The following is a 56122-nucleotide window of genomic DNA, read 5'->3' on the forward strand; positions in this document are numbered from 1 at the left end:
TTCCTGAATTCCGTGCGGAAGAGCAAGAACCCTCTCACCATCTTCCTCATCAATGGCGTGAAACTGACGGGCGTGGTCACTTCGTTCGACAATTTTTGTGTGTTGCTGCGTCGCGACGGCCACTCGCAGCTCGTCTACAAGCATGCCATCTCGACCATCATGCCCAGCCAGCCGGTGCAGATGTTCGAGGCTGAGGACAACGGCCGGGACAGCTGATTGAAAGCCACCGATCGCGGGGCGACAGGCACCAGGCCGGGCGAGACGCTGCCTGAAAAGAAGGGCGCCCGTGCGGTCGTCATCGTGCCGGTCCTGACGCGCCAGCATGTGCGCGAAGACGACACATCCCAGACGCGCCCGCGCCTGCAACGCGCTGCCGGTGCGCGTCTCGAGGAAGCCGTTGGTCTGGCGCGCGCCATCGATCTCGACATCGTCCATGCCGCGCTGGTGACGGTGAACGACCCGCGCCCGTCGACCCTGCTCGGCAGCGGCAAGGTCGATGAGTTCGCGGAGATCATCAAGGAGGAGGCGGTCGAGCTTGCCATCGTCGATCATCCGCTGACGCCGGTGCAGCAGCGCAATCTCGAAAAGGCGTTCAACGCCAAGGTGCTCGACCGGACGGGCCTGATTCTCGAGATTTTTGGCGAACGTGCGCGGACGCGCGAAGGCACGCTTCAGGTTGAGCTTGCGCATCTCAACTACCAGAAGGGCCGGCTCGTGCGCAGCTGGACCCATCTGGAGCGGCAGCGCGGCGGTGCAGGTTTCCTCGGCGGTCCCGGTGAGACGCAGATCGAGGCCGACAGGCGTATCCTTCAGGACAAGATCGTCAAGCTGAAGCGCGAACTGGAGCAGGTGCGGCGCACGCGCGATCTGCATCGCGCCAAGCGCAAGAAGGTGCCGTTTCCCGTCGTCGCCATCGTCGGCTACACCAATGCCGGCAAATCGACCCTGTTCAACCGCCTGACCGGCGCCGGCGTGCTGGCCGAGGATATGCTTTTTGCCACTCTTGATCCGACGCTGCGCCGGGTGCGGCTGCCGCACGGCACGGTCATCATCCTGTCCGATACGGTCGGCTTCATTTCCGATCTGCCGACGCATCTCGTCGCGGCCTTTCGCGCCACGCTCGAAGAGGTGGTGGAAGCGGACGTCATCATCCACCTGCGCGATATCTCCGATCCCGACACGGCCGCGCAGGCAATGGATGTCGAGCAAATCCTCGCCGATCTCGGCGTCGACGCGCAGGATCATCAGCGCGTGCTGGAGGTTTGGAACAAGGTCGACAGGCTTGACGAGGCCAGCCGCGAACGGATGCTCGACGCGGAAGGCCGCACGCCGGTCGCCATCTCGGCGGTGACGGGCGAGGGGATCGACGCGCTGGTGGCGCTGATCGAGGAGCGGGTGGCGGGGATGCTCGAACCCGTGACGGTGACGCTCGCGCCAAGCCAACTCGGCCAGGTGGACTGGCTCTATCGCAATGGCGAAGTGATCGGCCGCGAGGACAATGACGACGGCAGCGTCACGCTTTCGCTGCGTGCGACGGAGACGGCGCGCCGGCTGATCGAGGAACGGCTGACGAAACGCCCGGCCGGATAGGCCGGGGCGGGTTCAGCCCTTCCCGCCGGCCGGTTTGCCCTTCGCCTGCTGCCACAGCGCTTCCATCTCTTCCAGCGAGGCTTCTTCGAGGCTGCGGCCCTGATCCTTCAGCGCCCGCTCGACATGGTGGAAGCGGTTGCGGAACTTCTCGTTCGTACCGGATAGCGCGGCCTCGGCGTCGACTTTCAGATGGCGTCCAAAATTCACGATGGCGAACAACAGGTCGCCGAACTCGTCCTTGATGGCGGCTTCCTCACCTGAAGCCATGGCCGCGCGCAGTTCGCCGATCTCTTCCTCGATCTTGTCGAGGATGGGCGCAGCCTCCTTCCAGTCGAATCCGACCTTCGCCGCCTTCTCCTGCAATTTCAGCGCGCGGGTCAGCGCCGGGAAGGCGACCGGCACTCCATCCAGATAGCCTTGCCCATCGTCTTCCGGCGGCAGTCCGAGCGCGGTCCGCCTCGTCCGGCGTTCGGCCTTCTCCTCCGTCTTGATGCGGTCCCACATGCCTTTCGCCATGCCCGCGCCGCGCGCCGTCTCGTCGCCGAAGACATGCGGATGCCGGCGGATCATCTTTGTCGTGATCGCCTCGACGACATCGCCGAAGGCGAATGCGCCTTCCTCCTCGGCCATGCGGGCATGGTAGACGACCTGCAGCAGAAGATCGCCCAGTTCCTCCCGCAAATCGGCGAGGTCGCCTCGCGCGATGGCGTCGGCGACCTCATACGCCTCTTCCAGCGTGTAGGGAGCAATGGTCGCGAAGTTCTGCTCCAGATCCCACGGGCAGCCGGTGACCGGTGTGCGCAGCGCCGCCATGATCTCGATGAGGCGGGCGATGTCTTTCGATGGCGTCATGCCCGCACATTATGCTGTTGCGCAGGCAGGCGCAGGCCTTCGCCCATCTTGTCCACAGAAGCGGAACGATCAGCCGGGATGTTTGTCGAGCCACGCCTTCATCTGCTCGATTTCCGCTTCCTGCGCCTTGATTACGCTTTCGGCCAGCGCGCGGATTTCCGGGTCCTTGCCGTGTTCGAGCACGATTCGCGCCATCGCCACGGCGCCCTCGTGATGCGGGATCATGGAGCGGACGAAATCGCGGTCGGCATCGCCCGTCAGTTCTACCGCCATCGCCGCGTGCATGTCTGCATTGGCCTTCTCGAACGCAGCAGCAGCGGCGCTCGCCGCGCCGTCACCATGGCCGCCATGATCAGACGAATGGTCCTGCGCCATAGCGATCGCGCCGAGGGCGAGAAAAGCCGCGAAGGCAGGGATAATGATCTTTTTCATGATATTACCTCGAATTGTTCATCTGGAACGTCGGTTCGCTTCCAGCACATGCAGGGGGATAGAGGTTCCAGCAACCGGAAGGTCAAGACCACAAAACCGTGAGGTCAACCCCACAGGTCGCGTGTGGGCGGCGACACCAGCGAACCTTCGTACAGCAGGCCGGGCTCGCGATCCCGGGCCAGCAGCAGCGGCCCGTCGAGATCGACGAACTCCGCATCCTGCGCCAACAGCACCGCTGGCGCCATGCCGAGCGAGGTGCCGACCATGCAGCCGACCATGATCTGGAAACCCGACGCGCGAGCCTTGTCGCGCAACTCAAGCGCGGCCGTGAGACCGCCGGCCTTGTCAAGCTTGATGTTGATCGCATCATAGAGTCCGGCGAGCCGGTCGAGGTCACCGGCGACATGGACGCTTTCGTCGGCGCAGATGGGCACAGGATGCGCGATTTCCCGCAGCATGGCGTCTTCGCCCGCCTTTAGCGGTTGCTCGATCAGGGCGATGCCGAGCTCCGCAGCAATTGCAAGATTCGCTGCGAGGGTTTCAGGGGTCCAGCCTTCGTTGGCGTCCAGAATGATCCGGCTGTTCGGCGCGCCGGCCGCCACCGCCCGCATACGCGCCTCGTCGCGATCGGTGCCGACCTTCACCTTCAGCAAGGGCCGCCAGGCATTTTCACGGGCCTGCGCATTCATCGCCTCCGGCTCGTCGAGCGAAAGCGTATAGGCGGTCTGCAAGGACCGCGGCGCATCGATGCCAAGCATGTCCGCCACCGTGCGCCCGTCCTTCTTCGCTTCGAGATCCCAAAGCGCGCAGTCGACGGCGTTGCGCGCCGCGCCGGGTCTCATCAGGTGCAGCAATTCGTTGCGCGTCGCGCCTTCCGCGATGGCGCTGCCTGCCGCTTCGATCTCCGCCCGCACACTGTCGATGGTCTCGCCATAACGCGCATAAGGCACGCATTCGCCGCGCCCCTCGATCGCGCTTTCGCGGACGGTGGCGATCAGCACATGCGCCTCAGTCTTCGAACCGCGCGAGATGGTGAACGTCCCCGCGATGGGGAAGGTCTCGGAACGGACACTCAGTCTTGGCATCGAAGTGACACTCCAGGACAAATCGGCGGCGTCTGCCAGCCTCAAAGTGACAGGTTGCGGCAGAGCGTTTAAGACGTTGGGCCATGTTGGGCAATGCCGGGCAAGAAACGGGTGCGGAGGCATCGGCCGAGCCGCGCGTCGACATCCACGAAAGTGCGGATGGCGTGGTCGCGCGTCTTTCGGGGCCGTGGATCACCCGGACGATCGCGGGTGTGGACAAGGACATGCGCGCCCTTGAGACATCGCGGGCCGGGCAGCGGATCGCGCTCGACCTGTCGGACGTCGAGCGCATGGATACCGCCGGTGCGTGGATCGTCGAGCGCCTGATCGCGGAGAACAAGCGCCGTAATGTCGAAACCAGGGTCTCCGGCGCCAGCGAGGCGACCAGGACGCTGCTCGGCGCGGTAGCGAGCACCGCCGAGGAAGGACCATGGCAGAAGCCGGCGCGTGGCCGCTTCAACCCGCTGCGTTTCTTCGAGGGCGTCGGGCGTTCGATGTTTGCCGGCATCGACGATTTCGTGGCGGCGATGTACATTCTGGGCTCCACCATCCGCGGCGCGCAGATGAAGCTTGGCCGCGCCAGCGCCGTGAATCCGGCAGCGATCTTCAACCAGATCGACCGCATGGGCGTCGGCGCGATTCCGGTCGTCGTGCTGATGTCGGGAATCGTCGGCGCCATCGTCGCGCAGCAAGGCGCCTACCAGCTCCGCTATTTCGGCGCGGACATCTTTGTCGTCGATCTCGTTGGAATCCTGATCCTGCGCGAACTCGGCGTGCTGATGACCGCCATCATGATCGCCGGACGCTCCGGCAGCGCCATCACTGCCGAGATCGGTTCGATGAAGATGCGCGAGGAGGTGGACGCCCTCACCGTCATCGGCCTCAACCCCGTCGGCGTGCTGGTCTTTCCGCGACTCGTGGCGCTGGTGATCGCCTTGCCGTGCCTGACGATCATCGCGAACTTCGCCGCGCTTGGCGGCGCGATGCTAACGACATGGGTCTATGCCGACATCACGCCGACGGCGTTCATCGAGAGGCTGCGGCCGGCCATCGACCTCAGCACCTTTTTCGCGGGCCTCATAAAGGCCCCGTTCATGGCCTTGATCATCGGGACCATAGCGTCGGTCGAGGGCATGAAAGTGGGTGGCAGCGCGGAATCTCTCGGCCGGCAGGTGACGGCCTCGGTGGTGAAGGCGATCTTCGTGGTCGTGATCCTCGACGGCTTATTTGCCATGTTCTACGCGGCGATCGATTTCTGAACATGAGCGAAGCGGCGATCATCGGGCCGGAGGACCGGCAGCACGCGCATCCAGGCGATGCGGAAGTGGTGCTGTCGGCGCGTGGAATCACCGTCGCCTTCGGCGACAAGGTCATTCTGGACAATCTCGACCTCGACATCTATCGCGGCGAAATCCTTGGGTTCGTCGGGCCGTCCGGCTCCGGCAAGTCGGTGTTGCTGCGCACCATCCTCGGCCTCACCCGCAAGAAGGCCGGCACAATCGAGATGTTCCGCGTCGATGTCGACAAGGCGAGCGAACAGCAGCGTCTGGGGATCGATATGCGGCTTGGCGTGTTGTTCCAGCACGGCGCTCTGTTTTCGGCGCTCAGCGTGCTCGAAAACGTGCAGGTGCCGATGCGGGAATATCTGGATCTGCCCAGGAAGCTCATGAACGAACTGGCGCAGCTGAAGATCGAGCTTGCCGGCCTGCCGCGCGACGCCTCCTCCAAATTCCCGTCCGAGCTTTCTGGCGGCATGATCAAGCGTGCGGCACTCGCCCGCGCCCTGGCGCTTGATCCGGACATCGTTTTCCTCGACGAGCCGACGTCCGGGCTGGACCCCATCGGCGCGGCGGAGTTCGATGAACTCGTCGCCAAGCTGCGCGACACGATGGGCCTTACGGTCTATATGGTCACCCACGACCTCGACAGCCTGTTTTCGGTCTGCGACCGGATCGCAGTTCTGGGCAACAAGAAGATTCTTGTTGAAGGAACGATCGACGAGATGCTCAGGAGCGAGGAACCCTGGGTAAAATCCTACTTCCGCGGCAAGCGCGCGCGGCAGCTTGATCTGGCGGCAAGGAAATAATGGAAACCAAGGCCAACTACGTCGCGGTCGGCATTTTCACGGTCCTCGCCGTGCTGGCGGCGTTCGGGTTCGTCTACTGGACTGCGGCCGTCGGCGATCGCGGCGAGACGGCCGTGCTGCGCGTGCGCATTCCCGGTTCGGCCTCCGGTCTCGGGCGCGGCAGCGCGGTCCTGTTCAACGGCATCAAGGTCGGCGATGTCCAGCGCGTCTATATCGATCCGACCAATCCCAATGCGGCAATCGCGGATACAAGCGTCGACCGCCTGACGCCGATCACACAGTCCACGCGCGCCGATATCGGGCTTGCGGGCCTGACGGGGCAGGCCAACATCGAACTCAAGGGCGGCGGCGCACAGGAGGCGCGGCTTCTGGACGAGGCTGAGATATCCGGCAAGGTCGCGGAGATCACCGCCAATCCCTCGGCCGTGACCAACCTGCTCCAGACCGCGCAGGATATCTTCCAGCGCGCCGACAGCGTCATCTCCAATCTCGAGAGTTTCGTGAAGGATGCGCGCGGCCCGCTGACCGAAACCGTCAACAACGCCGAGACCTTTTCCAAGGCGCTGGCCAACAATGCCGACGGGATCGACAAGTTCCTGGAAAGCGTGAGTTCGCTATCCACCCAGTTGCAATCCGTGTCGGGGCGGCTGGAAACCACGCTCGATTCCGCGAAGGGACTGCTCGACGCCGTCGACAAGGAGCGGGTTGCAGAGATCGTCCAGAACACGGAAGCCTTCACCAAGAACCTGAACGAGACCAGTGGGCGTCTGGAGGGCGTGGTTTCCGACGTCAATAGTGCCGTGAAATCCGTCGCCGATCTGGCAAATCAGGCTCGCGGCACGCTCGATCGCGTGGATGGCATCGTGGCTGCGGTGGACCCCAACAACGTCAAGGACGTCATGGCCGATGTGAAGACGGCGACCGAGCAGGCCAACCAGGCGATCGGCAACTTCCGCACTGCCAGCGAGTCGGCGAACAAGGCTGCGTCCGACGTGGCGAAGTTCACCGAGAAATTCTCGACCCGCTCTGAGGATGTCGAGCGCATCCTCGACGACACGCGGCAGCTCGCCGAGCGCCTCAACAAGGCCTCCGTGCGCGTGGACGGCATTCTCGTGAAGGTCGACAATCTGCTCGGCAGCGACGACGCACAGGGCGTGATGGTCGATCTGCGCGAGACGCTCGACGCCTACAAGCAGGTCGCGGACACGCTCAACGCCAAGCTCGGACCAATCACCGACGGCCTCGCACGCTTCTCCGGCAAGGGCCTTCGCGACGTGGAGGCGCTTGTCGGCGACAGCCGCCGTGCGATCGGCCGCATCGAATCCGCCATCAGCGATCTGGAACGAAACCCCCAGCGCATCATTAGCGGTGGAGATGGGACTGTCCGCCAGTATGACGGGCGCGCCCGGCGTTGACATTGGGGGGACTCGATTCCAGTAGTTTCAGAGTTGTGCGGTGCTGCCGCGCGTTTTTCCGAGGCGGGGCACCGGTGACACGAACTGCCTTGATCGTTGCGATGACCACCGCTGCCGCGCTTGCGCAGGGCTGCGCTGCATTGCGCTCGCCGCCGCCCCTCGACACCTACGAGCTTTCCGCGCCCGACATCTCTGGCTCTGGCGGGCGAAGCCGTGCCCAGATCCTGATCGCCGAGCCGGCGGCGCTGAAGGCGCTCGATGGACAGAACATCGTCATCAAGACCGGGCCGGGCGTCATCCAGTATCTCAAGGGCGCCCAGTGGGCTGACCGGCTGCCGGAGATCATCCAGGCGCGGCTCGCGGAGACGTTCCAGAAATCCGGCAGGTTCGGAGGCGTCGGCAAGCCGGGCGAAGGGCTGGCGATCGACTATCAGGTGCTGGCCGAAATCCGCTCCTTCGACATCCGCGTGAACGGCAGCCGCAGCGCGCAGGTGGAGATATTCGTCAAGCTGCTCAACGACCGCAACGGCGTCGTGCGCGCCGCCCGCACATTCACCGCCGCCGCGTCCGTGAGCGGCTCCAGCAACGATGACTACGTCGCCGCGCTCGATCGCGCCTTCGGCGAAGCCGCGACGGAGATCGTGGACTGGACCGGTTCGGCTATCTGACGGCTGCCGCACTTCTCATCGGCTGAATGCGAAAGGGCGGGATTGCTCCCGCCCTTTGTCCGTCTTGCGACCCGTCTCGACTTACGAGAGCCGCCCTGCCGCGTGGGCCAGCATCGTATAGACCTTGCCCGTATCCGAGGTCAGGTAGGTCTGGGTCATGATGTTGTCGCGGTCGCTGCGGGCGACGTCCTTCAGAAGCTTTTCGAAATCCTCGCAGTAGCGGTCGACGGCGAGACGGAACTCGCTGTCCGACTGGTACTTACGGCGGATATCGTCGAATGTCTGCTGACCCTTGAGCGTGTAGAGGCGGCGCGTGAACACGTCGCGCTCGCCGCGCCGGTAGCGATCCCAGAGCTCGATCGAGATGTCATGGTCGATCGCGCGGGCGATGTCCACCGAGAGCGAGTTGAGCGATTCGACCACATGCAGCGGCGATCTCTGCGGCTGGCTCGGCTTGGCGGCCGGGGCGAGGCGCTTCGCAGGCGCTGCCTCGTCGCGAGATGCCTCTCGCAGCAGGTCGCGCACCCAGCCGCCTGCCTCGCTGCTCTGCGCCGGGGTTTCAGGGGCGCGGGGCGTTTGCGGCGCCTCGGCATCCAGTGCCAGCGTTCCGCGAAGCACCGGCGAGGGAGCCTGCGGCGCGGCTGGCTTCGGTTGCGGGGGCCGTTTTTCCTGACGCGCCTCAGCCGCGGCAACCTCAAGCGGGCGGGGCTGGGGCTCGCGTTTCGGCTCCTGAGCGCGCGGCGGTTCGGGCGCACGCTGGGGAGCCCGTTCCTGCGCACGCTGCGCAGAGGGCCGGGGCGACGGCGCCGCTGCTCGCGGGGCAGCCTGCGGTGCCGGGCGCTGCGGACGCGGCTCGTCCGGAATGTCCACCGTACGGCCGGTCTTGGCGACGATGTCCGAAAGCTCCTTCAGCGCATTGATCTGTTCGGCGACGGCGCGGCGGATGGCGCTGGTCGATTCCTTCGCCTCGACCGGCATGTCGAGCACGCCCTTGCGCAGCTCGGCGCGCGTTTCCTCGAGATCGGAGCGGATGGAGCCGGCGGTGCGGCGGATTTCCTCCGTCGCGTCGGCAAAGCGCCGCGTGGCGGATTCGATGACCTCGCTCATCGCCTCACGGATATGCTCGGTCGACTGTTTGGTGCGGTCCTCGGCCTTTTCCAGCGCCGAGCCGACCAGATTGTCGAACGACTTCATCGTGCGTTCGATCTCTTCGGACTTCTTGACAAGACCGACCGCGAGTTCCTCCAGCGCCGATTGCCGCTCGTCCAGGGTGCTGACGAGGTGCGACTGCGCGGAACCAAGCAGATCCGATGCTCCGGAAAGCAGCTTCGTGTGCTCCTCGAACCGGCTGGCGATGCTCGCCACTTCCTTGAGCGTCCGCGACGACACGTCGGTCAGGCGGGACGCGTTGGAATCGATCAGCCGCGCCGAGCTGGCGAAGGTCTGCGCCGCCTTTTCGGTGGTCGCGGCAAAACCCTGCGTCGTCGCCGAGAGCTTGGCGTCGACGTTGGAAAGGCTCTTTTCGGCAAGGTCGATCAACTCGGCCAACTGGCCGTTCGACGTCGACAGGCGTTCCAGAACGTCCGCGACGCTGCCGGAGAGGGCGCTGCGGGCCTGACCGAAAGCCGAGATCGTCTCTTCGGTGCGGGCCGCGAGCGCATCGATCAGGGCCGTGTTCTCGGTGCGCAGCCTTTCGGCCGTGCGCTCGGTAACGGCCTCGATATTCTTCTGCAGCTCCGCACCGCCCTCGGCGAATCGATCGACTAGCGGCTTCGCGGTCTCGTCCAGGATCTTGTTTATCTCGCTGGCGCGGCTGGCGAGCATCTGGTTGAGCTCGCGCGTGTTTTCGCCGAGCGTGCGCGCGGCGTCATTTGTGGTCTGCGCGATGTGCTGGCCGACCGCAGTGAACGTTTCCGTCACGACGCCGACGCGCGACACCAGCTGTTCCTCGCTCTTGGCGATCTGCTCCTGCACCTCCCTGGTGGTCGCCGCTGCGCTCTCCGTGAGTTGCCTATGCGCGGTAGCGATATCGTCGCTCACCTTGGAGGCGATATTGCGCGCGCTGTTGGCGAGCATCTCGTCGGCGCGGGTGAGACGGTCCGCGAGCACCTCGACGCGCGCATCGAAGTCCGATGCCGTCTGCGAAGCGCGGTCGCGCAGGCGTTGATCTGCATCGACGAAGATCTTCTCCAGATCGGCAGCCCGCGCGCCGATCGTCTCCTGCGCACCCTCGGTGCGAAGGATGATGAGGCGGTTGGCGTCGTCTATCGCGCCGGCGAACTGGCCGACCTGCTGGGTGAGCTTCGCGGCGGACTGTTCGGTCTGCAGCACGATCTGGCGCTGGGCTTCGTCCATCGCATGCGCGATCTCGCCGGCGCGCTCGCCGAGTTCGATCGAGGTCTGCTCGGCACGCGCCGCGACGCGCTGCTCCGCGTCGGCGAAGATGCCTGCGATGTCGCGCGCGCGTTCAGCCATGGTCCCGGCGCTGCTGTCGACTCGCTGGGCAATGGCGCGGTCGGTCTCGGCGAAGATCTGCCCGAGTTCCGCGGCCCGCTGCGTGAGAGATTCGGCCGTGGCGCTCAGCCGCTGCGACATTGCCTCGTCGGCGTCCGAGAACGATTTGACGATCTCGCCGGCGCGGCGTGCGAGCGCGCTCGCGCTCTCGACGGCGCGTTCGACCAGCCTCTGGTCCGCGTCGTCGAACGCCTTGACGATGTTGGCGGCGCGCAGGTCGACGGCTTCCGCAGTCTCGCCGAGGCGCGTGACCAGCCTCTGGTCCGCTTCGTCGAAGGTGCGGGAGATGTCTCCCAGCCGCGCCGTAAGGGCGTTCACGGCCTGATCGGCATGGTCGACCATACCGCGCGTGGTCGAGGAGACCCGCTCCGACAGCCGGCGTTCCGCCTCGTCGAAGGAACCGGCGATTTCCACGGCGCGGTTCGCCATGGAGGCGGCCATCTCCTCGGCCTTGATGGCAAGCGCCTGTGACGTCTGCTCGGCCCTGTCGGACAGTCTGGCGTCGGCCGCCTCGAATGTCTGGGCGATTTCGTTCGCACGCGCGGCGAGTGCGCCGGCGGCTTCGTCGGCGCGGCCGAGCAGCGACTGGGCCGCGATTTCCGTGCGATCCGCAAGCTGCTTGTCGGCCTGTTCGAAGGTGCGATGCAGGTTGAGCATGCGGTCGGTGATCGATTCCGCCACTTCCTGATTGCGGGTCGAGAGAAGCTGGGCGACGCTTTCCGCGCGAGAAGCCAGCCGCTCCTGCAACTCCTCGAAGTTGCGCGAAATGTCGGACGTGCGCTCCAGCAACGCGGCGGCGGTAGCCTCGGCGCGCTCGGCCAGACGGCGGTCGGCGTCGCTGAACGCGTCGCCGGCGTCACGGGCGAGGGCGCTCGTGACCTCCATGACCTTCTCGCGCAGGGCGCCGGCCGCTGTGAGCGCGCTGTTCTCCAGCACCGAGCGGACGCGCTCGACGCCGGTCGCCAGTGCGCTCTCGACGGTGGCGGTGCGCTCGTCGATGATGCCGGTCTGCGTGCGGAACGCATCCTCCAGCTTCGACATGTCGGACGCGAGTGCGGCCGTCAGATCTTCGCGACGCGCCGCAAAAGTCTCTATATGCGCGGCGACGGAGCGGTCCATCTCGTCACGCGACGCGGCGAGTTTTTCAACATCCTTCTCGAAGGCATGACTGAGTATGCCGCGTCCCTCGGCGATCTTGTCGACGTGGCCGGCGACCATGCCATCGATGACGGCCCTGCTTTCGTTGAGCTTGGCGAGATCGTCCTCCAGCGCGCGTTGCAGGACATCGCGTCCTTCCGCGAGATGCTGGACCTGCGCCGCGACGAGGCCGTCGATCTCCGCCCGGCTGGCGCCGAGCTTCTTCAGGTCGGCTTCGAGGGCGCGCCTGAGGATGTCGCGGCCTTCCGCGAGACGCTCGACCTGGCCTGCGACAATGCCGTCGAGGCTCGTGCGGCTTTCGTTGAGCTTGGCGAGATCGTCTTCCAGAGCACGCTGCAAGGCGGCGCGCCCGTCCGCGAGATGCTGGACCTGCATCGCGGCGAGATTGTCGATCGCCGCACGGCTCTCGTTCAGCTTGGCAAGATCGTCTTCCAGCACACGCTTCAGCAGATCGCGACCTTCGGCCAGATGCTGCATCTGCTTCTGCGCAAGCCCGTCGATCTCCGCGCGGCTCTCGCCGAGCTTCGCCAGATCGTCCTCCAAGGCCTTCTTCAGCACCTCGCGGCCCTCGGCGAGTTGCTGGATCTGCAACGATGCCAGGCCGTTGATCTCGGCGCGGCTTTCGCCGAGCCTGGCGAGATCGTCCTCCAAGGCCCGCTTCAGCATCTCGCGGCCTTCCGCGAGCTGCTGCATCTGCAGCGTGGTAAGGCCTTCGATCTCCGCCTTGCTCTCGCCGAGCTTGGCAAGATCGGTTTCGAGAGCGCGCTTCAGGATATCGCGACCCTCGGCGAGCTTCTGGACGTAGCCGGTCACGACATTGTCGATCTCGGCGCGTGTCTCGCCGAGCTTCGCGATGTCTTCTTCCAGCGTCTTGCGCAAGCCCGCGCGGGCTTCCTCCAGATGTCCGACCTGGGCCGCCGCCAGTCCGGCAATCTCGATGCGGCTTTCGCTGAGCTTGGCGAGATCGTCCTCCAGCGCGCGCTTGAGCAGCGAACGCGCCTCGCCGAGATGGCTCACATGCGCCGTCGCGAGGGCGTCGATCTCGGCACGGCTGGCGTTGAGCTTGGCAATATCGTCTTCGAGCGCCTGCTTGAGCACCGAGCGGGCTTCCGCCAGATGGCTGACCTGCGCCGCGGCAAGACCGTCGATTTCGGCGCGGCTGGTACTCAGCTTCTGGAGATCGGCCTCCAGCGCGCGCTTGAGGATGTCACGGCCTTCCGCCAGCCGCTCGACCTGTCCGGCGACAATGCTGTCAATGCTTCTGCGGCTCTCCGCGAGCTTCTGAAGATCGTCCTCCAGAGCCTTGCCGAGGAGGGCGCGCCCTTCGGAGAGGGACTTCTCGAAGCGGTCGACCTGTCCGCTGATCGTCTCGTCCAGCCCGCTCCGCGCCGAGGTCAGCCGCTCCAGATCGTCCTCCAGCGCCTTGCTGACGAGTGCGCGGCTGCCGGCGAGAACCTTGTCGAACTGGGCAACCTGAGCCGCGACGGCCTGATTTGCCTCGTTGCGTGTCGCGGCGATCTTCTGGATGTCGTTGGCGAGCGCCTGGCTCAACAGCACGCGGCCACCCGAGAGGGTCTTTTCGAACTGGTCGACCTGCGCGGTGACGAACTCGTTGATGTCCTGCCGGGTGGCGGACAGCTTCTGCATGTCGTCTTCCAGCGCCTTGCCGAGCAGCGCGCGGCCACCCGAAAGGGCTTTCTCGAACTGTTCCACCTGGGCGGTGACGGCGCTGTTCATGCCCTCGCGCGTCGCGGCCAGCTTGTGCAGGTCGTCCTCCAGCGCCTTGCCGAGCAGCGCGCGGCCACCCGAAAGGGCCTTCTCGAACTGCTGGATCTGGGTGCCGACCATTTCGTTGACGCTATCCCGGGTGGCGGACAGCTTCTGGAGATCGTCGTCCACCGCGCGCCCGAAGGCGGCGCGTCCGTCCGTCAGGGTTTTCTCCAGCTTGCCGACATGTGTCGAGACCGTCTCGTCGATCTGGGCGCGTACATCGTTGAGGCGGCCGAGATCGGTTTCCAGGGCGCGTTTCAGGATATCGCGCCCCTGTGCGAGACGCTCCACCTGTCCGGCAACGATCCCGTCGATGCTCTGCCGGCTCTCGGCCAGCTTTTCGAGGTCGCTCTCCAGTGCCTTGCTGAGCATTTCGCGGCCTTCCGCCAGAGCGGTGCTCAGGTTTTCGCGGCCCTCCGCCAGCTTCTCGACCTGGCTGATCACCAACTGGTCGATCTCGGCGCGTGTGTGGCCGAGCTTCTGCAGGTCCGTCTCAAGCGCGCGCTTGAGGATGTCGCGGCCCTGTGCCAGCTTCTCGACCTGCCCGGCGACGATGGTATCGATGTCGGCGCGGCTCTTGCTGAGCTTTTCAAGATCGGACTCGAGCGCGCCTGCCAGAAGATTTCGTCCCTCACGAAGCTGCTCGACATGCTGTGTGACAGATTTCCCAATAGATTCACGCGCTTGATCGAGATTGTTCACGTCGTCGCTCAACGCCTGCGCAAGCTGCGCCCGACCTTCTGCGATCTTGTCGAGTTGCGTGGTCAGCGAGGTGTCGATGGCGCTGCGAACGTCGCCGAGCTTCTTCAGGTCGTCGTCGAGCGCCTTGGCGATCATCGTGCGGCCCTCGGCGAGTTTCAGCACATGCAGGCCGAAAGTTTCGTCGATGGTCGCCCGGCCTTCCGCCAGCTTCTGCAGATCGTCGTGCAGCATAGCCGCCATGCGGTCGCGGCTCTCCGCGAAGCGTTGCGCATGATACTCGATGGAGGAATCGACTTCGCTGCGCGCCTCGGCCATCTTCTTGAGATCGGCATCCAGCGCTTTCGCGATGACGTTGCGGCCTGATTCGAGGCGCCCCGCGAAGTCCGAGGCACGGGCTTCGAGCATGGCTGATGTCGACGTCACAAGCTCGCCCATCTCCGTGCCGATGCGATTGCGGCCCTCCTCGATGAGGCTGCTGAGCGTCTGCTTGCCTTCGGTGAAGGCCGTCGAGATCTCCTTGGCGCGGTCGACAAGCGAGTCGTTGATCTGCCGGGCACGTGCCTCCAGCGCGGCGTTGAGCTTCTGGGTGCCGGTGTCCAGCGCTTCCGCGCGCGTCTCGAATTCGCGGATGAGCGCCTGACCGCGTTCCGCGAGCGTCGATTCTATCGCCGCGAGCCGGGTGTCGAACTCGCTGCCCAGCGAGCGCGTGGCGCCGCCGAGGAGAGACACCATGCCGGATGTGCGCTCGTCCAGCAGCCGCGTCGCTTCGTCGGTGCTTTGGGCGAGCGACGCAATGCGCGTATCGAGCAGGCTCGCGAAGGCTTCGCCTGAGGTCTGCAGGCTGTCCGAGATCTTGTCGAGGCGCTGATCGATCGAATCGTAGATCGAGCCACCGGATTCGTTGATGCGGTCGATCAGCGAATCGCCGGAGGAGGTGATCGTCGTCGACAGTTTCGTGGACACGCCGAGAATATCGTCGCGAATGCGGTCGCTCGCCTGGCTGAGCTCTTCCTTCAAAGCCTCATGCGCGCCGGCGATCGAGGCGCGGACCCGCTCGGCGTGGCTGACGACCGCCTCGCGCTCGCTCCCGAGCCCGTCGACCAGCGCGCGAATGCGCGATTCGTTCTGGCTGTAGGACCGTTCGAGCTGGTTCACCTCGGTATGGACGAGGGTCTCCAGTTCGACCGCGCGGGCCAGCGTGCGCTCGATGCCTTCTCCCAGCGCGGCCACTTCGCGGCGCACGGCCTGGCCGACCATCATGACGCGATCCTGAGCGGCGCTCTCCGGCTCGGTCAGCCGCATCGCGGCGTCGGTCATGCTCTGCGCCGCCAGCCGAAGCTCCTGCGCGCGGCGCATCATCACCGCGAAAGCCCAGAACAGGATGAGCGGCAGCAGGATGCCGACGGCAAAAAGAATGATGTCCGGTCGTGCCGCCAGTTGTTCCAGCGTACGGATCTGCCAGATGCGCGGGGCAAACAGCGCGTGACCGAGCATCGCACCGATCACCACCCAGGCGACGGAAAGGGCGGCGATGATCCAGTAGAGCATGCTCGATGCGCGTTTCGCCGCGGCGGGCGCGCGTCGCGTCGCGCGCTGGAGATCGTCATTGGCGGGATTGAACGGAACGGCGCCGCTCGTCGGCGACGGCTCGATGGCGCGCAATGGCGGCTCGATTCGCGCCTCGTCCTTCACCGGAGCAGGTTCCGCCTTGTCGACTGTCACGGCAGAGGCGGCAGGCTCGGCTTTCTGGCCCTGCTCGGCAAGCTCCTTCGCCGCGGCGGAGATCTGTGCCTCCAGATCTTCCATGGAAGCGGAGATGTCGAACCCAGCACCCTTCGAAAGATCCTGCTCGAGCGCCGACTCGAGTTCTTTCGCCACCTCTTTGTCGAGGCTCTTCGTCCGTTTCGCCATGCCGCCGTTACCCTGTACTAGGTGCGCAGAAATGCCGGTTTCCGGTTCCTCGTAGTCCGCGCACGAGGCTCACTATGGTCCGCCCGTATCGTAGTGGCACAGTCGGGTAAAGAAAACATGCATTCCGCGACATGCGTAAAAGTTTAAACATAAGGTTAACAATGCCGCGAATTTGCCCGCATTTTCAGGCAACTGACGCGCCCGGATGTTAACGGCTTGCCCATATCCATGGGTAAAGAATGGGTCGGTATTGCGGCTCCGCCAACAGGGATTTGTGGAGAGTTCCCGAAATGGCTTCTGCGACAGTCGATCGGCCGGCCTTCGATATGCCGGGAGGTGAGGGCGCCCGGGTGCGAAAGTCCCGGCCCATTGATTTCGAGCAACTGGCTCGCCAGACCATGGGCGATCGCGCGCTGGAGCAGGAAGTGCTGGCGCTTTTCGTCCATCAGGCGACGAACATCGGCGAGCACATCGTGACGGCGAGCCGTGAGGAGCGCATACGGCTGGCGCATGGACTCAAGGGATCGTCGCGCAGCGTGGGGGCCTTCCCGATCGCCAACTGCGCCGAGCAACTGGAGCGTGCGCCGGACGACACCGCGATCATCCAGCGCCTGCGCCGCCGTGTCGCGGAAGTGGCCGAAGTCGTAGCGTCGATCAGCCGCTGAGCAGTCCCGCCGGCCAAACGCCGGGTTTGCGCCATTCGCTGCCGCAAACCGAACGCAGTTGACTTGACCCGTGGAGTGATTATCTGCCGATCGAGAGTTTCCCGGGACGCGCTTCCATGACAAAGCTGACCTTCATCGCCTTTGACGGCACGCATTTCGACGTCGATGCCGAGAACGGGTCGACGGTGATGGAGAATGCCATCCGCAACGCGATCCCCGGCATCGAGGCGGAATGCGGCGGCGCCTGCGCCTGCGCCACGTGCCATGTCTATGTCGATGACGAGTGGACCGACATCGTTGGCGAACCGGAAGCGATGGAGGAAGACATGCTCGACTTCGCTTATGACGTGCGCCCGAACTCGCGTCTGTCCTGCCAGATCAAGGTTCGCAGCGAACTCGACGGGTTGGTCGTGCGGGTGCCGGAGCGTCAAGGATAGTCCGGCGTCAGGAATAATCGGCGGCAGGAACGGCCGCGCAGTCTCATTTGGGGGCTTATATATAATGAGTGACGTGACCAGGACTGACGTGCTGATCGTGGGCGCGGGGCCGGTAGGGCTCTTCGCCGTGTTCGAACTCGGTCTGCTCGACCTCAAATGCCACCTGATCGACATTCTGGATCGGCCGGGCGGTCAGTGCACTGAACTCTATCCCGAAAAGCCGATCTACGACATTCCTGCCTGGCCATCGATCTCCGCGCAGAGCCTCGTCGACAATCTGATGGAGCAGATCGCCCCGTTCAATCCGAGCTTCACCTACAACCGCATGGTGTCCTCGCTCGAAAAGCTCGAGGATGGCTCTTTCCGCGTCATTACCGACGAAAACGAGGTGTTCGAGGCGAAGGTTGTCGTCATTGCCGCCGGCGGCGGCTCCTTCCAGCCGAAACGGCCGCCCATTCCCGGCATCGAGGCTTTTGAGGGCACGAGCGTCTTCTATTCGGTCCGCCGCATGGAGGATTTCCGGGATCAGGATCTGCTGATCGTCGGCGGCGGCGATTCGGCGCTGGACTGGACGCTGAACCTTCAGCCGATCGCGAAGAGCGTCACGCTCGTCCATCGCCGGCCGGAGTTCCGCGCCGCGCCGGACAGCGTCAACAAGATGTATGCGCTGCAGGAGTTGAAGAAACTCGAATTCCGCATCGGTCAGGTGTCGGCCGTGGCCGGCGAGAACGGCCAGTTGCGGTCCGCCACCATCAAGGGACCGGACGGCAGCGTCGAAGTGCCGTGCACGCGCATGCTTCCCTTCTTCGGCCTGACGATGAAGCTGGGGCCGATCGCCGATTGGGGGCTTAATCTCCATGAGAATCTGATCCCGGTTGATACGGAGAAGTTCGAGACCTCCGTGCCGGGTATCTTCGCGATCGGTGACATCAACTGGTATCCCGGCAAGCTGAAGCTGATCCTCTCCGGCTTCCATGAAGGAGCGCTGATGGCGCAGGCCGCAAAGCGCATCGTCGCGCCGGGCGAGCGCGTCATTTTCCAATACACGACGTCCTCTACGAGCCTTCAGAAGAAACTCGGCGTCGCCGGCTGAGTAGAACATGCGGCTCCCGAGGAAGCGAATCGCCGCCTGAAGACGGTGATTAACGTCCAGAAAGGCCACGAAAGCCCGGAGCTCGTGCTGCAGTTGTTTGCCTAAGAAAATCCGAGGCTAATGGCTGGACGGCTTCGCCTCGTCCTCGATGGCGGCGTCGTGATACCAGCCGCTGCCGGAATCCATGCGGGGCAGACGCTGCGCTGCAATTTCCGCCACCTTCTGCGCCTGGATCGCAAGCCGACGGCGCACTGCGTCCTGTCCGACCGGGAATGTATAGATCTTGGCTGTTTCGCGGTGTGCGATCGTGCTCATTGAAGAATTCCGATCCTGTAGGTCATCCTCGCTTCAAGCTACAATGTAATGCCCGCTGTAAAATTGTGCAAGATGCCAATAGAATCAGCAGTTTGTGCGTATTTTTTAGACTTTTGACAATCCTGCCGGTTTAGACGCCAGAAACAGGCAGGATTGATTATTTTTTGTGCTGTGATCGCCGACTGCCTATGGCTTTCGCTCCCTCGATGAACGCCGACGACCATGGTGAGTTCCGGACAAGCTATTGAATTTTCAGGCGATAGGAGATCGGCAGGTCCGTTTCGGGGGATCGTCGCGTGATTGGCACGTTCGTTGCTTGGTGGCGCTGCAGGGAAGTCTGGCCCTTCGAGGGTCGTCGCAACTGAAGCGTTTCCCGCATCGATTTGAGGTTCTGAGAGGTCTGGAATGACGAAGTACAAGCTCGAATACATCTGGCTCGACGGCTACACGCCGGTTCCGAGCCTGCGCGGCAAGACGCAGATCAAGGAGTTCGCCGAATTCCCGACGCTTGAGCAACTGCCGCTTTGGGGTTTTGACGGTTCTTCCACGATGCAGGCCGAAGGCCATAGCTCGGACTGTGTGCTGAAGCCGGTCGCCGTTTATCCCGATCCGGCCCGCACCAACGGCGTTCTGGTCATGTGCGAAGTCATGATGCCGGACGGCGTCACGCCGCACGCCTCGAACACGCGCGCCACGATCCTCGATGACGAGGACGCCTGGTTCGGCTTCGAGCAGGAGTATTTCTTCTACAAGGACGGCCGCCCGCTCGGCTTCCCGACCACCGGTTACCCGGCGCCGCAAGGCCCGTACTACACCGGCGTCGGCTACAGGAACGTCGGCGACATCGCTCGCCAGCTCGTCGAGGAGCATCTCGATCTCTGCCTCGCCGCCGGCATCAACCATGAAGGCATCAACGCCGAAGTGGCGAAAGGCCAGTGGGAATTCCAGATTTTCGGCAAGGGCTCCAAGAAAGCCGCCGACCAGATCTGGATGGCGCGCTATCTTCTGCTGCGTCTGTGCGAGAAGCACGGCATCGACATCGAATTCCACTGCAAGCCGCTTGGCGACACCGACTGGAACGGCTCGGGCATGCACTGCAACTTCTCGACCAGATACATGCGCGAGGTCGGCGGCAGGGAATATTTCGAGGCCCTGATGGCGGCCTTCGACAAGAATCTGATGGACCACATCGCCGTCTACGGCCCGGACAACGACAAGCGTCTGACCGGCAAGCACGAGACCGCGCCGTGGAACAGGTTCAGCTATGGCGTCGCCGATCGCGGCGCCTCGATCCGCGTGCCGCACTCCTTCGTCAACAACGGCTACAAGGGTTATCTCGAGGACCGTCGTCCGAACTCGCAGGGCGACCCGTACCAGATCGCCTCGCAGGTGCTGAAGACGATCTCGGAAGTTCCGACCGAAGACGCGAAGAAGGCCGCCGCGTAAAAATTCGACCCGTTGACCCAAAAGAACCCCGGCAAGCGCCGGGGTTCTTTTTTAGGCAGGCTGGAAGCAGCGCGGAATGGCCGCCGGGATAACGGAATAGCCAACCAACCGGGCCTTTTCTACCGCGAGACGCGTTTCCAGACGCTGTGAAGACCCAGAAGCACAGCGAGGATGATGACGTTGGTCACGACGCCGACACCGATCGCCATCGTGCGGTCGACGTCTTCGGTGCCGGTTGTCATCGCGATGAGAACCGCGACAAAGATGCAGCCGAGAGCAAGCGGGACGAGGCGGCCGGTGTGAGCGGTCGTCTGCAGCGTAGTGAAGACAAGCGCCACGAGCAGGCCGATGCGAAACGGGTCCATTAACTGGGCGACAAGCAGCTCGGAAAAGCTCATATCCTGCCAATAACCCGATCCTTTAACGCCACGAACAAAAAAGCCGGGTTTCCCCGGCTTTTTTTCATGGAAGAAGGATCAGGCGCTTAAACCGAATAGTACATGTCGAACTCGACCGGATGCGGGGTCATCTCGAAACGCATGACCTCCGCCATCTTCAGTTCGATGTAGGCGTCGATCTGGTCGTCATCGAACACGCCGCCGGCTTTCAGGAAGCCGCGATCCTTGTCGAGCGACTGCAGCGCCTCGCGCAGCGAGCCGCAGACGGTCGGGATCTTCTTCAGCTCCTTCGGCGGCAGGTCGTAAAGGTCCTTGTCCATGGCCTGGCCGGGGTGGAGCTTGTTCTTGATGCCGTCGAGGCCGGCCATCAGCAGCGCCGCAAAGCCGAGATAGGGGTTCGCGCCCGGATCGGGGAAGCGGACCTCGACGCGCTTCGCCTTCGGCGACGAGCCGAACGGAATGCGGCACGACGCCGAACGGTTGCGCGCCGAGTAGGCGAGCAGCACCGGCGCTTCGTAGCCCGGCACAAGGCGCTTGTAGGAGTTGGTCAGCGGGTTGGTGAAGGCGTTGACGGCCTTGGCGTGCTTGATGACGCCGCCGATGAAATAGAGGCAGCTCTCGGAGAGGCCTGCATATTCGTTGCCGGCGAAGGTCGGCTTGCCGCCCTTCCAGATCGACATGTGGACGTGCATGCCCGAGCCGTTGTCGCCGAAGATCGGCTTCGGCATGAAGGTCGCGGTCTTGCCGTAGGCATTGGCGACCTGATGCACGACATATTTGTACATCTGCATCTTGTCGGCGTTGCGCACCAGCGTGTCGAACTTCAATCCGAGTTCGTGCTGCGCGGCCGCCACCTCATGGTGATGCTTCTCGGTGCGGACGCCCATCTCGGCGAGCACGGTCAGCATTTCGGAGCGCATGTCCTGCAGCGAGTCGATCGGCGGAACGGGGAAATAGCCGCCCTTGACGCGCGGGCGGTGGCCGAGATTGCCTGTCTCGTAATCGGTGTCGTCGTTCGAGGGCAGTTCCGATGAATCCAGCTTGAAGCCGGTGTTGTAGGGATCGGCCTTGTATTTCACGTCGTCGAAGACGAAGAACTCCGCCTCGGGGCCGACATAGATCGTATCGCCGATGCCCTCGGCCTTGAGATAGGCTTCCGCCTTCTTCGCGGTGCCGCGCGGGTCGCGGTTGTAAGCCTCGCCCGATACGGGATCGAGGATGTCGCACATCACCACCATGGTGGACTGCGCGAAGAACGGGTCCATGTGCACTGTCTCGGTGTCCGGCATCAGCACCATGTCGGACTCGTTGATCGCCTTCCAGCCGCCGATCGAGGAGCCGTCGAACATGACGCCATCGGCGAACATGTCCTCGTCCACCTCGACGACATCCATCGTCACATGCTGCATCTTGCCCTTCGGATCGGTGAAGCGCAGGTCAACGAACTTCACGTCGTTGTCCTTGATCTGCTTCATGATGTCTTTGGCTGTCGTCATCTGCGTTTCCTTTGGATTATTTAAAAAATTCGATGCCCGGGCTATCGCTGGTCAGATCGCGTCGATACCGGTCTCGCCGGTGCGGATGCGGATCACTTCCTCGACATTGGAGACGAAGATCTTGCCGTCGCCGATACGGCCGGTCTGGGCGGCCTTGCGGATCGCTTCGATCGCTCCCTCGACCGCGTCGTCACCGAGAACCACCTCGATCTTCACCTTGGGGAGGAAGTCGACGACATACTCCGCACCGCGATAGAGTTCGGTGTGTCCTTTCTGTCGCCCGAAGCCCTTCGCCTCGGTCACGGTTATTCCCTGAAGGCCGGCTTCCTGCAGCGCTTCCTTGACCTCGTCAAGCTTGAAGGGCTTGATGATCGCCTCGATTTTTTTCATTTGAGCATGGCCTCCACTACGCATTGTCGGGCGCTGGCGCCCCGTATGCGCCACGCATGCACGAAGCGTGCCAGTCATCCCGAATGCCGGCCGCCGAGACGAATTGAGGCGTTATCTGACGCTCCGTGTCAATCGGTGAGGCAAGGTCATTGGAAAATGCGTGTTCATAGCGGTCGAGTGGGAAAATTGTGCATATCAATGTGCCGAAGAAATAGCCTTTATGCCTAAAAACTAGTCATATGCCGCGAGATGCTGAGATGTGACCGGGCGATAGAAGCGGAAAGGCGTCGTTGCCGATTGCCAGTAACCATTGCCCGCCTATGCTGTCTGGAACAGCAAGGTGACCGTCAGACATAATGCAACTGCTCACGCCAAACGAAATGTCGCAGGCTGACCGCCGTGCCGTCGAGGCCGGGCCGATGCTTGGCATCGACCTTATGCGCCGTGCCGGCGCGGCGGTGGTTGCTGCGGTGCTGGAGCGGTTTCCGGATGCCCGCGAGGTCCATGTATTGTGCGGGCCCGGCAACAATGGCGGCGACGGCTATGTCGTGGCGGAACTGCTGCGCCGCGCCGGTCTGGACGTTGCGCTGTACGGTTCGGGCGAGCCGCGGAAAGGGAGCGACGCAGCCATCGCGGCGGCGGAGTGCTCCGTGTGGCCGCAACCGCTGGCGGCCTACCATCCGGCTTCCGGTTCCGTGGTCGTGGACGCGCTTTACGGCGCGGGCCTCGCGCGCGGCGTGGACGGTGACGCGCGTCGTGTCATCGAGCTTACCAACGAGGCGGCTGTTCCCGTCGTCGCCGTCGATCTCCCGAGCGGCGTTTCGGGCGAGACGGGCCAGATTCTGGGGGCGTCTTTCCGTGCCACGGTCACCGTCACCTTTGTGCGCAAGAAGCCCGGACATTTGCTGCTGCCCGGGCGGACGGCATGCGGCGAGGTCGTTGTGGCCGATATCGGCATTGCGGATGAGATCATAGACAGCATCGCTCCGCGTTGTTTCGAGAACGTGCCGCCGTTGTGGCGCGGGTCTTTGCCGACGCCCGGCATCGAGGCGCACAAATATTCGCGTGGCCATGTCGCGGTGTTCTCGGGCGCAGCCACTGCGACCGGAGCGGCGCGACTGTCCGCTCATGCGGCGGCGCGCATCGGGGCAGGGGCCGTCACCATGCTCTCGCCGGCGGAAGCGCTGGCGGCAAACGCCGCGCATCTGACCTCGATCATGCTGCGCAAGGCGGATAGCGTCGCCGATGCGATCGCCTTCGCCCGCGAGCGCCGGCCCCGCGCCTGGGTGTACGGACCCGGCCTTTCGCCTACAGCGGACACGGCGCAGCGCCTGATGGAACTCTTTGATGGTTGGCCGCATCCCTTTGCCGCTGTTGTGGACGCCAGCGGGTTGACTGCCCTTGCCGGCACGCCCGGTCTGCTCGTGCCGCCTTTCGGCGGACGCCAGCACGATCTTGTCGTAACCCCGCATGAAGGCGAGTTCCGGCGCCTTTTCCCCGACCTTTCCGCCGATCGGCTTCCGTCCAAGGTCGAACGCGCGCGGCAGGCGGCGCGCCGGATCGACGGTGTCGTTGTCTACAAAGGACCTGACACGGTGATCGCCGCTGCGGACGGCCGCGCCGCGATCAATGCCAACGGTACGCCATGGCTGGCGACGGCAGGCTCCGGCGATGTGTTGTCGGGTCTCGTCGCCGGCCTGCTCGCGCAAGGAATGCCGGCGTTCGAGGCGGCCTGTGCAGCCGTCTGGATACATGCCGAGGCAGCCGCACAGTTCGGAGCCGGCCTGATGGCGGAGGACTTACCTTCGGCCATTTTGCCGGTGATAAAGGAACTGTTCGGGTATTCGGGCGGCCGGGATCGTTCCTGATGAAGAAATGGTGTTTGCGCTGGTTTCTGCCGGCATTTGCGTTGCTGGCCGCAATGGTGCAGGCGCGCGCGGAGACCGTGACGCATATCGACGATCCGAAGTTGCTCGCCCGACTCGAAGCCAAGGGTTACACCTTCGCCAGCGTTTTCGGCCGACCGGATCAGAAGCTCGACAAGCTCTATGCGGATGCGCCGGCTTTCGCTGCGATCGTTGATCTCATCGAGTCCGATCTGGCCCAGCTTAGCGCCGAGATGAAGGCCGGCGGCCGTCCCGTCTACGAATCCACGGCGGATCGCGTCGGCCGCATCCTCGACATACGCTGGCTGAAGAACAACGCATCCCGTTTCCGGCTCGTGGGCGTCGTCAACCGGCTCGACCGCCGGGATTTTCTTGCGTTGAAGGGCGATAAGGGGTGCGGCGAGGTCCGCTTCATCTATCGTCTGGCCTACAACTTCGCCAGGAAGGGCACGGTGCGCGCCTCGCGTATGCCGGTCAACTTCAATGCCGTCTATTCCGTCGGCACGGATGCGGACGGCGGTTGCATGGGCGTCGCGGGCCGCTGGTCGCCGCAGATCGACGAAGCGGTTGATGCGGGCTGGCTCGTCGGCGGGGTGCTGGACCGTGAGCAGCTGACCTTCCGCCAGCTGGAGTTCAACGCGCAGGTCGTGCGGTTTCCGTCCGAGACCGAGCCGGGATTCGGCGGGCAGGCCGCCTATGTCATGCGGATCTTCGGCATCGACGGGGACCAGATCGAGGAAAAGACGCTGGAAAACACGCCCGACGCGAGCCGCATAGCCTCCGACGCCGCGCTGCGGGCCAATCTGGAAGCCTATGTCCGCGATCATGTCGAGGCGATCGATGAAGGCGTCTATCAGGTGCCGGAGGAGTTTTTGACCCGCAAGGTCGTCTCCTTCTCGACCTTCGGCAGCGCGAGGCACGCCAACCATCCCTTTTCGGCATCGCTCGACGCGTCGCGCTTCGCATCCATCGATTTTTCCGCCATGAAACTCGTGAAATCGTCGGAAGGGCTGATCGAACGCCTCGACAACGGTACGTGTCAGGGTTGCCATCAGTCGGGCTCCACAGCGGGTTTTCATTTCATCGGTCTGGACGACGAGACGACCTCGCCGCTGAACAGGATCGAGGTCGGCATCTCGCCGCACATGCGTGCGGAACTGCCGCGCCGGATCGCCTATCTGAACGCCTTGGCGGAAGACCGTGAGCCGAACCGGTTCCGGCCGCTCTCGTCCGCACCGCCGGCCGATTGGAACGGGAACAACGTCGCCTACGCTCCCGCCGGGATCGGCATGCCCTGCGTCATGCCGGACGACGCATCGAAGCTCGGCGGACAATGGCAGTGCAGCGAGGGAACCGTGTGTACGCCTTTGGGTGCGGCGGAATCCGGATTGAAAGTGGCGCAATGCCTGTTGCCGGGCGACAGCGAGGCGATGTTTTCGGGCCATCCATGCCTGTCCGGCGACATTGCCACCAATCAGTCGCAGCCTTTCAACGACAATCTGAAGGTGGCTAGCCAGTTCACGGCCTTCGCCGAAAAGGTGGGCAGGGTGGACTATTCCTGTCGCCCGCCGCGGATCGGTGTGCCGGGTGGCATCGCTTACCGCAACTGCAACGAGGCGGACCGCAAATTCGCAGCGTTCAAACCGGGCGAGCCGATGCCGAACGAGATCTGCGCGCTGGTCGGCGGCAAGAAATTCGACCTGTGCGTGGCGACGGGCGATTTCAGCCAGTGCCTTGGCGGTTCGGTCAATCGCGGCAACCGGCAGGCGTGCTCGGCGGATCATTTCTGCCGCGAGGACTATATGTGCCAGACGCTGCCCGACGACGTGCCCGGAAAATCGAAAGTAAAGGGCATCGGCTTCTGCTCGCCGACCTACTTCCTCTTCCAGATGCGCGTCGACAACCACGCCACGCCATGGGCCGTTGAGACCGCGCGTGGGGAAGACGAGGAAGAGCCGTTGTATCGATCGGTCGAGTCGGACGTGGAAGAGGCGGAATAATCTGGCGAATTCAATTCCGGCAATATCTCCCTACGTTGCCTCGCCGCGTCCCGTGTAGAACACCCAGCTCCGGTTGATGCCGTAGGTTATCACCGGCGTCACGAAGATCATCGGCACGATGGCGAGCCGGGCGTCCATCGAAAGGATGTGCTCGACCAGATAGACGAAGAAGGCGTTCAGCGAGAGGCCGAGCAGGGCGGGCACGACCAGACGCCAGCTCGACGACAGGAAGCTGCGCTTTCCGGCCTGCGCCCTGAACGTGAAATGATGATGACCGACGGCCGAGATGCCGACCGCGCTCGCGAAGCCGATCAGGTTCGCGACCTGCGGCGCGATCGCCGTCCAGGTGATGAGACCCGTATAGACAGCCGCATGCACGAGCGTCGCGGCGGCGCCGACGAGTCCGAACCGGATGAATTCCGGCCCGAAGCGGCGCATCAGGGCGACGAGGCTGTCACTCACGATCCCGCGTCTCCGCCATGGCTTGCCCGCCGCCGATCTCGCACGAAATCTCCCGACGCTAAACCCTTTCCATGAAAGCCATCGCACCCTGCGGTGCGCGCAACTTGCCTTCATGGATGATATAGACGAACACGTCGCGCGGCTCCTTCCGCGGCTTCCGGGACGGATCGGCAAGCGGCAGGTCGTCAGGCTGATCGCCGGCGGCCCAGAGTTTCGCCCGCTTCACCCATGCATCGAGATCGGAAGGCTTGTAAGCCGTGGGAACGTCGTCATGTCCCTTCTGCAGCCGCGCATAGACGAAATCCGAGGTCACGTCCGCGAATTCGGGATAATCGTGATGATGCGCGTAGCAGACGGTGGCCTTGTATTTTTCAGCCAGCGCGACAAATTCCGGCACGGCGAAGCTGCCGTGGCGCACCTCGAGTGCGTGGCGCAGCGACAGCCCGCCCGTCTTCGACGGCAGCAGCTTCAGAAAACCCTCGAAGTCCGCAGGCTCGAATTTCTTGGTCGGCGCGAACTGCCAGACGATGGGGCCGAGCTTGTCGCCAAGTTCCTCAAGGCCCTGTCCGAAGAACTTCGCCATGGACTCGCCGGCCTCCGCGAGCACCTTGCGGTTGGTCACGAAGCGGTTGCCCTTGATGGAGAAAACGAAGTCGTCCGGCGTTTCGTCCCGCCATTTCTGGTAGGTCGCCGGGGTGAAGCCGGAATAGTAGGTGCCGTTGACCTCGATGGTCGGCACCTGCCGCGAAGCGTAGTGAAGCTGCTGCTTCTTCGGCAGCTTTTCGGGATAGAACGTGCCTTCCCAGGGCTCGAAGGTCCAGCCGCCCATGCCGGCGCGAATCGTTCCGGATTTCGTCATGTTCGACCTTTCCTTATGGCCCGCGCGCTCAGGCGGCGACGGGTTTCGCCATGTCGACGATGATCCAGCCCGGCCTGTGGGGATTGGCGCGGCGGCCCGTCTCGCGAAATCCGTATCGCGTGTAGAGCGCGATGTTCCGTTCCATTCTCGCGTTCGTATAGAGGCGGACTTCGCCAACCTTCCATCCCCGCGCTTTTGCCTGCGCGAAGTCCAGAAGGGCTACGCCATGGCCCTTGCCTTGCGCTGTCGGCGCGACAGCCACGCTGAAGATCATGCAATGGTCGTCGTGGCGTTCGAGCACGATCAGCCCGGCCAGTTGCCCGTCGCTCTCGCGCAACCAGACCTCCTTCCGTTCGATCCGCGACGTATAATCTTCGGTCATCGGTACAGGCGGGCCGCCAAGAAGCGGAACATAACCGCCATAGGCGGCGTCCGTCAGCGCGATGACCCGCTGCAAATCGCTCCGGTCGGCGAGCCGCATGGACGACGCTTCTCCGTCGTCCATCTACTCCGCCGCCTCGCGCTTGCTCGCCTTCGGACGGCGCTCCAGCAACTCCGCGAGAAACCGCCCAGTATAGCTGCGCGGCTCGCGCACCACATCCTCTGGGCGGCCCGACACAACCAACTCGCCGCCGCCGTCGCCGCCTTCGGGGCCGAGGTCGAGCACCCAGTCGGCCGTCTTGATGACTTCCAGATTGTGCTCGATGACGACCACGGTATTGCCCTGGTCGACCAGTTCGTGCAGCACCTCCAGGAGCTTCGCCACGTCGTGGAAGTGCAGGCCCGTCGTCGGCTCGTCGAGAATGTAGAGCGTTTTGCCGGTGGCCTTGCGCGAAAGCTCCTTGGCGAGCTTGATGCGCTGGGCCTCGCCGCCGGAAAGCGTCGTCGCCTGCTGGCCGATATGGATGTAGCCGAGGCCGACCTGCTTCAGCGTCACCAGCTTGTCGCGCACCGCCGGAACCGCGGCGAAGAAATCGACGCCTTCCTCCACCGTCATGTCCAGCACGTCCGCGATGGACTTGCCCTTGAAGGTGACGTCCAGCGTCTCGCGATTGTAGCGCTTGCCGTGGCAGACGTCGCAGGTGACGTAGACGTCCGGCAGGAAGTGCATCTCGATCTTGATGACGCCGTCGCCCTGGCAGGCCTCGCAGCGGCCGCCCTTGACGTTGAAGGAGAAGCGGCCGGGCTGGTAGCCGCGCGCCTTGGCTTCCGGCAAGCCGGCGAACCAGTCGCGGATCGGCGTGAAAGCGCCGGTATAGGTGGCCGGATTGGAACGAGGCGTGCGGCCGATCGGGCTCTGGTCGATGTCGATGACCTTGTCGAGGAATTCCAGCCCCTCGATGCGGTCGTGCTCGGCCGGATGCTCTCTGCTGCCCATGATGCGGCGCGACGCGGCCTTGAACAGCGTCTCGATAAGGAAGGTCGACTTGCCGCCGCCCGAGACGCCGGTGACCGCGGTGAAGGTGCCGAGCGGTATTTCCGCCGTCACGTTCTTCAGATTGTTGCCGCGCGCGCCAACCACCTTGATTCGGCGGCCTTTCTTGAACTCGCGCCGGTGCTCCGGCATCGCGATCTCAAGTTCGCCGGACAGATATTTGCCGGTGATGGAGTTCGGATTGGCCATGATCTCGGCCGGCACGCCCTGCGCGATGACACGTCCGCCATGGACGCCGGCAGCAGGCCCGATATCGACCACGTAATCCGCGTGGAGGATCGCGTCCTCGTCATGCTCCACCACGATGACGGTGTTGCCGAGGTCGCGCAGATGCTTCAGCGTGTCGAGAAGCCGCGCATTGTCGCGCTGATGCAGGCCGATGGAAGGCTCGTCCAGCACATAGAGCACGCCGGTCAGGCCCGAGCCGATCTGCGAGGCGAGCCGGATGCGCTGGCTTTCGCCGCCGGACAGCGTGCCGGAATTGCGCGCGAGCGTCAGGTAGTCGAGGCCGACATCGTTGAGGAACCGCAGCCGCTCGCGGATCTCCTTGAGGATGCGCACCGCGATCTCTTTCTGCTTGGCGTTCAGCCCCTCGGGCAGGTCGGTGAACCATTGATCCGCCTTGCGGATCGAAAGCTCTGTCACCTCGCCGATATGCTTGCCCGACACTTTTACCGCCAGAGCCTCCGGCTTGAGGCGATAGCCCTTGCAGGCGGGGCAGGGGGTGGACGACATGAAGCGCTCGATCTCCTCGCGCATCCAGGCCGATTCCGTCTCCTTCCAGCGTCGCTCGAGGTTGGGGATCACGCCCTCAAAGGTTTTGGTCGTCTTGTAGGAGCGCAGGCCGTCATCATAGTTGAAGGTAACCTGCTTTTCGCCGGTTCCGCGCAGGATCGCATTCTTCGCCTCATCGGACAGCTCGCGCCAACGGTCGCCCAGCTTGAAGCCATATTCCTTGCCGAGGCCTTCCAGCGTCTGCGCGTAATAGGGCGAGCTCGACTTCGCCCATGGCGCGATCGCGCCTTCCCGCAGAGACACGTGGTCCTCGGGAACGATGAGGCTCTCGTCTATCGCGCGCTGGCTGCCCAGCCCGTCGCAGGTCGGGCAGGCGCCGAACGGATTGTTGAAGGAGAAGAGGCGCGGCTCGATTTCGGGAATGGTGAAGCCCGAAACCGGACAGGCGAATTTTTCGGAGAACAGGATGCGCTCATGCGTCTCGTTCTTCGATTTGTAGGCGGATTCCTCGGCCGTCTCCTCTGCCGGCAGCGGCTTGTCGGCGAATTCCGCCACCGCCAGACCGTCGGCGAGCTTCAGCGCGGTCTCCATCGAGTCCGCCAGGCGCGTGGCAAGGTCGCCGCGCACCACGATGCGGTCCACCACCACGTCGATGTCGTGCTTGTACTTCTTGTCCAGCGCCGGAACGTCGGCGATCTCGTAGAAGGTGCCATCGACCTTGACGCGCTGAAACCCCTTCTTCTGAAGTTCGGCCAGTTCTTTCCTGTACTCGCCCTTGCGTCCGCGCACCATCGGCGCGGTGATGTAGAGGCGCGTCCCCTCGGGCAGGGCCAGCACGCGATCCACCATCTGCGAGACCGTCTGGCTTTCGATCGGCAGGCCGGTCGCCGGGGAATAGGGAATGCCGACGCGCGCCCAGAGCAGGCGCATATAGTCGTAGATCTCGGTGACGGTGCCGACCGTCGAGCGTGGATTGCGGCTGGTCGTCTTCTGCTCGATGGAGATGGCGGGCGACAGGCCGTCGATCTGGTCGACGTCCGGCTTCTGCATCATCTCCAGGAACTGGCGCGCATAGGCCGACAGGCTCTCGACGTATCGGCGCTGACCCTCGGCATAGATCGTGTCGAAGGCGAGCGACGACTTGCCGGAGCCCGACAGGCCGGTCATCACGACGAGGCTGTCGCGCGGCAGGTCGAGATCGACATTCTTCAGATTGTGTTCGCGCGCACCGCGAATGGAGATGAACTTGTGGTCCGGCATGACCATCCATTTCGAAAAAGGGGACAGGCGCGAGCGCGAGAAGCGTGGGCCGCTGCCCGAATGTATGTCTGGATTAACAGATGTCGAGTAGAGAACGCAACGGAAACAAAAGCAACTGACACAGCGCTGTCAGGAGCACCGGCGGCATCAAGCGTGAGGTCCGCTCGCGGCCGCTCGCGAACGATCACATTTGATGACACGAACGGCTTTTCTCATTGACCCCAAAACCTGTCAGGCGCAGTATTTGTGCGTGCTTTCGATGAGAGCGAGGCAAAATGCCGCCCGCGAGACGCCGCGGGTCCGCCCTGAAAGCCATGTGTGAAACGGACGAAAGGAGGAGGCATGACCCCGCCGGACAGTCCCAACAGGCTCCTCACCAGGTGAGGAGCCGCGGCGAACGATAGCAGGGTTTGAAACGCCCGGCAGATTCGAAACGCCGTTTTTCCTGACAATCAGAGACTGCAGTCGGATCGTCGGCTGACGCCGCGTGGCATCCGAGAAAGCAGGGGTTCTCCAAAACCCCGGTCAGGGTTCAATCCCGACAAGAAAGCCTTGAGCGCCGATGCGCCAAGGCTTTTTCTTCGTGATGTCGTCAGCGTCGCGGGGATGGTTTTATGTCGCCGATGATCACGTCGACGGTGATGTCGCCTGAGATGCGAACATCCGTATTGCCGACTCGGAACGAACGCGGATCGCGGGAAACTTCCATCGGCTCCGGCGGTGGCGACGTGACGATCGCATCAGGCTTCGAAACGCCGGGAAGGTTCGGATCTTCCGCATGTGCCGATATCGCGCCGGTTATCGCGAGCAGCGGCAGCATGCAGATCGAGGCAAAGGCTTTCATACGGCAAAGATAGGCAGTCACAGGCTGCTTGACCACCAATTATGCCGCCTGCGGCTTCTTTCTCGTGTCGTAGACGTGGTCCACGAGCCCCCAGTCCTTGGCCTGGCTCGCGGTCATGAAATGGTCGCGATCCAGCGTGCGCTCCACCTCTTCGGGCGTTCGCCCGCAATGCAGAGCATAGAGTTCGATCATCCGCTGCTTGGTTTTCACGATGTCCTCGGCATGTCGCTCGATATCCGAGGCCTGCCCCTGAAAGCCGCCGGAAGGCTGATGCAGCAGGATTCGGGTGTTGGGCAGCGCGATGCGGCGCCCCGGATCGCCGGCCATGAGCAGGAACGTCGCCATGGACGCGGCAAAGCCCATGCACACGGTCGAGACGGGACAGGAGATGTAGCGCATCGTGTCGTAGATGGCGAAGCCGCTGGTCACCACGCCGCCGGGGGAGTTGATGTAGAGCGAGACTTCCTTGTCCGGATTGTCGGATTCCAGGCTGAGCAACTGCGCGCAGACTAGTGCCGCCATGTTGTCGTCGATCTGGCCGTTGATGAAGATGATGCGCTCCCGCAGCAGCCGCGAGAATATGTCGAAGGCGCGCTCGCCGCGGCTCGACTGCTCGATCACCATAGGCACGAGATTGTTCATGGCGAAGCTCCGTTTCAGGCCGCCCGGGCGAATGGCGCGCAGTTGAGATTGGCCGCCGTCTCAGGGGCACGACGGGAACCGAAGGCCACGCGGCAACCTGCGTCGCCGCATATCGCGGCGGGGGGCTGCGAGGCGTCGTACACAGCATTGCTCGAATGGACGATGGTGAGCCGCGTACCACCGACCGCATTCGTCGTGATGGAAAAGGTGACCACGCTATCGAGGGCTGTTCCCTCCCTCCAGCGATAGCTGGCGCGGCGGCCGGGCTCCTTGTCGATCAGTTCATAGCCGGGATCGTTAAGCGTAGAGACGGCATTGGGGTCTCCGGTTCTGTCGCCGAGCCATTTCGCCACGATGCCCGGTTCGGTCAGGGCGCGGAAAACCTTGTCCGGCATGTCCGGGAGGTCGAATTCCATGACCAGTTCTTCCGGCTCCACGCCGGATTCGCGCGTGTCTTCGTCCGCCGTGCGGGTCATGGTTCCATCTCCTTCAGGGTCTGCTTCAGCATCTCGACCCGATCCGGCCAGAATATCCTGTATCGCTCCACCCAGTCGGCGAGGGGCGTCAGCGCCTGTGGAGCGATCCGGTAGTATGAGAAACGCCCCTCGCGCCGCTCGGTCACCAACCCGGCATCCCGAAGCACGGCCAGATGCTGGGAGATCGCCGGCTGGGAAACGGGCATGTCGGAGCGCAATTCGCTCACCGTCTTCTCGGCCCTGACGAGTCGCTCGAACACCGCCCTCCGGGTGGGATCGGCAAGCGCGCGAAATATATCCGTATCAGCCATGCACATCAGATAAGTGGATACTTATTGGATAAGCAAGCGCTTATTTTGCGCTGGAAGCCTCGCCGTCGCGATATAAATTGACGACAGCGCCGGGATAAATTAGAACAAAAAAAGAACAAAAGGCCTGTGGATAGCGGCTATCGTGTTTGCCTTGCCCCACCACGGCCGGATGTTTCGTGTATGAGAAGGCTGGTTTCGGACGAGCGCGGAGACGTGTCATGGCAGGCAGCGTGAACAAGGTGATTTTGGTCGGCAATCTCGGGGCGGACCCGGAGATCCGGCGCCTCAATTCCGGCGACCCGGTCGTCAATCTCCGCATTGCCACGTCGGAAACCTGGCGCGACAAGAACTCGGGCGAGCGCAAGGAGAAGACCGAGTGGCACAATGTCGTGATCTTCAACGACAGTCTCGCCAAGGTCGCCGAGCAGTACCTGAAAAAGGGCATGAAGGTTTACGTCGAGGGCCAGTTGCAGACCCGCAAATGGACCGACCAGCAGGGGCAGGACCGCTATACGACGGAGGTTGTGCTGCAGAAATTCCGCGGCGAGTTGCAGATGCTCGATGCGCGCGGACAGGGCGGCGGCGAAGGCGGCAGCGTCGGCTATGACCGGGGCGGCGGCCGTGGATCGGATTTCGGCCAATCCTCGCCGGCTGAAAGCTATGGCGGTCGCGGCGGCGGCAGCCGGGGCGGCGGGGAGCGCAGCGGCGGCGGTGGTTTCTCGCGTGATCTGGACGACGAGATCCCGTTCTAGAATCGACCGTCGGACAATATGTAACAATTAGTACCTTAAGGCGTTGTTTTTACAGCGCCCTTTTCTTTACAGTTTGGTCAAGCCTCGGACTCCTCCGAAGTGATAGGGACGGAACAGGTCAAGAATGTCAATAATCACCCCCCACAAGGTGCAGGCATGAAGCTGGCGGGACGGCGCGCTGCCCAGCGACGCTGTAGCCGGCTCGCCAGCCGCCTCCAGCTTGCTTCTTTGAAGCCGACCGAAGGCTTGCCTCCGACGGCGTGATCTTGGGGGAGGGAGCGTCGACTTGCTTCAAGCGGCGCTTCAGTAGCCGATGCAACGAGTGTCGCTCGCTGCCCGCTCCTTAGGTGGTGGTTCTGTCGCGCTGAACCTCGGGGAGCGGCAGGTTCAGGTCTTTCTCGGTCATCTTTCGGTTCCGAGCATTGTACAGCCACGTGGCGAAGGTTTCGAGGAAGGTATTCCTTTCCTGCTTGAGGAGACTTGCCGGTGAAACAGATGATCTCCCATTTTGCGTCGGGCATGGTCGAGAAGTAGAGGCCGTTCCGCCGTTCGAGACCGTATCCGTTGCAGCGGTTGACTTTTCCCGGCAGGACCAGGCCGCGTCTATTCCCGGATATCCTCGTCGAGATCGTTGCGGAAGAAGTTCATGCCGCGCAGCAGCTCTTCCTCGCTCGGGAGGTGCAGCCCCTGCAGGGCTGCGGTCAGGCGGCGGCTGAAATGACGCTCTGCTGAATCCTTGGAGTTCATGGCCGACCCTCAGGCATCCAGGCCGGACTGCTGAGCAGGGCGCCCGAGCCGATACCAGCGTGAGAGCGTTCGCGCCCAGCTACGGTCCTTCGAAAGCAGCCACAGTTCAGACGTTCCGATCAGGCGGTTCTCGCCGGCAAGCTTCGGATGGCCCGTCGAAAGGCCAGCGAGACAGGGCGCCCCCCTCTTGGCGAGGACCCATCGGTCGAGAACCGGGGCATCGTCGCCGGCCATGATTTGTGGAGGCACGCCACGACGGATGCTTTCCATGTCGGCGACCAGCCCGGCGAGCCGCTCCATCTCGCGTGCGAAATCGGCACCGGGTTCGTCGCGCTGGTTGAACAGCAGCATTCGCAAGCCTCCATCTGTCCGCCCCAAGGATCCGTTTCATTCGAATCCTGTGATTCGCTCGAATCAGCGGGACAGACATACGGCGCCCAGTGCGCGGCGTCCATGACGCTCTCTAGGAATTCGTAGACGCCATGTTTATTGGAGACACCCGGTTTCCACAGCGTGCTCTGGAGGAGCAGAGCGTTGCCGAGTACTGAGTCACTATGGATGTGCCGAATGAACTCTTGCGGGCCGCACGGGTCGCCCTCGACCTTGGCCAACGCGACTTGGCGAAGCGCGCGCGCATGAGTCAGAACACGATCCTGCGCATCGAACGCAACGACGAAAAGGTCAGAGTCGAAACACGCCGCCGGCTCCAAGAGGTCTTCGAGAAAGCTGGCGTAACCTTTGTCCCTGATGATGGGGTGTCCGGTCCTGGAATGCGGATACGACGAGATCTGATTCGACAGGGCAAATTGAGGTTCTGAGAACTGGAAATGTTACCAAGAGGGCCGTCTAAGTCGCTGCGTCGCAAAAATCCTGCAGCTGCTGTTCAGGCAGCCTCCCACACCTGATTGAGAATGCGAGCCGCCAGCGCCGCCTTGTCCTGCGGCAGGAAACGACCGTAATGCTTGGCAACCATGTCGGGGGTGTCCTGGATGGCGTAGCTGGCCTGTTCGTATGAGCCGGTCTTCTTCAGGATGTGCGTTGCCAGGATATCCCGAACATTGTGGGGGCCGTGGGGCAACAACCCCTTGATCACGCCGCGCCCGGTGTAGGGATTGTAAATGCCATAGCGCTGGATGATGAGCCGCCAGGCCTCGAAGAAGGTGTTCTGGTCATAGGCTGCCGTCACACTGTTCTCCTTCATCGTCTTCACGAAGAAGGTGCCGGGATCATCTGCCCCCTTGAGGAGGCGAATGCGGTGTCGGCCGACATAGGCATCAATGTATCGGTAGAGGTCGCCTATATCGGGGAGGACGAGACGAAAGGGCTTGTCGCCGAAATAGGATGAGTTGGCATTCTTGAACGCCACTGATGGAATAAAGACCTCCCATCCGTGCTCTCGCTCGCTCCACCGAAGTTCGCCGACTTTCATGTCCTCGAGTTGACGCTCAGAGGTTGGCAATCGTCCCTTCGGGCACAGCAGCAACTGTCTGAGATTTTTCTGGCGAAGGCCTGTATGCAGGCCGAAGCGGATAATAAGGAAGGACCTTACAGCTTCCGCAGCAGATACCGGATATCGGCGCTCGTCCGGCATCGTCCTGATGATCTCGTCGGGGATCTTTCGGTATTCGCCAACGGGGCTGTCAGCCTCGAGAATCGGCATGATCGGCTCGAATGGATCGCGGTGAACCTTCGCCACCCGCTGGATTTCCTTGACGCGTCCAGCACAGTGTTTCTGGCAGATGTCGCAGGTGGCATTCCAGTCAGCTTGCGCAGCCTCGATCTCCGTCTTGGAGATTAGGCCGGGAATGGCGTGCAAGTGTGCCGCCAGATCGGGTCGCTGACGAAGCCAGCCCGTTTCGGCACGCGTTAACGCCAGCGCGATGCGCAGCATGTCGACTTCCCACGCCGTGTAGAATCCGCGGCGCTTCTCACGCCAGGTTAGGTACCAGTCCCACACAGATGGAAAGGCCAGCAGGGCAAATGAAAGTGCCTCCAGCGGAATGCCGTAACCTCGTACTGCATTGCGCTTTGGCGCTGCGAGAGCGCCGAACAGGAGCCCGAAATGTTCGACTTTCTGGGCAGCTGTTTCTTCTCCCCACACCCCAATCCGCTGGAACCCAACGGAGGTCAGGGTCGCTGTCTTGAACTGCAGAAGTTCCGCCATCTCGTTCCAGAGCCGGGCAGGCGCGTCGAGCGCGACATTGGTTGCTCCCTCGAGATCATCGTCACCCGGATCGAATTCGAGTGGCTCCCGCAATACAGCGTGGACCAATGCGCCGGACGCACCGTCGAGCACCCCCGGGAACCGCACACCGTAGCGATTGCGTAGGGCAAGAGCCTGGAAGCGTCGGTAGTCGGTTCCTCCGGAGATGATGTTGTGCTGCACCCACTGGAGTATTTGCTCCCGCTCCTGTGGAGACCGACGGTCGAAGTCGTCCGGAAGGTGCCAGGCAATTCGACGAAGCTGCGACGGTGAAACGTCAGTTGGCCTATGCCCAGTTGCTGCTCGGGCAGGATGGGCGATTTTTGCCTTGAAGTAGCCTTCCGGCAATCGGTATCGTCTCTCGATCCGACCAAGGATTTCAAAGCTGGTCACGGATCGTGGGGCCTTGGTCCCTTGTATCCACGTTACGAATGTCTTGTGGTCGAATGGTTCGTTGGACTTCACGACCGCGCGGTGGAGATGCCAGGCGCTGTCGCCGTGGCGATCTATGTGGAGCTTAAAAGCCTCCGGAAACGTCTCTGGTTCCTCCCATTCCGTCCAAAGCGGGGCCGGAAATTCGACAACAGGCCTGGGCGCGGTACCCCGCTTGCGACGCTGCGGTGGTGGCGAGGCAGATGGCGAGCTATCGTTCGCCGACCCGGGCTTGGCACGGGCCTTCCTTGGCCTGCTGCTCCTGCGAGTCGAGGACAGCTGCTTCGCAGCACTCGCGCGGGGAGGGGCGCTTTTCTCGCTCACGGGCGAGGGGACGAGCTTCTGCTTCCTTGCCTTCGGTCCGATGAAGCGTGTGATTGAGTCGATGCCAGGTTCGAGCACGCTTCCAGCCGCTGCCAGCGCATCCGCGTCCACGCCGGATGCAACCGCGATCTCATTCCAATCAGGTCGGCCTCCTGCGCGTGGCGGCAGGACTGCCTCCTTGATGAGTCCTCGAAGGTAGCAGCCCAGCCGTTCAAGGTCGCGAGGAGGCAGCACAGACGCGCCACGCTGGCGCAGGAACTGATCGATCATGCGGGGAAATGCCGCCCGCCGTGCATTGGTGGTCATTGTCATCTCGTCTGAGAACAACGACCCAGTGCCGTTGCCGGCCCACATCCCTAGCCGGCAACGCCCCCGGCGTCACCGGCCGGCCTGCGCAATGGTTGGCGTCCTGTGGAAAATATTCGGCCGAGGATTTTCAGCTTTGAGAGCGGCGAAGCAGGAGCCCATTCGGGACCGGTGTCGGAGTTTCCGCCCCTCAGAATTTTGATCGCCACATGTGAATTGGAATCGGCGCGCGACTGTGTCGCACACCGTTTCCAATCCCCCTGTGACGATGCTGAAAGAGGCGGGTAGCCGGGCACCGAAGCAAAATGTAAAGTTTGCTTGCAAAAGGGGCTCATTCGACGGCAATTATTTACATTCTGGGATCGAGTGATTGGAGAGACGGCGGATGGTGCCTGCAATTTGGGAACTTGGGAGAAAATTGACTGCCGAGCGTTCCGCCCTTCCGTTCTGACCAAGTTGCTTATCTGGCCGTCAGACGCTTTCGCTGGCGAACAGGATGAGGTTTTCGTCGGGATCGAGGACGATGAAAGTTCGCGATCCCCATGGCTCCGTTCGCGGCTTCTGGTGGAACCGTGCGCCGGCAAGCCGGAACTCTTCGAAAAGCGCGTCTGCATCGGACACCGCGATCGCGACTGAAAGCAGGTCTTCCTCCTTGCTCCGGCGGGGATCGATCACCGCTGTATCGACATGGCGCAGGTTGAGCACGGCGGCATCGCGCCGAATCTGGCCGTAAAAGGCCGGTTCGCCATAGGTGAATTCCACGCCGAAGCCGAGAATATCGGTATAGAAGGCGAGCGCGGCGGCGAAATCCGTGACGAAGACCATGGGCTCTGCGCCGAGCAGCGTCGTTGCGGATCGATCGACCTTGGCGGGCTTTTTCATGCTTCGCTGTTATCATCAAAAGCCGGCGGTGGAAATTCGTCGGGCCAGTCCTCCCGCGTCGCCTGCAATTCCGTGAAGATCACCTCGTAGACCGGCGAATTTTCGGCGAACCATGCCGTGGCGGCCGGCCAGTTGACGCGGTCGGTCATGTCGATCCGCGCGCTTTTCGGCAGCAGGAACATGTTGCCGAGCCTGAGGTTTGGCTGGTCGAGCCTTCCGGCGAGGAATTCCCGGTGGGGAAAGAGATACTCGCGCGTCCGCCATGTCTTCTCGCCCGTCGGGCCGCGCACGAACAGGCCGACGCCGCGATTGGCGATGTAATGGGCGATGACCAGCGGGCGATGGCCGACGAAAAGCCAGCGCGAATGCTCGTTGCCGCGCACCATCCGGCCGTAGAGCGCCGGTAGGCGTTCCGCGAAGAACTGCCAGAAATCCCGCCGGTGCTGGTTGAGTTCCGAGACCATAGCCTCGATCAGGCTGCCGCCAGCGCCTTGATGCCGTCGGCGACGAACTGCACGGCGAGCGCTGCGAGGATCACACCAAGAAGCCGCGTCAGGATCGAACGCCCGGTGGCTCCAAGCAGGCCGTCGATGCGCTCCGCCAGAATGAAGACCAGATAGGTCAGCATCAGGCAAAGCAGGATGATCGCGAGGAGGGATGTCTGCCCCGCCGCTCCGGGCATCCTGCTCGACAGCAGCACGGTCGCCGAAATCGCGCCCGGACCGGCTATCAGCGGGATGGCGAGCGGAAAGGCGGCGATGTCGCGGATATGGTCCTTGGTGATTGCGGTGTCGGCGCTCTTTTCCTTGCGGTCGTTGCGCTTCTCGAACACCATTTCGGCGGCGATGTAGAAAAGCAGCAGCCCGCCCGCGACCCGGAATGCGGGCAGCGTTATGCCGAAGGCACCGAGGATCGCGGCGCCCGCGAGCGCGAAAAGGGCGAGCACGCCGAAGCCGATCACCGATGCCCGGATCGAGACCTGCAGGCGCTCCTCGCGGTTCATGCCGCGCGTCAGCGCCAGGAAAAGCGGAGCCAGCCCCGGCGGATCGATGGTCACCAGAATTGTGACGAAGGCATTGAAAAGGCTTTCCAGGCTTGGCATTTCGGCCCCTCCAGCTTGGTTCGACGCTAGCGCGAAGCGGGCGTGGGCGCCAGCGGTCGTGGCGTCATGGTTCGGTCCTGTCTGCGACCGGAAGCGTCTCTCGCCAAGGGAAGTTGCCGCGACGTCATGAAGCAACCGCATATCCATTTGAAATGACGCGAGAATTTGCCATTGGATAAATGCCGGGAGCATTGGAACGGAGCACGGCATTCCTATATAAGAGGTCAGTGATTCCCTGAGATCGTGATCTATTTTGACAGACCAGAAACCTCCGCACGGCCCTGACGGCGGTCCTTCCGACATCGAACCCATCTCCATTATCGAGGAGATGCAGCGGTCCTACCTCGACTATGCGATGAGCGTCATCGTCAGCCGCGCGCTGCCCGATGTGCGCGACGGCCTGAAGCCTGTGCATCGCCGTATCCTCTATGCCTCGCATGAGAGCGGCTATCACTGGAATCGCAAGCATGTGAAATCGGCCCGCCCCGTCTCCGACGTGATGGGTAAGTACCATCCGCATGGCGACGCCTCGATCTACGACGCCCTCGTGCGCATGGCGCAGGACTGGTCCATGCGCGCGCCGCTCGTCGACGGGCAGGGCAATTTCGGTTCGATCGACAACGATCCGCCGGCGGCGATGCGTTACACGGAAGCGCGCCTAACCAAGCTTGCGCACGAGCTTCTGGAGGACATCGACAAGGAAACGGTCGATTTCCAGGACAATTACGACGGCACTGACAGCGAGCCGAAGGTCCTGCCGGCAAGGTTTCCGAACCTGCTGGTCAACGGCTCGGGCGGCATCGCGGTCGGCATGGCGACCAACATCCCGCCGCACAATCTGACGGAAGTCGTCAACGGCTGCATCGCGCTGATCGACAATCCGGCGATGGAACTGCCGGAACTGATGGAGATCATTCCGGGTCCGGATTTCCCGACCGGCGCCGTCATCCTCGGCCGTTCGGGCATCTATTCGGCGTATTCGACCGGGCGCGGCTCGATCATCATGCGCGGAAAGGTGCATATCGAACCCATCCGCAACGAGCGCGAAGCCATTATCGTCACCGAGATGCCGTTCCAGGTGAACAAGGCGTCGATGATCGAGAAGATGGCCGAACTGGTCCGCGAAAAGCGCATCGAGGGCATCTCCGACATCCGCGATGAGAGCGATCGGCAGGGTTATCGCGTCGTCATCGAGCTGAAGCGCGATGCCGTGGCCGACGTCATCCTGAACCAGCTCTACCGCTTCACGCCGCTGCAGACCTCGTTCGGCGCCAACATGGTGGCGCTGAACGGCGGCAAGCCGGAAGTCCTGACGCTGCTCGACATGTTGCGCGCCTTCGTCGCCTTCCGCGAGGAGGTCATAGGCCGACGTACGAAGTTCCTGCTGAAGAAGGCGCGCGAACGCGCCCACGTTCTCGTCGGCCTGGCCATCGCCGTCGCCAATATCGACGAGGTCATCCGTCTGATCCGCCACGCGCCCGATCCGGCGACGGCGCGCGAGCAGTTGATGGAGCGCCGCTGGCCGGCGGCCGACGTCGAGGCGCTGATCCTGCTGATCGACGATCCGCGTCACCGCATAAACGAGGACGGAACCTACAATCTGTCGGAAGAGCAGGCCCGGGCCATTCTGGAGCTGAGGCTGGCGCGGCTGACCGCGCTCGGTCGCGACGAGATCGCCGACGAGTTGAACAAGATCGGCGCCGAGATCACCGAATTCCTCGACATCCTGTCGTCACGCGCCCGCATCCAGCAGATCGTCAAGGACGAGCTCGCCGCACTGCGCGACGAATTCGGCAATCCGCGCCGCACCGAGATCATCGACGGCGGCGCCGACATGGACGACGAGGACCTGATCCAGCGCGAGGACATGGTCGTCACGGTGACGCACGAAGGCTACATCAAGCGTGTGCCGCTGGCGATCTATCGGGCGCAGAATCGCGGCGGCAAGGGCCGTTCCGGCATGTCCACCAAGGACACGGATTTCGTCACGCGGCTTTTCGTTGCGAACACGCATACGCCGGTGCTGTTCTTCTCCTCGCGCGGCATCGTCTACAAGGAAAAGGTCTGGCGCCTGCCGATCGGCACACCGCAATCGCGTGGCAAGGCGCTCATCAACATGCTGCCGATCGAGAGCGGCGACCGCATCACGGCCATCCTGCCGCTGCCGGACGAGTCGGAGTGGGACAGGCTGGACGTGATGTTCGCCACCACGCGTGGCACGGTGCGTCGCAACAAGCTGAGCGACTTCGCCGACGTCAAGCGGAACGGCAAGATCGCCATGAAGTTCGACGAGGAAGGCGACGCCATCCTTGCGGTCGAGACCTGCACGGAGAATGACGACGTGCTGCTGACGGCGGACAGAGGCCAGTGCATCCGGTTCCCGGTCACCGACGTCCGCGTTTTCCAGAGCCGCGGCTCGCAGGGTGTTCGCGGCATCATGCTGGGCGACGGCGATCGTGCGATCTCGATGACGATCATCGAGCATGTCGATGCCGATGCATCCGAGCGCGCCGCCTATCTCAAGCGTTCGGTCGCGGAGCGCCGGGCGGTCAATGGCGAGGACGAGGACATCGCGCTCACCAACGAGGAGGTGGGCGAGGAGGCGCAGCTTTCCGACGAGCGCTACGAATTCCTCAGGCAGCACGAGCAGTTCGTATTGACCGTGACGGAATACGGCTACGGCAAGCGGTCCTCTTCCTATGATTTCCGGCTGACCGGTCGCGGTGGCAAGGGAATCAGGGCCACGGACGTTTCAAAGACCGCGGAGATCGGAAAGCTGGTCGCGACCTTCCCGGTCGCGCAGGAAGACCAGATCATGCTGGTTTCGGATGGTGGCACGGTGATCCGTGTTCCGGTCGGCAACATCCGTATTGCCAGCCGCGCCACCAAGGGCGTGACGATCTTCTCGACGGCCGAAGGTGAAAAGGTCGTATCTGTCGAGCGGATTTCCGAGCCGCAGGGCGACGACGAGGAGATGGCGGAGCCGCCGGCAGGCTAACAGGCCGCGGTGATGGCCTTCAACGCCAGCGCGACGCACCAAAACCGTCGAAACGGCGCCGGTTTTCGTCGTTCCGGACACGCTGCGCCTCATCGTACATCGCGAACGCGGTGGCGATGAGCATCAGTACGGTCATGGCGAGAGCGAGCATGTAAATCAGCATCGGCGTGATCTCCTGCACCAAGCAACGGCGTCGGCGGACTTTGGTTGCGTGTCTGGTGCTCACGACCTTGTGCCAGTGCGCGTGAATGAGCGCTGAGCCCATCGTTCATGTGCCGTTCATCGGGAGCGACAGGGCGAATTGCCTTTGAGGTTCGCGCCCGATAGAAGCAGCGCCATGACAGATCGTATCGCCATCTATGCCGGCTCCTTCGACCCGCTGACCAACGGGCACCTCGATGTGCTCAAGGCGTCTCTGGCGGTGGCGGACCTGATATATGCCGCTATCGGCATTCATCCGGGCAAGACGCCACTCTTCAGCTTCGAGGAGCGTGTGGAACTGATCCGCATGGCCTGCCGCGCGGAACTGGGCGCGAATGCCGACCGCGTGGAAGTGGTGGCTTTCGACGGGCTGGTCATCGATGCGGCCCGCAAGCACGGCGCCTCCATCATGATCCGCGGCCTGCGCGACGGCACGGATCTCGACTACGAGATGCAGATGGCCGGCATGAACGAGACAATGGCGCCGGAACTGCAGACCGTGTTCCTTCCGGCAAGCCCTTCCGTGCGAACCATTACCGCCACACTCGTCAGGCAGATCGCCGGCATGGGCGGTAACATCGAGCCTTTCGTGCCCGCAGTGGTCGCGCCCGCGCTGCAAGCGAAATTCCCCAAACATTTCTAGGGAGAGACATTCATGCGGTTCAGACAGTTTGCTCTTGCGTTTGCCCTGGTGGCCGCCTTTGCCGGCGGCAAGTCGTTTGCGGCTGAACCTGAAAACACGATGGTCGTCACGCTGAAGGACGGTGACGTCACGATCGCGCTGCGGCCCGACCTCGCGCCGCAGCATGTCGCGCAGATCAAGGCGCTCGTTCGCGAAGGCGCTTACGACAACGTCGCCTTTCACCGCGTGATCGAAGGGTTCATGGCCCAGACCGGCGATGTGCAGTTCGGCGACCTGAACGACGGCTACAATGCGGATCGCGCAGGCACTGGCGGCTCGAACCGGCCGGACCTGCCGGCGGAGTTCTCGCAGGAACCCTATGTACGCGGCACGGTCGGCATGGCCCGGGCGCAGGACCCCGACTCCGCGAATTCGCAATTCTTCATCATGTTCGCGCCAAATCCGGGGCTCGACGGCCAGTATACAGTGGTCGGCAAGGTCGAAAGCGGCATGGATGCCGTCGACAAGATCAAGCGCGGCGATCCCAACATGAACGGCGTGGTCGTCGACCCTGATCGCATGATCAAGGTGCGCATCGCGGCCGACGGCAAGTAAACGACAATCGAAAGGAAACTGGCATGGCCGAGATCAAGGACCCGGAAAACGCGATCATCATGGAGACGACCAAGGGCAAGGTCGTCATCGAACTGTTCCCGGACCTGGCTCCCGGACATGTAGCCCGCATCAAGGAACTGGCGCGTGAAGGCGCCTATGACGGCGTCGTTTTCCACCGCGTCATCGACGGCTTCATGGCGCAGACCGGCGACGTGAAGTTCGGCAAGACCGGCGGCAAGGATTTCAATCCGTCGCGGGCCGGCATGGGCGGTTCCAGCAAGCCCGACCTCAAGGCCGAGTTCTCCAATATGAATCACGGCCGCGGCACGTGCTCGATGGCGCGCGCGCAGAACCCGAATTCGGCTAACTCGCAGTTCTTCATCTGCTTCGAGGATGCCGGCTTCCTGAATCGCCAGTATTCGGTCTGGGGTCAGGTGATCGAAGGCATGGACAATGTCGACAAGATCAAGCGCGGCGAGCCGGTGAAGGACCCCGACCAGATCGTGTCGATGAAGGTCGCCGCCGACGTCAAGGCGGCCTGAGGCGACGGCGCACATGGCGGGGTTCATCTGGTCTCTGCTCGGCATCATGTCGGGCGCGTTCCTCGCCTTGCAGGCGCCCATCAACGCGCAGCTTTCGCGCAGTCTCGGTCTGCCGGTCGCGGCAGCCGGGCTCTCCTTCCTGTCCGGCGCGGTGGTGCTTGGCATCGTGACGCTCGTCATGCTGCGGACGCAGGGCATCACGCTCGACTGGCGCGCCCCGGCTCCGTGGACCTTCGTCACGGGCGGCGTGCTGGGTGCGACCTATGTCACGATCTCGATCTTCCTCGTCCCGAGGATCGGCGCGGCGGCGCTGATGGCGTTTCTCGTCGCAGGCCAGCTGATCGCCGGCATGCTGCTCGACCGCATCGGCTTCCTCGATATGGCGGTGCGCGAGATTTCCTTCGGGCGCATCGCGGGTGCTGCGCTGCTGCTTGCGGGAGCGCTGCTCATCCGGCTCTATTGAGCGCGGGGGCAGATCAGGGAGAACGCCGGAATGCGTGAATGGATGGGGCTTTGCGCTGGTATCCTTGCCGCGTCGACGGTCGCATTGACGACCGAGGCGTATGCGACGGGAGAGATCTCCTGTGGAGGCGAGGGTGTCGGCATCGATCTCCTTGTCGGCCATCTCGACGTGCTGAGCATTGCACGCGCCGTGATAACGATCGGCGACAAGGAGTGGTCTTCCACGCCCGAGAGCTGGCCGGGAATCCCCATTGTCGTTGGCCAGGCCTTCGAGGACGAGAACCATCTGCTGGTCGATATCACTGACGACAATGTGGCGAGTATCATCGGCCGGTTGCGGGTGTTCAAGGCGACGGAGGGCGACCAGTCGGTGGTAGGCGGCGTCTTCACATGGAAGGACCATGGTGCGTTCGTGGTCAATTGCTCCGAGCCGCGATGAAGGTTGACCTCTTCGACTTCGAATTGCCCGAGGATCGGATAGCCCTGCGCCCCGCCGAGCCGCGCGATGCAGCGCGACTGCTCGTCGTGCGGCCCGGAGAGGCGTTTGCCGACCGCATCGTTCGCGATCTGCCTGAACTTCTGTCGCCGGGCGATCTCCTCGTCTTCAACGATACCAAGGTGATACCGGCGCAACTAAACGGTATGCGTCATCGCGGCGAGAACGCTGCGGCAATCGAAGCAACGCTGCACATGCGGGTCGCGCCGGACCGATGGCTGGCCTTCGTCCGCCCGGCGAAACGGCTGAAGGTGGGCGACCGCATCCGTTTCGGGCATGGCGGCGAAGTGTGTTTTCTCGGCAAGCTCGACGCCGACGTGCTGGAGAAACGCGATTCCGGCGAGATCCTGCTCGGCTTCGAGATGTCCGGCGCCTTTCTCGACGAGGCACTGCACGCGGTCGGCCACATTCCGCTGCCGCCCTACATCGCCTCGAAGCGTCCGGAAGACGAGCGCGACCGTACCGACTACCAGACGGTCTACGCGCGCGAGGAGGGCGCCGTCGCCGCCCCTACCGCCGGCCTGCATTTCACGCCAGAGCTCTTCGCGGCGCTGGACGCCCGGGGCATCGAGCGCCGTTTCGTGACGCTGCATGTCGGCGCCGGCACCTTCCTGCCGGTGAAGACGGACGATACGGCCGACCACAAGATGCATGCCGAGACAGGCGAGATTTCGCGTGATGTCGCCGAGGCGATCAACGCCGCGAAGACGCGCGGCAACCGTGTCGTCGCGGTAGGCACGACGTCGCTTCGGCTTCTCGAAAGCGCGGCGGCGGAGGATGGGCGGCTGGAGCCGTGGTCGGGATCGACCGACATCTTCGTCACGCCGGGCTACCGCTTCAGGCTGGTGGACGTGCTGATGACCAATTTCCACCTGCCGCGCTCGACGCTGTTCATGCTGGTTTCGGCATTTGCGGGCATGTCCCGCATGCGCGAGGCCTACAGGCATGCGATCGAAACCGGCTACCGCTTCTACTCTTATGGTGACGGAAGCCTGTTGTTTCGCGCGGAAGCGGAGATTTGATGAGCGAGCAGTTCTCCTTCCGCCTGATCGCCACGGATGGCAAGGCGCGGCGCGGTGAGATCACCATGCCGCGCGGAACGGTGCGCACGCCGGCTTTCATGCCGGTCGGCACCGGCGGCACGGTCAAGGCGATGTATCTGGATCAGGTCCGCGACCTCGGCTCCGACATCATTCTCGGCAACACCTACCACCTGATGCTGCGCCCGGGCGCGGAGCGTGTGGCGCGCCTCGGCGGGCTGCACGAATTCGCGCGCTGGCCCTGGCCGATCCTGACGGACTCCGGTGGCTTTCAGGTCATGTCGCTGTCGCAACTGCGCAAGCTCACGGAAAAGGGTGTCACCTTCCGCTCCCACATCGATGGTGCGCCCTACGAGATGACGCCGGAGCGCTCGATCGAAATCCAGGGCCTGCTCGATTCCGACATCCAGATGCAGCTCGACGAATGCACGGCGTTGCCGGCCAGGCCGGAGGAGATCGAGCGCGCCATGGAGCTTTCCCTGCGCTGGGCGGACCGCTGCAAGACGGCGTTTGGCGACCAGCCCGGCAAGGCGATGTTCGGCATCGTGCAGGGTGGCGACATCGCCTCGCTGCGGGTGAAATCCGCGCAGGCGCTCGCCGCCATGAACCTCAAGGGCTACGCCGTCGGCGGTCTGGCGGTGGGCGAACCGCAGGCGGTGATGCTCGACATGCTGGACGTCACCTGTCCGGAACTGCCGGAGAAGAAGCCGCGCTATCTCATGGGCGTCGGCACGCCGGACGACATCGTGAAGTCCGTGGCGCGGGGCATCGACATGTTCGACTGCGTGATGCCGACGCGGGCAGGGCGGCACGGCCTCGCCTACACGCGGCGCGGCAAGGTCAATCTGCGCAACGCCCGCCATGCCGACGATCCCCGGCCGCTGGACGAGGAAAGCGACTGTCCCGCCGCACGCGACTATTCGCGCGCCTATCTGCATCATCTGGTGAAGTCGCAGGAATCGCTGGGCGCCATGCTGCTGACCTGGAACAATCTCGCCTACTACCAGCGCCTGATGCAGGATTTGCGCGACGCGATCGAGGCCAGCGCCTTCGCCGACCGCGCGGCCGCAATTTCGGAAGGCTGGGCGCGGGGCGATCTGCCGCCGATTTGAACCGCGCAGCCTTTCATTTTCCCGATTCCTCTTCCATCTAGGCGGGCAGGAAAAACCGAGGGATTCGCAATGCGGCTTTTCGGCCTCAGAAACGCGGCTTTGGGTCTGGCGCTGATCGCGGGCTTAAGCGTCACCGGCATCGCGGCAGCGCAGGACAGCGGCAATGTTCTCGGCGACATCATGCGCGAGTTGCTGCGTGGTTCCGAGGACGCGCCGACCGCGCCTGTCACGCCCGCCGAGCCGCAAAAGCGCGTTCCTTTCGGTCGGGAGGACATGCAGCTCTCCTTCGCGCCGCTGGTGAAGGCGACCACGCCCGCCGTCGTCAACGTCTATGCGACGCAGAAGCCCAAGGAATCGCTCTCGCCCTTCGCCGGCGATCCTTTCTTCGAGCAGTTCTTTGGCCGCCAGCTGCCGCCGCGCGCGCAATCCTCGCTTGGTTCGGGCGTCATCGTGGACCCCAGCGGGCTGGTGGTCACTAACAATCACGTCATCGCCAATGCAGACGAGATGAAGGTCGCGCTTTCCGACGGGCGCGAATTCCAGAGCAAGGTTCTGCTGAAGGACGAGTCGCTCGATATCGCGGTACTCAAGATCGACGCGCCGGAGCCGTTCCCGGTCGTCCCCATCGGCGATTCCGATGCGCTCGAGGTCGGCGATCTCGTGCTCGCCATCGGCAATCCGTTCGGCGTCGGACAGACGACCACCAGCGGCATCGTCTCGGCGCTGGCCCGCTCGCACATCGGCGTGTCGGATTTCGGCTTCTTCATCCAGACTGACGCCGCCATCAATCCCGGCAATTCGGGCGGCGCGCTGATCAATATGGGCGGCCAGCTCATCGGCATCAACACGGCCATCTACAGCCGCAGCGGCGGCTCCATCGGCATCGGCTTCGCCATTCCGTCGAACATGGTTCGCGCCGTCGTGGAATCGGCGAAGAACGGCAATGATTTCTTCGAGCGTCCCTATATCGGCGCGACCTTCGAGCCGGTGACGGCGCAGATCGCCGAGGCGCTCGGCATGATGAGCCCGAGCGGCGCGCTGGTCGCCTCGGTCGATGACGGCGGTCCGGCGGCGAAGGGCGGGCTGAAGGCGGGCGACGTCGTGCTGTCCATGAACGGCACCACCATCGAGCATGTGGATGCGCTCGGCTATCGCCTTGCGACGCAGCCGGTCGGAGCCACGGCCATGCTGGCGGTACTGAGCGGCGGCAAGCAGAAAGAGGTCGATGTGGTGCTCATCCGCGCACCGGTCGGGCAGTCCAGCGCCGAGGTGACGATCGAGGGCGACAATCCGTTCGCCGGCGCCAAGGTGGCGGCGCTGTCGCCCCGCGTGGCGCAGAGGCTGCGTGTGCGTGCGGAAGGCAAGGGCGTCGCGCTGGTCGATATCGACCCTGCTTCGCCGGCCGCGCAGTTCGGCTTCCGGCCGCGCGACATCATCCGCGAGGTGAACGGGGTGGAGATCGATACGCCGGAGAAATTGCAGGAGGCCGCGTCGGCCGATCAGCGCTGGTGGCGCTTTACCGTGGAGCGCAACGGCCGCCTGATAAAGCAGATGTTGCGTTACTGAGCGGCCGGCACGATATAGATCGCGACGCCGTCATCCTCGGGCTTGTCCCGAGGATCTACAGCCTTGCGAAAGGAAGCTATGGCCGGCTTTCTTCACACGAGTGTTGGCAGATCCTCGGGACAAGCCCGAGGATGACGGTGTGACCGGACTCAACGACAAAGATTTTTATGGCCGATCTGTTCACCGTCGATGAACCGAAGAAAGCGCCGACCGGAAGGCCGCTGGCCGACCGGTTGCGCCCGCGCACGCTGTCGGAGGTCGTCGGGCAGGAGCATCTGACCGGCGAAGATGGCGCCCTGACGCGGCTGATCGCTTCCGGCTCGCTCGGCTCGATGATTTTCTGGGGGCCGCCCGGCACCGGAAAGACCACGGTCGCGCGCCTGCTGGCCGGCGAAACCGATCTGGCCTTCGAGCAGATTTCGGCGATCTTCTCCGGCGTCGCCGACCTCAAGAAAGTGTTCGAGGCGGCCAAGCTCAGGCGCGCCAACGGCCGGCAGACGCTGCTGTTCGTGGACGAGATCCACCGCTTCAATCGCGCCCAGCAGGATTCCTTCCTGCCGGTGATGGAAGACGGAACGGTTGTTCTGGTCGGCGCGACGACCGAAAATCCGTCCTTCGAGCTCAATGCCGCCCTTCTGTCTCGGGCGCGCGTTCTCGTCTTTCACGCGCTCGACGAGGCTAGCATCCTGAAACTTCTTTCGCGTGCGGAGGAGATCGAGGGCAGGCCGTTGCCGCTGGACGAGGAGGCGAGGGCGGTCCTGCTGCGCATGGCGGACGGCGACGGCCGTGCTTCGCTCACGCTTGCGGAGGAGGTCTGGCGTGCCGCGCGTCCCGGCGAGATTTTCGACGCCGAGGGGTTGCAGCACGTCGTGCAGCGCCGCGCGCCAGTCTACGACAAGAGCCAGGACGGCCACTACAATCTGATCTCGGCCCTGCACAAATCCGTTCGCGGTTCCGACCCCGACGCGGCACTCTACTATCTCGCCCGCATGTTCGACGCCGGCGAGGACCCGCTCTATCTCGGCCGCCGGTTGGTCCGCATGGCGGTGGAGGATATCGGGCTTGCCGATCCGCAGGCGCTCGTCATCGCCAACGCAGCCAAGGACGCCTACGACTATCTCGGCTCGCCGGAAGGCGAACTCGCCTTCGCGCAGGCCTGCGTCTATCTCGCCACCGCGCCGAAATCGAACGCCGTCTACACGGCGTTCAAGGCCGCGACTTCCGCCGCCAAGGAACATGGGTCCTTGCTGCCGCCCAAGCATATCCTCAACGCGCCGACGAAACTGATGAAATCGGAAAGCTACGGCGCGGGCTATCGCTACGACCACGACGAGCCGGACGCGTTTTCCGGTCAGGATTACTTTCCGGAGAAGATGGGCCGCCGCACCTTCTACGATCCGCCGGATCGCGGCTTCGAACGCGAAATCCGCAAGCGGCTGGACTATTGGTCAAAACTGCGCCGCGAGCGGAATAGCTGAACTGGCTGGATTTTTGCCTCGTCAGGCGCATTGACGCTGCGCGGCGAAGACATAGAACGGCAAGCATGTGGAACATCGCCCTCGTCGCCGTCGGTGGCGCCATCGGTGCCTCGATCCGGCATCTTGCCAACGGACTTGCCCTCAGGCTGGTCGGCTCTTCTTTTCCGTGGGGTACGATGGCGATAAACATCGTCGGTTCGCTCATCATGGGTGTGTTCATCGAAGTGCTGGCGCGGCGCTTCAACGCATCGAACGAACTGCGCCTGTTCGTGGCGACGGGCATTTTAGGCGGATTCACCACGTTCTCCGCCTTTTCGCTGGATTTCGCCGTGCTTTGGGAGCGCGGCGCTCTGGCTTCGGCGCTTGGCTATGCTCTCGCCAGCGTGATCGGGTCGATACTTACGCTTTTCCTCGGCCTGTGGCTCGCCCGCAGCTTCGCCTGATGTTATTGCCCCGCCTCTGATAGGACAGTGACATGGCAGGCGTCGAACAGATCAAGGTCGAGGAAGGCGAGGCGGGCATGCGCCTCGACCGCTGGTTCAAGGTGCATTATCCAGGCCTCGGCTTTGGCCATTTGCAGAAGCTCCTGCGCTCCGGCCAGATCCGTGTCGACGGTGCGCGCGCGAAATCGGATACCCGTGTCGAGCCGGGCCAGGCCGTCCGCGTTCCGCCGCTGGATGTCGACCGCAAGGGCGCCGGCGCCGATCTCACGGTGAACACCATTCGCGGCACCGGCGACGGTGATCTCCTGTCGAAGATGCTGCTGCACGAGGACCCCAAGGTTTTCGTCTTCAACAAGCCTTCCGGTCTGGCGGTGCAGGGCGGTTCCGGTGTTACGCGCAATGTCGACGACATGCTGGAAGCGTGGCGCAACAAGAAGGGCGAGAAGCCGCGCCTTGTGCATCGCCTCGACCGGGACACGTCCGGCGTTCTGGTCATTGCAAGGACGCGGCTAGCGGCGATGAAGCTTTCCGAAGCGTTCCGGGCGCGCGAGACGAAGAAAACGTACTGGGCGCTGGTCAAGGGCGTGCCGCGCAAGCGCGAGGACAAGATCTCGACCTGGCTGATCAAGGAGCAGACCGCCGACGGCGACCGCATGCGTGTCGCAAGGCACGGCGAGGAAGGAGCCGATCACGCCGTCTCGTTCTATCGCGTGATCGAACAGGCCGGCCAGAATCTCGCCTGGCTGGAGATGGAACCGTATACCGGCCGCACGCACCAGTTGCGCGTTCACGCGGCCCATATCGGTCATCCGATCATCGGCGATCCGAAATATTTCGAGGCCGATACCAACTGGGAGTTCCCCGGCGGTCTCCAGAATCGCCTGCATCTGCATGCGAGGCGGATCGTCATCCCGCATCCGGACGGCGGGGTCGTGGACGTCACGGCTCCCTTGCCGCCGCATATGCGCCAGAGCTGGAATCTGCTCGGCTTCGACGAAGCGGCGGCCGGCGGGGAGAACTAGCGTTGCCGCGACCCGTTGCAATTTTCGGTGCTATTGCCCGCCACTCCGCGAGACGGCGCTCATGACGTCGCTCGGGATTGAACGTCGGCAATCGATCGATATCGCCGCCGCCGCCATCATGCTCGGCCTCACCTTCTCATGGGGGCTGAACGGCGTCGCGGCCAAGCTTACGAACACGGGCTATGATCCCGTTTTCGCCGTGCTCGCCCGGTCCGCGCTGGCCAGCGTGCTCATCTTTTTCTGGTGCCGTCTCCGTGGAATCCCGCTTTTCGAGCGGGACGGCACGCTGGTGGCCGGCATCGTCGCGGGCGTGCTGTTCGGGGCGGAGTTCGCGCTGATGTTCATCGGCCTGGATTTCACGAGCGTCGCACGCGGAACGCTGCTGATAAACACCATGCCCTTCTGGGTGCTGATCGGCGGTCACTTCCTGCTTGGCGAGCATATGTCGGCGCGCAAATTCGCCGGCCTCGCTTTCGCCTTCGTCGGTGTCGCGCTCGTCTTCTCCGACAAGCTCAGCCTGCCGACGCCCGATGCGATTGTCGGAGATGTGCTGAACTTCCTTGCCGGCATACTGTGGGCGGCCACGACGCTGGTCATCCGCCGGAGCCGTCTGCAGTTCGTCAGCGCGGAAAAGGTTCTGCTGTATCAACTGGTGGTTTCCGCGATCGTGATGGTGCCGTTGCTCGCTCTTGCGGGCCCGCCGGTGCGCGACGGCAACTGGCTCGCAACCGGCGCAATGCTGTTCCAGGCGTTTTATGTTGTCGGGTTCACCTATGTCGTGTGGTTCTGGCTGATGGGCCGGTATCCGGCATCAGGCCTGACGAGCTTTGCCTTTCTTTCGCCGGTTTTTGGCGTGCTGTGCGGAGCGCTGCTTCTTGATGAGCCGCTTTCGTGGCGCATATTCGCGGCTCTGCTCATGGTTGTCGTGGGTCTCATCATCGTCAACCGGCCAGCGCGCCAGAAGGCCTGAAGCATTCCGGGAGATTTCGATGCGCGACATTCTCAGCGATCTCGAACAGGGCAAGCTTCTTTCCGACCCCGACCCTGCCCGGCGCGCGCAGATCCAGATGAAGGCTCCGGCCGTCAAGCGATTCTACAATGACGTTTCGGTCGCCGAAACGCCGGAAGGGTTCGCGGTCCATCTCGACGGCCGGCCGGTGCGGACGCCGGCGCGCGTGGTCATGATCATGCCGACCAGAGCGGCCGCCGAGCTCGTGGCCGCGGAATTCGCCGCGCAAGAGGAGCATTTCAACCCGGCTTCAATGCCGGTCATGCGCCTCGTCAACACCGCGATCGACGGCGTTGCGTCGGACCCGCAGGCCGTTCTGGAGGACATCCAGCGCTTCGCGGCCAGCGATATGCTGTTTTACCGCGCCGATTCTCCCGAACGGCTGGTGCAGCGCCAGGCCGACACATGGGACCCGATACTCGATTGGGCGCGCGAAGTGCTGGGCGCGCGTTTCATTCTTTCCGATGGCGTCATACATGTCGAGCAGCCGCGCGAGTCCATCGCGGCGGTCGGCCGCCATCTCAAGGAACGGGGCAATCCGCTGCTGCTCGCTGCCCTGCATGTCATGACGACGCTGACCGGCTCAGCCCTGATCGCGCTTGCTATCGAGCATGGCGAGATCAACGCGGAGCAGGGCTGGACGGCGGCCCATGTCGACGAGGACTGGAACATCGAGCAGTGGGGCGAGGATTTCGAGGCTGCGGCGCGCCGGGCCTCGCGCAAGGCCGAAATGATGTCCGCCGTCAATCTGATCGAAGCCCTGAAAGCCTGATACGTCGCAGCGACCGCTCAACCGGACTTGGCGCTCCGCAGGCGGTATTCCAGCAGCCGGAACAGTCGCTTTTCGAAGCCGTCGCTTTCCACCCGGTCGAAGCGCTGCTGTTCGCGCTCATGCTTGTCGAGAATGCGTTTTGTCACCGTCGACGCGCGATCCGTCACCTTCTGGCAGGTACGGAGGCTTCCTATGGCCATCAGCGCCTTTTCCAGCTCGCGTCCATGATTCTTGGCGATGATGACATGCGCCTCCTCATGCCGCTTGATGTCCGCGGCCAGCGTCGACCAGATGAAGCGCGTCTCGCTGCTCGCTTTTCGCCCCGGCTTCCATCGCGGCAGGATCACCTTGGCGGTGATGGTGACGCGTGCGGTTTCGAGGGTGCAGCGGTTTTTCTGCTGCCTCCAGCTCAGCTTTGTCTTGAATTCCATGCGCGTCGCACCCGGGTGGCGTTGACCGGTGGTGCCGACATTGGGACCGCGCCGCTCAAGCTCGCGCTCGATGTCTTCCAGCGTGCTTCCGCCGATGGAGAAATAGCTGTAGCTCTTCCTGAGATCGGCAGCCCTTGCCGGCGCCATGGCGACGAATACAGACAGCAAGGCCAGCGCGGCTGATTTCATGAACCTTGCTCCTGCATATCCTTGCTTTGGCCACCGCAACGCGCAATGACGAAAAACCACTGCGGCGCGGTACATCCCGACGACACTCTATCCATGCGAATAGTTTCGAAACAATGGCATCTGGCGCACGGACGCGCGCTCGAACTCGGTCCGACGGCGCGGATCATGGGCGTATTGAACGTCACGCCGGACAGTTTTTCCGATGGCGGACGTTTCGACAGGCTCGATGACGCCGTCGCGCAGGCCGAGCGGATGATCGAGGAAGGCGCCGACATTGTCGATATCGGCGGCGAGACGACGAAGCCGGGCGCTGTTTCCGTCAGCGCGTCCGAGGAGCAGGCCCGGGTCCTGCCGATCATCGAAACCTTGGCGGCGCGCACCCCGGCGCTGATCTCGATCGACACCTATCGCGCGGAGACGGCTCGCCTTGCCGTCGAGGCGGGCGCGCATATCGTCAACGATGTCTGGGGCTTGCAACGCGAACCTCATATAGCGGAGGTGGCCGCGGCAACCGGTGCCGGGCTAGTCGTCATGCATACGGGGCGAGAGCGGGTTGTCGATCCTGACGTGATCGCCGACCAGAAGACCTTTCTCGGAAAATCGCTCGAGATCGCCGCGTCGGCCGGCGTTCCGCCTCAAAGGATCGTGCTCGATCCCGGTTTCGGCTTCGCCAAGGAGACGATGGAGATCAATCTCGATCTGATGGCGCGTTTCGAGGAACTGCACGCGCTCGGCTTCCCGCTGCTCGTCGGAACATCGCGGAAACGCTTCATCGGCGGGCTGACGGGCAGGGCGTCTGACGACCGCGACGTCGCCACGGCCGCGACGAGCGCCATATTGCGCCTCAAGGGCGCCGCCATTTTCCGTGTCCACAATGTCGCATTCAGCAGGGACGCGCTCGTCTTTGCCGATGCTATGCTTGCCCGGCAAGGGCACCAACAGGATCGCTGACGCGTGACATATCTCATCCGCCTGAAGAACTGCGCCTTCTTCGCGCGCCATGGCGTCCACGACGAGGAGGAGGCGCTCGGGCAGCGTTTTTA

General features: G+C 63.4%; 54 protein-coding genes (2 of these 54 running past the window's edge). 30 read left to right on the top strand and 24 right to left on the bottom strand.

Annotated elements, in window-relative coordinates; all coding sequences use genetic code 11:
- Both hfq and hflX read left to right on the top strand, forming a co-directional pair.
- A protein-coding gene (hfq, locus tag M9955_20720; protein ID MCO5084066.1) for an RNA chaperone Hfq crosses the window boundary here: on the top strand, nucleotides 1–216 show its 3' portion. It extends 33 nt beyond the left edge of the window; the window shows 216 of its 249 coding nt (coding positions 34–249); its start codon lies beyond the left edge, outside the window; its stop codon occupies nucleotides 214–216.
- Between the two features lie 48 nt (nucleotides 217–264).
- Nucleotides 265–1590, top strand: coding sequence for a GTPase HflX (gene hflX, locus M9955_20725; protein ID MCO5084067.1), 1326 nt, complete (start codon nucleotides 265–267; stop codon nucleotides 1588–1590).
- Between the two features lie 12 nt (nucleotides 1591–1602).
- On the opposite strand, the gene mazG is transcribed toward hflX, so the two are convergent.
- The 3 genes from mazG to M9955_20740 all read right to left on the bottom strand — a co-directional run bounded on the left by mazG (nucleotide 1603) and on the right by M9955_20740 (nucleotide 3959).
- Nucleotides 1603–2442 carry a nucleoside triphosphate pyrophosphohydrolase gene (gene mazG, locus M9955_20730; protein ID MCO5084068.1) on the bottom strand — a complete coding sequence of 280 codons (840 nt, stop codon included), beginning with the start codon at nucleotides 2440–2442 and terminating at the stop codon, nucleotides 1603–1605.
- 69 nt (nucleotides 2443–2511) lie between these two features.
- On the bottom strand, nucleotides 2512–2817 hold the full coding sequence (locus tag M9955_20735) for a DUF305 domain-containing protein (GenBank protein ID MCO5084069.1): 306 nt from the start codon (nucleotides 2815–2817) through the stop codon (nucleotides 2512–2514).
- Between the two features lie 161 nt (nucleotides 2818–2978).
- Nucleotides 2979–3959: a dipeptide epimerase gene (locus M9955_20740; GenBank protein ID MCO5084070.1), complete on the bottom strand. Its 981-nt coding sequence runs from the start codon at nucleotides 3957–3959 to the stop codon at nucleotides 2979–2981.
- An 83-nt stretch (nucleotides 3960–4042) separates the two neighbouring features.
- On the opposite strand from M9955_20740, the gene M9955_20745 reads away from it, so the two are divergent.
- From M9955_20745 to M9955_20760, 4 genes are all read left to right on the top strand, one after another.
- Nucleotides 4043–5218 carry an ABC transporter permease gene (locus M9955_20745; GenBank protein ID MCO5084071.1) on the top strand — a complete coding sequence of 392 codons (1176 nt, stop codon included), beginning with the start codon at nucleotides 4043–4045 and terminating at the stop codon, nucleotides 5216–5218.
- Nucleotides 5219–5220: 2 nt separating this feature from the next.
- Nucleotides 5221–6045: an ABC transporter ATP-binding protein gene (locus tag M9955_20750; GenBank protein ID MCO5084072.1), complete on the top strand. Its 825-nt coding sequence runs from the start codon at nucleotides 5221–5223 to the stop codon at nucleotides 6043–6045.
- Complete coding sequence (locus M9955_20755) at nucleotides 6045–7460, top strand: MCE family protein (GenBank protein ID MCO5084073.1); 1416 nt, start codon at nucleotides 6045–6047, stop codon at nucleotides 7458–7460. Before M9955_20750 ends, M9955_20755 begins: the two co-directional genes overlap by 1 nt.
- A 101-nt stretch (nucleotides 7461–7561) precedes the next feature.
- Complete coding sequence (locus M9955_20760) at nucleotides 7562–8128, top strand: ABC-type transport auxiliary lipoprotein family protein (protein MCO5084074.1); 567 nt, start codon at nucleotides 7562–7564, stop codon at nucleotides 8126–8128.
- Nucleotides 8129–8209: 81 nt separating this feature from the next.
- On the opposite strand, the gene M9955_20765 is transcribed toward M9955_20760, so the two are convergent.
- Nucleotides 8210–16183, bottom strand: coding sequence for a hypothetical protein (locus tag M9955_20765; protein ID MCO5084075.1), 7974 nt, complete (start codon nucleotides 16181–16183; stop codon nucleotides 8210–8212).
- A gap of 290 nt (nucleotides 16184–16473) precedes the next feature.
- Here M9955_20765 and M9955_20770 point away from each other — a divergent pair, with 290 nt between their 5' ends.
- The 3 genes from M9955_20770 to M9955_20780 all read left to right on the top strand — a co-directional run bounded on the left by M9955_20770 (nucleotide 16474) and on the right by M9955_20780 (nucleotide 18378).
- Complete coding sequence (locus M9955_20770; protein MCO5084076.1) at nucleotides 16474–16848, top strand: Hpt domain-containing protein; 375 nt, start codon at nucleotides 16474–16476, stop codon at nucleotides 16846–16848.
- Between the two features lie 116 nt (nucleotides 16849–16964).
- Nucleotides 16965–17285 (top strand): (2Fe-2S)-binding protein, encoded by a 321-nt coding sequence (locus tag M9955_20775; protein MCO5084077.1) that lies wholly within the window; start codon nucleotides 16965–16967, stop codon nucleotides 17283–17285.
- A 64-nt stretch (nucleotides 17286–17349) separates the two neighbouring features.
- A complete protein-coding gene (locus tag M9955_20780; GenBank protein ID MCO5084078.1) occupies nucleotides 17350–18378 on the top strand; it encodes an NAD(P)/FAD-dependent oxidoreductase in 1029 nt (342 codons plus the stop codon).
- A gap of 117 nt (nucleotides 18379–18495) precedes the next feature.
- Here the strand turns inward: M9955_20780 and M9955_20785 are convergent, their stop codons facing one another.
- Nucleotides 18496–18693 (bottom strand): DUF2735 domain-containing protein, encoded by a 198-nt coding sequence (locus M9955_20785; protein MCO5084079.1) that lies wholly within the window; start codon nucleotides 18691–18693, stop codon nucleotides 18496–18498.
- 405 nt (nucleotides 18694–19098) lie between these two features.
- On the opposite strand from M9955_20785, the gene M9955_20790 reads away from it, so the two are divergent.
- Nucleotides 19099–20139 carry a glutamine synthetase beta-grasp domain-containing protein gene (locus M9955_20790; protein MCO5084080.1) on the top strand — a complete coding sequence of 347 codons (1041 nt, stop codon included), beginning with the start codon at nucleotides 19099–19101 and terminating at the stop codon, nucleotides 20137–20139.
- Nucleotides 20140–20258: 119 nt separating this feature from the next.
- Here the strand turns inward: M9955_20790 and M9955_20795 are convergent, their stop codons facing one another.
- The 3 genes from M9955_20795 to M9955_20805 all read right to left on the bottom strand — a co-directional run bounded on the left by M9955_20795 (nucleotide 20259) and on the right by M9955_20805 (nucleotide 22423).
- Nucleotides 20259–20537, bottom strand: a complete 279-nt coding sequence (locus M9955_20795) for a hypothetical protein (protein ID MCO5084081.1) — start codon at nucleotides 20535–20537, stop codon at nucleotides 20259–20261.
- 86 nt (nucleotides 20538–20623) lie between these two features.
- On the bottom strand, nucleotides 20624–22033 hold the full coding sequence (gene glnA / locus M9955_20800; protein MCO5084082.1) for a type I glutamate--ammonia ligase: 1410 nt from the start codon (nucleotides 22031–22033) through the stop codon (nucleotides 20624–20626).
- Nucleotides 22034–22084: 51 nt separating this feature from the next.
- A complete protein-coding gene (locus tag M9955_20805; GenBank protein ID MCO5084083.1) occupies nucleotides 22085–22423 on the bottom strand; it encodes a P-II family nitrogen regulator in 339 nt (112 codons plus the stop codon).
- Between the two features lie 380 nt (nucleotides 22424–22803).
- Here M9955_20805 and M9955_20810 point away from each other — a divergent pair, with 380 nt between their 5' ends.
- Complete coding sequence (locus M9955_20810; GenBank protein ID MCO5084084.1) at nucleotides 22804–24291, top strand: NAD(P)H-hydrate dehydratase; 1488 nt, start codon at nucleotides 22804–22806, stop codon at nucleotides 24289–24291.
- On the top strand, nucleotides 24291–26309 hold the full coding sequence (locus tag M9955_20815) for a hypothetical protein (GenBank protein ID MCO5084085.1): 2019 nt from the start codon (nucleotides 24291–24293) through the stop codon (nucleotides 26307–26309). Before M9955_20810 ends, M9955_20815 begins: the two co-directional genes overlap by 1 nt.
- A gap of 30 nt (nucleotides 26310–26339) precedes the next feature.
- Here M9955_20815 and M9955_20820 read toward each other — a convergent pair whose 3' ends face one another.
- The 8 genes from M9955_20820 to M9955_20855 form a co-directional block, all read right to left on the bottom strand.
- A complete protein-coding gene (locus tag M9955_20820) occupies nucleotides 26340–26771 on the bottom strand; it encodes a GtrA family protein (GenBank protein ID MCO5084086.1) in 432 nt (143 codons plus the stop codon).
- A 58-nt stretch (nucleotides 26772–26829) separates the two neighbouring features.
- The gene (locus tag M9955_20825; protein ID MCO5084087.1) at nucleotides 26830–27630 is read right to left on the bottom strand and encodes a DUF72 domain-containing protein; all 801 of its coding nucleotides are present in this window, start codon (nucleotides 27628–27630) and stop codon (nucleotides 26830–26832) included.
- Between the two features lie 28 nt (nucleotides 27631–27658).
- Nucleotides 27659–28135 carry a GNAT family N-acetyltransferase gene (locus tag M9955_20830; GenBank protein ID MCO5084088.1) on the bottom strand — a complete coding sequence of 159 codons (477 nt, stop codon included), beginning with the start codon at nucleotides 28133–28135 and terminating at the stop codon, nucleotides 27659–27661.
- The gene (gene uvrA / locus M9955_20835; GenBank protein ID MCO5084089.1) at nucleotides 28136–31060 is read right to left on the bottom strand and encodes an excinuclease ABC subunit UvrA; all 2925 of its coding nucleotides are present in this window, start codon (nucleotides 31058–31060) and stop codon (nucleotides 28136–28138) included.
- Nucleotides 31061–31652: 592 nt separating this feature from the next.
- Nucleotides 31653–31904 (bottom strand): hypothetical protein, encoded by a 252-nt coding sequence (locus M9955_20840; protein MCO5084090.1) that lies wholly within the window; start codon nucleotides 31902–31904, stop codon nucleotides 31653–31655.
- A 39-nt stretch (nucleotides 31905–31943) separates the two neighbouring features.
- On the bottom strand, nucleotides 31944–32546 hold the full coding sequence (locus M9955_20845; GenBank protein ID MCO5084091.1) for an ATP-dependent Clp protease proteolytic subunit: 603 nt from the start codon (nucleotides 32544–32546) through the stop codon (nucleotides 31944–31946).
- Between the two features lie 14 nt (nucleotides 32547–32560).
- A complete protein-coding gene (locus tag M9955_20850) occupies nucleotides 32561–33022 on the bottom strand; it encodes a hypothetical protein (protein MCO5084092.1) in 462 nt (153 codons plus the stop codon).
- Nucleotides 33019–33333 carry a metalloregulator ArsR/SmtB family transcription factor gene (locus M9955_20855; GenBank protein ID MCO5084093.1) on the bottom strand — a complete coding sequence of 105 codons (315 nt, stop codon included), beginning with the start codon at nucleotides 33331–33333 and terminating at the stop codon, nucleotides 33019–33021. Before M9955_20855 ends, M9955_20850 begins: the two co-directional genes overlap by 4 nt.
- 218 nt (nucleotides 33334–33551) lie before the next feature.
- On the opposite strand from M9955_20855, the gene M9955_20860 reads away from it, so the two are divergent.
- Nucleotides 33552–34085, top strand: coding sequence for a single-stranded DNA-binding protein (locus tag M9955_20860; protein ID MCO5084094.1), 534 nt, complete (start codon nucleotides 33552–33554; stop codon nucleotides 34083–34085).
- A 603-nt stretch (nucleotides 34086–34688) separates the two neighbouring features.
- On the opposite strand, the gene M9955_20865 is transcribed toward M9955_20860, so the two are convergent.
- Entirely contained in the window at nucleotides 34689–34832 is a 144-nt protein-coding gene (locus M9955_20865) for a hypothetical protein (protein MCO5084095.1), read from the bottom strand.
- Nucleotides 34833–34841: 9 nt separating this feature from the next.
- The gene (locus tag M9955_20870) at nucleotides 34842–35183 is read right to left on the bottom strand and encodes a hypothetical protein (GenBank protein ID MCO5084096.1); all 342 of its coding nucleotides are present in this window, start codon (nucleotides 35181–35183) and stop codon (nucleotides 34842–34844) included.
- Between the two features lie 203 nt (nucleotides 35184–35386).
- On the opposite strand from M9955_20870, the gene M9955_20875 reads away from it, so the two are divergent.
- A complete protein-coding gene (locus tag M9955_20875) occupies nucleotides 35387–35650 on the top strand; it encodes a helix-turn-helix domain-containing protein (protein MCO5084097.1) in 264 nt (87 codons plus the stop codon).
- Nucleotides 35651–35715: 65 nt separating this feature from the next.
- On the opposite strand, the gene M9955_20880 is transcribed toward M9955_20875, so the two are convergent.
- From M9955_20880 to M9955_20895, 4 genes are all read right to left on the bottom strand, one after another.
- Nucleotides 35716–38097 (bottom strand): hypothetical protein, encoded by a 2382-nt coding sequence (locus tag M9955_20880; protein ID MCO5084098.1) that lies wholly within the window; start codon nucleotides 38095–38097, stop codon nucleotides 35716–35718.
- A gap of 471 nt (nucleotides 38098–38568) precedes the next feature.
- Complete coding sequence (locus M9955_20885) at nucleotides 38569–38979, bottom strand: VOC family protein (GenBank protein ID MCO5084099.1); 411 nt, start codon at nucleotides 38977–38979, stop codon at nucleotides 38569–38571.
- On the bottom strand, nucleotides 38976–39443 hold the full coding sequence (locus M9955_20890; protein ID MCO5084100.1) for a hypothetical protein: 468 nt from the start codon (nucleotides 39441–39443) through the stop codon (nucleotides 38976–38978). Before M9955_20890 ends, M9955_20885 begins: the two co-directional genes overlap by 4 nt.
- Before the next feature lie 8 nt (nucleotides 39444–39451).
- Nucleotides 39452–40081 (bottom strand): MarC family protein, encoded by a 630-nt coding sequence (locus M9955_20895; GenBank protein MCO5084101.1) that lies wholly within the window; start codon nucleotides 40079–40081, stop codon nucleotides 39452–39454.
- Nucleotides 40082–40334: 253 nt separating this feature from the next.
- Between M9955_20895 and gyrA the strand changes: the two genes are divergently transcribed.
- The gene (gyrA, locus tag M9955_20900) at nucleotides 40335–43079 is read left to right on the top strand and encodes a DNA gyrase subunit A (GenBank protein MCO5084102.1); all 2745 of its coding nucleotides are present in this window, start codon (nucleotides 40335–40337) and stop codon (nucleotides 43077–43079) included.
- A 19-nt stretch (nucleotides 43080–43098) separates the two neighbouring features.
- Here gyrA and M9955_20905 read toward each other — a convergent pair whose 3' ends face one another.
- Nucleotides 43099–43263: a hypothetical protein gene (locus tag M9955_20905; GenBank protein MCO5084103.1), complete on the bottom strand. Its 165-nt coding sequence runs from the start codon at nucleotides 43261–43263 to the stop codon at nucleotides 43099–43101.
- Between the two features lie 153 nt (nucleotides 43264–43416).
- Here M9955_20905 and coaD point away from each other — a divergent pair, with 153 nt between their 5' ends.
- The 13 genes from coaD to M9955_20970 all read left to right on the top strand — a co-directional run bounded on the left by coaD (nucleotide 43417) and on the right by M9955_20970 (nucleotide 54459).
- Nucleotides 43417–43923 (top strand): pantetheine-phosphate adenylyltransferase, encoded by a 507-nt coding sequence (gene coaD, locus M9955_20910; protein MCO5084104.1) that lies wholly within the window; start codon nucleotides 43417–43419, stop codon nucleotides 43921–43923.
- 99 nt (nucleotides 43924–44022) lie between these two features.
- Nucleotides 44023–44517 carry a peptidylprolyl isomerase gene (locus M9955_20915; protein MCO5084105.1) on the top strand — a complete coding sequence of 165 codons (495 nt, stop codon included), beginning with the start codon at nucleotides 44023–44025 and terminating at the stop codon, nucleotides 44515–44517.
- A 23-nt stretch (nucleotides 44518–44540) separates the two neighbouring features.
- A complete protein-coding gene (locus M9955_20920; protein MCO5084106.1) occupies nucleotides 44541–45059 on the top strand; it encodes a peptidylprolyl isomerase in 519 nt (172 codons plus the stop codon).
- Nucleotides 45060–45072: 13 nt separating this feature from the next.
- Nucleotides 45073–45522: a DMT family transporter gene (locus M9955_20925; protein ID MCO5084107.1), complete on the top strand. Its 450-nt coding sequence runs from the start codon at nucleotides 45073–45075 to the stop codon at nucleotides 45520–45522.
- Nucleotides 45523–45552: 30 nt separating this feature from the next.
- On the top strand, nucleotides 45553–45960 hold the full coding sequence (locus tag M9955_20930; protein ID MCO5084108.1) for a hypothetical protein: 408 nt from the start codon (nucleotides 45553–45555) through the stop codon (nucleotides 45958–45960).
- Nucleotides 45957–47039 carry a tRNA preQ1(34) S-adenosylmethionine ribosyltransferase-isomerase QueA gene (gene queA / locus M9955_20935; protein MCO5084109.1) on the top strand — a complete coding sequence of 361 codons (1083 nt, stop codon included), beginning with the start codon at nucleotides 45957–45959 and terminating at the stop codon, nucleotides 47037–47039. The genes M9955_20930 and queA overlap by 4 nt, the downstream gene beginning before the upstream one ends.
- Nucleotides 47039–48169 (top strand): tRNA guanosine(34) transglycosylase Tgt, encoded by a 1131-nt coding sequence (tgt, locus tag M9955_20940; GenBank protein ID MCO5084110.1) that lies wholly within the window; start codon nucleotides 47039–47041, stop codon nucleotides 48167–48169. Before queA ends, tgt begins: the two co-directional genes overlap by 1 nt.
- 69 nt (nucleotides 48170–48238) lie before the next feature.
- A complete protein-coding gene (locus M9955_20945; GenBank protein MCO5084111.1) occupies nucleotides 48239–49735 on the top strand; it encodes a DegQ family serine endoprotease in 1497 nt (498 codons plus the stop codon).
- A gap of 167 nt (nucleotides 49736–49902) precedes the next feature.
- A complete protein-coding gene (locus M9955_20950) occupies nucleotides 49903–51213 on the top strand; it encodes a replication-associated recombination protein A (protein MCO5084112.1) in 1311 nt (436 codons plus the stop codon).
- A gap of 65 nt (nucleotides 51214–51278) precedes the next feature.
- On the top strand, nucleotides 51279–51656 hold the full coding sequence (gene crcB / locus M9955_20955) for a fluoride efflux transporter CrcB (GenBank protein ID MCO5084113.1): 378 nt from the start codon (nucleotides 51279–51281) through the stop codon (nucleotides 51654–51656).
- Between the two features lie 32 nt (nucleotides 51657–51688).
- Complete coding sequence (locus M9955_20960; GenBank protein MCO5084114.1) at nucleotides 51689–52678, top strand: RluA family pseudouridine synthase; 990 nt, start codon at nucleotides 51689–51691, stop codon at nucleotides 52676–52678.
- 61 nt (nucleotides 52679–52739) lie between these two features.
- Entirely contained in the window at nucleotides 52740–53648 is a 909-nt protein-coding gene (locus M9955_20965; protein MCO5084115.1) for a DMT family transporter, read from the top strand.
- A 19-nt stretch (nucleotides 53649–53667) separates the two neighbouring features.
- Nucleotides 53668–54459, top strand: a complete 792-nt coding sequence (locus tag M9955_20970) for an ATPase (protein MCO5084116.1) — start codon at nucleotides 53668–53670, stop codon at nucleotides 54457–54459.
- A 17-nt stretch (nucleotides 54460–54476) separates the two neighbouring features.
- On the opposite strand, the gene M9955_20975 is transcribed toward M9955_20970, so the two are convergent.
- Nucleotides 54477–55079 carry a DUF922 domain-containing protein gene (locus tag M9955_20975; protein MCO5084117.1) on the bottom strand — a complete coding sequence of 201 codons (603 nt, stop codon included), beginning with the start codon at nucleotides 55077–55079 and terminating at the stop codon, nucleotides 54477–54479.
- 93 nt (nucleotides 55080–55172) lie between these two features.
- Here M9955_20975 and folP point away from each other — a divergent pair, with 93 nt between their 5' ends.
- Nucleotides 55173–56030 carry a dihydropteroate synthase gene (gene folP, locus M9955_20980; protein ID MCO5084118.1) on the top strand — a complete coding sequence of 286 codons (858 nt, stop codon included), beginning with the start codon at nucleotides 55173–55175 and terminating at the stop codon, nucleotides 56028–56030.
- Between the two features lie 3 nt (nucleotides 56031–56033).
- Nucleotides 56034–56122, top strand: partial view of a dihydroneopterin aldolase gene (folB, locus tag M9955_20985; protein MCO5084119.1) — the start only. It continues 274 nt past the right edge of the window; only the first 89 of its 363 coding nucleotides appear in the window; its start codon is at nucleotides 56034–56036; its stop codon lies off the right edge, out of view.

It is taken from the genome of Rhizobiaceae bacterium, assembly GCA_023953845.1.
GTDB lineage: Bacteria > Pseudomonadota > Alphaproteobacteria > Rhizobiales > Rhizobiaceae > Arvimicrobium.

Bases quoted from the DNA above. Each gene is read 5' to 3' on its own strand.
- mazG (MCO5084068.1), bottom strand. From the start codon at position 2,442: ATGACGCCATCGAAAGACATCGCCCGCCTCATCGAGATCATGGCGGCG.
- M9955_20735 (MCO5084069.1), bottom strand. From the start codon at position 2,817: ATGGCGCAGGACCATTCGTCTGATCATGGCGGCCATGGTGACGGCGCG.
- M9955_20740 (MCO5084070.1), bottom strand. From the start codon at position 3,959: ATGCCAAGACTGAGTGTCCGTTCCGAGACCTTCCCCATCGCGGGGACG.
- M9955_20745 (MCO5084071.1), top strand. From the start codon at position 4,043: ATGTTGGGCAATGCCGGGCAAGAAACGGGTGCGGAGGCATCGGCCGAG.
- M9955_20750 (MCO5084072.1), top strand. From the start codon at position 5,221: ATGAGCGAAGCGGCGATCATCGGGCCGGAGGACCGGCAGCACGCGCAT.
- M9955_20755 (MCO5084073.1), top strand. From the start codon at position 6,045: ATGGAAACCAAGGCCAACTACGTCGCGGTCGGCATTTTCACGGTCCTC.
- M9955_20760 (MCO5084074.1), top strand. From the start codon at position 7,562: ATGACCACCGCTGCCGCGCTTGCGCAGGGCTGCGCTGCATTGCGCTCG.
- M9955_20765 (MCO5084075.1), bottom strand. From the start codon at position 16,183: ATGGCGAAACGGACGAAGAGCCTCGACAAAGAGGTGGCGAAAGAACTC.
- M9955_20770 (MCO5084076.1), top strand. From the start codon at position 16,474: ATGGCTTCTGCGACAGTCGATCGGCCGGCCTTCGATATGCCGGGAGGT.
- M9955_20775 (MCO5084077.1), top strand. From the start codon at position 16,965: ATGACAAAGCTGACCTTCATCGCCTTTGACGGCACGCATTTCGACGTC.
- M9955_20780 (MCO5084078.1), top strand. From the start codon at position 17,350: ATGAGTGACGTGACCAGGACTGACGTGCTGATCGTGGGCGCGGGGCCG.
- M9955_20785 (MCO5084079.1), bottom strand. From the start codon at position 18,693: ATGAGCACGATCGCACACCGCGAAACAGCCAAGATCTATACATTCCCG.
- M9955_20790 (MCO5084080.1), top strand. From the start codon at position 19,099: ATGACGAAGTACAAGCTCGAATACATCTGGCTCGACGGCTACACGCCG.
- M9955_20795 (MCO5084081.1), bottom strand. From the start codon at position 20,537: ATGAGCTTTTCCGAGCTGCTTGTCGCCCAGTTAATGGACCCGTTTCGC.
- glnA (MCO5084082.1), bottom strand. From the start codon at position 22,033: ATGACGACAGCCAAAGACATCATGAAGCAGATCAAGGACAACGACGTG.
- M9955_20805 (MCO5084083.1), bottom strand. From the start codon at position 22,423: ATGAAAAAAATCGAGGCGATCATCAAGCCCTTCAAGCTTGACGAGGTC.
- M9955_20810 (MCO5084084.1), top strand. From the start codon at position 22,804: ATGTCGCAGGCTGACCGCCGTGCCGTCGAGGCCGGGCCGATGCTTGGC.
- M9955_20815 (MCO5084085.1), top strand. From the start codon at position 24,291: ATGAAGAAATGGTGTTTGCGCTGGTTTCTGCCGGCATTTGCGTTGCTG.
- M9955_20825 (MCO5084087.1), bottom strand. From the start codon at position 27,630: ATGACGAAATCCGGAACGATTCGCGCCGGCATGGGCGGCTGGACCTTC.
- M9955_20830 (MCO5084088.1), bottom strand. From the start codon at position 28,135: ATGGACGACGGAGAAGCGTCGTCCATGCGGCTCGCCGACCGGAGCGAT.
- uvrA (MCO5084089.1), bottom strand. From the start codon at position 31,060: ATGCCGGACCACAAGTTCATCTCCATTCGCGGTGCGCGCGAACACAAT.
- M9955_20840 (MCO5084090.1), bottom strand. From the start codon at position 31,904: ATGAAAGCCTTTGCCTCGATCTGCATGCTGCCGCTGCTCGCGATAACC.
- M9955_20845 (MCO5084091.1), bottom strand. From the start codon at position 32,546: ATGAACAATCTCGTGCCTATGGTGATCGAGCAGTCGAGCCGCGGCGAG.
- M9955_20850 (MCO5084092.1), bottom strand. From the start codon at position 33,022: ATGACCCGCACGGCGGACGAAGACACGCGCGAATCCGGCGTGGAGCCG.
- M9955_20855 (MCO5084093.1), bottom strand. From the start codon at position 33,333: ATGGCTGATACGGATATATTTCGCGCGCTTGCCGATCCCACCCGGAGG.
- M9955_20860 (MCO5084094.1), top strand. From the start codon at position 33,552: ATGGCAGGCAGCGTGAACAAGGTGATTTTGGTCGGCAATCTCGGGGCG.
- M9955_20865 (MCO5084095.1), bottom strand. From the start codon at position 34,832: ATGAACTCCAAGGATTCAGCAGAGCGTCATTTCAGCCGCCGCCTGACC.
- M9955_20870 (MCO5084096.1), bottom strand. From the start codon at position 35,183: ATGCTGCTGTTCAACCAGCGCGACGAACCCGGTGCCGATTTCGCACGC.
- M9955_20875 (MCO5084097.1), top strand. From the start codon at position 35,387: ATGGATGTGCCGAATGAACTCTTGCGGGCCGCACGGGTCGCCCTCGAC.
- M9955_20880 (MCO5084098.1), bottom strand. From the start codon at position 38,097: ATGACCACCAATGCACGGCGGGCGGCATTTCCCCGCATGATCGATCAG.
- M9955_20885 (MCO5084099.1), bottom strand. From the start codon at position 38,979: ATGAAAAAGCCCGCCAAGGTCGATCGATCCGCAACGACGCTGCTCGGC.
- M9955_20890 (MCO5084100.1), bottom strand. From the start codon at position 39,443: ATGGTCTCGGAACTCAACCAGCACCGGCGGGATTTCTGGCAGTTCTTC.
- M9955_20895 (MCO5084101.1), bottom strand. From the start codon at position 40,081: ATGCCAAGCCTGGAAAGCCTTTTCAATGCCTTCGTCACAATTCTGGTG.
- coaD (MCO5084104.1), top strand. From the start codon at position 43,417: ATGACAGATCGTATCGCCATCTATGCCGGCTCCTTCGACCCGCTGACC.
- M9955_20915 (MCO5084105.1), top strand. From the start codon at position 44,023: ATGGTCGTCACGCTGAAGGACGGTGACGTCACGATCGCGCTGCGGCCC.
- M9955_20920 (MCO5084106.1), top strand. From the start codon at position 44,541: ATGGCCGAGATCAAGGACCCGGAAAACGCGATCATCATGGAGACGACC.
- M9955_20925 (MCO5084107.1), top strand. From the start codon at position 45,073: ATGGCGGGGTTCATCTGGTCTCTGCTCGGCATCATGTCGGGCGCGTTC.
- M9955_20930 (MCO5084108.1), top strand. From the start codon at position 45,553: ATGCGTGAATGGATGGGGCTTTGCGCTGGTATCCTTGCCGCGTCGACG.
- queA (MCO5084109.1), top strand. From the start codon at position 45,957: ATGAAGGTTGACCTCTTCGACTTCGAATTGCCCGAGGATCGGATAGCC.
- tgt (MCO5084110.1), top strand. From the start codon at position 47,039: ATGAGCGAGCAGTTCTCCTTCCGCCTGATCGCCACGGATGGCAAGGCG.
- M9955_20945 (MCO5084111.1), top strand. From the start codon at position 48,239: ATGCGGCTTTTCGGCCTCAGAAACGCGGCTTTGGGTCTGGCGCTGATC.
- M9955_20950 (MCO5084112.1), top strand. From the start codon at position 49,903: ATGGCCGATCTGTTCACCGTCGATGAACCGAAGAAAGCGCCGACCGGA.
- crcB (MCO5084113.1), top strand. From the start codon at position 51,279: ATGTGGAACATCGCCCTCGTCGCCGTCGGTGGCGCCATCGGTGCCTCG.
- M9955_20960 (MCO5084114.1), top strand. From the start codon at position 51,689: ATGGCAGGCGTCGAACAGATCAAGGTCGAGGAAGGCGAGGCGGGCATG.
- M9955_20965 (MCO5084115.1), top strand. From the start codon at position 52,740: ATGACGTCGCTCGGGATTGAACGTCGGCAATCGATCGATATCGCCGCC.
- M9955_20970 (MCO5084116.1), top strand. From the start codon at position 53,668: ATGCGCGACATTCTCAGCGATCTCGAACAGGGCAAGCTTCTTTCCGAC.
- M9955_20975 (MCO5084117.1), bottom strand. From the start codon at position 55,079: ATGAAATCAGCCGCGCTGGCCTTGCTGTCTGTATTCGTCGCCATGGCG.
- folP (MCO5084118.1), top strand. From the start codon at position 55,173: ATGCGAATAGTTTCGAAACAATGGCATCTGGCGCACGGACGCGCGCTC.